A 51,948-nucleotide genomic window follows, 5' to 3' on the forward strand; every position below is an offset into this window, starting at 1 on the left:
GCTGTGGGCACTGCTGCGAGACGGGCGCGAATTCAGCCTCGACACACCGACTCCCGCCACTGCTACGGCTTGACACGGTCATTGAGAGTCCTTCGGGGGTCAGGCGATCGTCTTCACGAGGGTGGTCAGCTCGGCGAGTTCGGCCTCGGTGAGGTTGGTGAGCGGCGGGCGGACTCGGCTGGATGGTCTGCCGGCCGCGGTGAGACCGGCCTTGATGATCGATACCGCGTAGCCGGGGCGGCGGTCGCGGATGTCCAGGTAGGGGATGACGAAGTCGCGCAGGTGCGTGTAGACGGTCGCGCGATCGCGGTCGCGGACCGCGCGATAGAAATCGAGCGCGAATTCGGGTGCGAAATTGAAGATCGCCGAGGAGTAGGTGGTCACACCCATTTCGGTGTAGGGGAGTGCGAATGTTTCCGCGGTGGGCAGGCCGCCGATGTAGGTCAGCCGATCGCCCATCCGGGCGTAGATCCGTGTCAGCGACTCGATATTGCCGACGCCGTCCTTGAACCCGATGAGGTTCGGGCTGCGCTCGGCCATCTCGGCCACCGTCACGTCATCGCAGGCGGCATTGGCGCGGCTGTAGAAGATCACCCCGAGCGAGGTCGCCGCACACACTTGGGTCACATGTTCGACCAGCCCGTCCGGCGAGGCTTCCACGAGATAGGGCGGCAGCAGCAGGATTCCGTCCGCACCCGCCGCCTCGGCCGCGCGGGCCTGCTCCACCGCCACCCTGGTGCCCGCCGTCGCGGGCGCGATCACCGGAACCCGTCCGGCGGTTTCGGCCACCGCGGCGCGTACCACACGATCGATCTCCGCACTGGTCAGGGCGAAGCCTTCGCCCGTGCCACCGGCCGCGAACAGGCCCGCGACCTCGTATCGGGACAGCCAGCCGATGTGATCCCGATAGGCCCGCTCGTCGAAGTTCAGTTCGGCGTCGAAATGGGTGACCGGGAACGAGAGCAATCCGCGCCCCAGCGCGGGTCCCAATTCCTCGGCGGATAGCTGCGGCACGAATATCCTCCTGGCGACGGAAATTGCTGATTTCTCTGGAGGTTAGGTCCGGTACCTGATGCCGGTCCAACACTGTTTTGAAATCAACTGATACTCGAATGGCATCGGATCCGACTATGCTCTCTCCGACCGGCACCCTCTCGTTCGGGTATCGCTCAATACCGAATTGGTGTTCGACGGGTATCGCTTCCGACCTTTAGCCTCCTTTCACACCCATTGCAGGGTGATCCGGCGCACACCGGCCGGTCACAGGAGGACAGTGATGTTGAAACGTGAGAATATGCCTGCCGTCGGTGGCGCCCGCGCAGGGGTGGCACCCACCGAACAGCGACGCGGTCGTCGCATTCCCACGCGCTATCTCGTGCTCGGGCTCTTATTCATCATCACCGCCGTCAATTACGCAGATCGCAGCAGCCTGTCGATCACGGGCAGCGCGGTCCGGGCGGATCTCGGGTTTTCCACCGTCCAACTCGGCTACATCTTCTCGGCATTCAGCTGGGCCTATGTCGTCGCGCAATTGCCCGGCGGGATGCTGCTCGACAGATTCGGCGCGCGACGGGTCTATGCGGCGAGCCTGGCATTGTGGACGCTGGTCACCGCGGCGACCAGCCTGGTCGGCCTGATCACCACGCCGGTGCTGGTCGCATTGTCGATCGTATTCGGGCTGCGATTGCTGCTCGGCGTATTCGAATCACCGGCCTTCCCCGGTAATGCACGGGTATCGACCACGTGGTTCCCGACCGCCGAACGTGGCCGGGCAACAGCGGTTTTCAATTCGGCACAGTATTTCGCGACCGTAATGTTCGCCCCGGTGATGGCCTGGATCACGAATCAATTCGGCTGGCGCTGGGTATTCGTACTGCTCGGTGTGCTCGGCTTCAGCTTGGCCGTGTTCTGGTGGCGCTGGCTGTTTCCGCCGCGTGCGCACCGCCGCGTCACCCCGGCCGAACTCGATGCGATCGTTTCCGGTGGTGCGCTGGTCGATCTCGATACGACCAAGGGCGAGAACGCGACTCGACGCACGCGACTCGATCGGCGCATGCTTGTGCGCGTCTTCTCCACCCGGCCGCTGTGGGGCGTCTATGTCTTCCAGTACGCGGTCAACGCACTGACCTACTTCTTCATCACCTGGTTCCCGATCTATCTGAACAAGGGACGCGGCCTGTCGCTGGTGCATGTGGGATTCGTCGCCGCACTCCCCGCGCTTGCGGCCTTCATCGGTGGCCTGGTGGGCGGCATCCTGTCCGATGCCCTATTGCGTCGCGGCCGATCACTGACGGCGGCGCGCAAAATCCCGGCGGCCGTGGGCATGTTGCTCGCCACCCTCATCGCGCTGTCCAACTTCAGCGACAGCACGACTGTGATCGTGGCGATCTTGATCGTGGCCTTCTTCGGCAAGGGCATCGGTTCCCTGGGCTGGGCGATCACTACGGATATCGCACCGGCGCAAGCGGTCAGCTTCGTGAGCTCCACCATGAATGCTTTCGGCAATATCGCGGGCATTGTCACCCCGATCGTCATCGGCTATCTGGTTTCCTCGACCGGCTCGTTCGATACCGCGCTGTGGTTCGTATCGGCACACGGGCTGCTCGCCGTGGTCGCGCTCATCGGTATGGGCACCATCCGACGTATCGAATTCGACGCCTGATCCGAAATGGGAAGTGCCGCGCTTCGATCCCGACCACGGCACCCTGACCCTGCAGCACTCGGACTCGGTGCTGCCGCCCGATTTCGCGGGCGGCGCACCGGCCACCTCGGATCTGTCCATCACGCCGGACGGCCGCTATCTCTGTGCCGCCGAGCGAACATCGAGCACGATCGCGGGCTTCCTGGTGGCCGATGCCACCGGTGCATTGACGCCGATCGGATCCACGCCGACCGAGGCACAGCCCTGCGGGTTCTGCATCGATCCGCGCGGACGCTACTTGATCGCCGCGGGCGCGAAGTTCAATGCGATCACCCGTACACGATCAATCCGGACACTGGCGCGCTGACCCGGTGACCAACTCGATCTCGGTCGTGATCCCAACTGGGTCGAGATCATCGATATGCCCTGAGTAGCACCACTTTCCATGGACATTCCGTCCCGCGACACGCGGAATGTGTTGGGACGCCATCCATCCGGGCCTCGGCTCCGAATAACAGTTGATCGACGCTGTTGAGTTCGACCTCGGCGAGCCGCGTCATGCGGCGGCGATCTGGTTGGTGGGTTCCGGGAGGTGCGTCGCTTCATGCTGTTCATATTCATCGTGCCCGTCCTTGCAGCGATTATCGCTGTGGCCATCTTCGTGATCGGAGATCGGTTGCGACCGAAGTCTTGGGTCTCGGCCGACGAGGAAGCGGCCGGTTCCCTCGTACTCGAACTGATCAACACGCTCTTCCTGGCGGTGGTCGCCTTCTTGGTGGTGATCTGCTGGCAGGAGTACGACAACGCGCGCAATCACACCATTGCCGAGGCGAAGGCGCTGGTGGATACCTATTCGACCGCGCATTCCATGCCGGATCCCGAGCATCGCCAGATCCAGGATCTGGTGCGGGATTACACCGATCAGGTGCTCACGCGGGAGTGGCCGGTCATGCAGGCGGACCGGCGGTTGAGTCAGCCCACCCAGGACACGTTCGACAGCCTGCGCGATGCCGTCATGTCGGTGAATACGACGGATCCGGACGTCGCGGATCTGCGCACGAGTGCCATGGCCAGCCTCGACGCGGCTGCCGAGGCACGCCAGGACCGGGCCATCGACGCGAGTTATCAGATGCCGGTATTCCTTTATGCGGCGCTGTGGTTCGGCACCGTCCTGCTGCTGTGCACCGCGGTGCTGTCGGGTGTGGAGGTCACCAAACGCAGTGTGCTGATGACCGCGCTGCTCGGTGTCGTCGTCGGCATGACGGTGCTGGCGATCTACAGCCTCGACCGGCCGTTCTCCGGCGGAAACAGTGTCCCGAAGGACGCCTTCGAATACGCCGTGTCCCGCTACGCGCACATCACCTGACGGACCGCCCGAGACCTGCGCAGCTGCGACGGATGGGATATCGGCAACATGGCATTTGTTGTGCAAAGACGAAGGGCCGCACTCGGATTGGCGGTGGCGACGGTGGTGCCGTTGTTCGCGGGTGGGCCGGTGGCCGCGGATTCGGCGGGCCCCGAGTGGCCGGTCATCGGTGATATCGCCACCGGGAGTGCTGCTGTCGGCGCAACTGGGACCGGAAGTGCGGCTGCGGATTCCGGGAGCAGCTCCTACGGCGGCGTCTTGGATCTCGAACCCAGGGGTGTCACGACCGGAAGTGCGGCACCGGGGACGGCGATGTCGGGCAATGCGAAGCGGGGTGGCGCGGCGACCGGCACAGGCGGCATCGACGTCGGCGCCGATGACCCGCCCGTCGGCGGGCATGCGGATGCGACGGCCGGAGCGGGCCAATCACTCGGCCTCGACCCGGGCAGCGTCCAAACCGCCTGCACCGGCAGCGCCGTAATCGGCAGCGCGACAATACTGCTCGGACTTGCGACCGGCAGCGGCATAACCGGCTCCGGTTTGATCGGCACCGGTTCGGTCGGTTCGAGCGGATCCGGCCTCGGCAGCGTCGTCGTCGGCAGCGCGATGACCGGCAGCGCAGTGCTGACCTGTCTGCTGCTACTCCCCGCCCCTGAACCGGATGCGCCAGGCATTCCACTCCAACTCGGCCCACCGCCGCCCGCTCCGGTGATACCCGCCCCGGCCGCGCTGATCGCCCCACCGGAATTCCCCCCAGCCGCACCGGCACTCGCGATCGTCCCGGAAACACCGATCCGCACTACCCCGCACCGACCGCAGGCCGTGGCGGCCGAGTCGACACCGGAGGATCCGATCGCCTGGAACCTTCTGGAGCTGGTGACGGTCATGGTGGTCACCGTCCTGACCGTGGTCCGCAAGATTGCTGTAGGTCGCAACAAACGAGCCGAATGACGCCGGTCGGGGTAGCCCTGATCGACTGAACCCGGGCGAATGCTTGCTCGAAGGACCGTTGGGGCTGCGCGTCTCATGAGCGGTGGCTATCATGACGGCGGACACTCAAGAACTGGTCTGGGGCAACGGATTTGGATCATGAGCACCGGCAGGAAGCTCATGACCCGCACCACACGTGCTGCCCACGTGGGGCAGATCGGCGCGACTGAAGTCGTGCGAGCAGTTTGTTCGTAATCCGTAGTCATCAACCTGCCGAAGCTCGCCGCTGTGACGTAACTGAGGTCAGTGCTGGGTCCGCTCGATTGTCAAGGTTCTTTAGTTTTCAAAAGTTCGGAGTTCATCTGTGGCTACGCATACGCATCACCCACCGGAATCACGGTCCTCGGTCGGCGGCTCACCGGGCTTCGGGGCCGGGCCGCGCATCGTGATGTACACCCCGGAATTCGCCGCCGACCCGCACCGGGCCTACGGGCAGATGCGCAAGAAGTTCGGTTCGCTGGTGCCGGTGGATCTCGCCCCGGGCGTACCGGCCACTTTGGTGATCGGCTACTACACCGCGGTCCGCATCCTGACCGATCCGGACCACTTCCCGGCGGATCCCCGGACCTGGGAGCGAAACATCCCGGCCGAGTGCCCGGTGCTCGGCATGATGAAGCGTCGGGAGAATGCCCTGCGCACCGACGGGCAGGAACATAAACGCTACCGCGAGTCCACCAGCGCGGCGATCAATGACGTCGATCTGCTCGGCATGCACGCTGTAATCGAGCAGATCGCGATCCCGCTGATCAATACGTTTTGTGCCGATGGACACGCTGATGTGTTGCAGCGCTACGTTTTTCCGCTGGTGTTCACCGCGGTGAACAGCATGCTGGGAGTCGACGCCGATATCGGCGCGCGGGTCGCGGCGGCGTTGGACGCCATGTTCGATGCCGGGGCCGAGGTCGGTGCGGGCGACCGCATGCTGCACGAGGCGCTGCGACTGCACACCGAACGCAAGCGGGAGGAGCCCGGTGACGACATCACGACTCGATTGATGCGTCACCCGAGCAGTCTGACCGATGAGGAAGTGATCCAGCAGTTGGTGACGCATTACGCGATCGGGGTCGAGCCGCTGGTCCACCTCATCGGCAACGCGTTGCGGCTGATGTTGACCGACGATCGATTCGCCGCGGGCATGCACAGCGGTAGTCTCTCGACCCGGGATGCGCTGGACGAAGTGCTGTTCACCGACCCGCCGTTGGCGAACTACTGCATTTCCTATCCCCGGCAACCGATCCTGCTCAATGGTGTGTGGTTGCCCGCGCACCAGCCGGTCGTCATCAGCATGGCGGCGTGCAACAGCGATCCCACCGTCAATGCCGCCGACGGCGTCGAGCGGGATGGCAATCGTTCACACCTGGCCTTCAGCGCCGGACCACACATGTGCCCGGCACAGGACGCCGCCTACCTGATCGCTCAGGACGCGATCGACCAACTGCTCGATGCCCTGCCCGAGATCGAGTTGGCCGGTCCCGCCGCCGAACTCGGTTGGCGCACCGGGCCGTTCCACCGCGCGTTGACCGCGCTGCCGGTCGTCTTCCCGAAGTCCGCTCCGTTCCCGGAGTTCCCGCCTCCCTGAGAACTCTGCCGAGCCCAGGGCCGAGATCGCCGAATCATCGACGATCTCGGCCCGACGGCTACATGATTTTCATCGGCGCCGACGGTGTGAAAACGACGGGGAATGCCGCCATCGCACGGTGGAACGGACCGGGTCGCCAGATCAGCTGATCCGCGGGCACCCCGAGCTGAATGTCGGGAAGTGCGTCGAAGAGCTGATCGATGGCGTACTGAACAGTAAGGTACGCAACGCCTTTGGCCGGGCAGGCGTGCGGACCGGCACTCCACGCCAGGTGCGAGCGATTGCCGAGACGTCGTCCGTCGGCGTCGTCGTCGCCGCGGATCTGTGGATCGTTATTGCAGCCGGTGAGGCTGATGACGACCGGTTGGTCCGCGGGCAACCAGATATCGTCGACCATGATCGGCTGGCGCGGATAAGTTGTGCAGAAGTTCGCCATCGGCGGGTCGTTGAACAGAACTTCGTCGATCGCCGTGATCGTCGACAGGTTTCGTCCGAGGACGTCCGCGCACTTGAACCGGTCGTCGGTGATCATCAGCAGCAGCGCATTCGTGATCAGATTGCGTTGCGCTTCGAATCCGGCGCCGTAGAAGCTCATCAACTGGGCGAAGATTTCTATGTCGTCCATGGCGGCCGGGTGGTGTGCCAGCCGTGAGGTGACGTCGTCGCCGGGATGGTCGCGTTTGAGTTGGATCAGCTCCAGTAGTGCCTCTTTGAGCATTGCCATGCCCTGGGCGCTACGGACCGTGTCGAAGCGTGCCGCCATGCCGCTGGCGACGCGCTGCCCGATGTCGGGTGGGCAGCCGACCATTTGGTTCAGGACGCCGAGGACGAGCGGAAATGCGTACTGGGTAACCAGATTGGCGTTTCCGGCCTTGCAGAAGGTGTTGATCAGTGGGATGGCGATCTGCTCGATGGTCGAAGGCAGTCCGTGCACATCGATTCCGTCGATGCTCGCGACGGAGGCATCCCGATAGCGGGCGTGGGTAGGTCCGTCGTTGTTGCGTGCGGCCGGGAGCCAGGCCATCATCGGCCGCACCGGGCAGTCCTCGGGGACGGTCTTCTGCCAGATGCGGGGGTCGGCGGGAAAGTGAGTGGGGTCGTTGAGGATTCGCACTGCGGTCGCGTAGCCGATCACGAGTGTGGCCGGCACTCCGGGGGCCAACTCGATCGGAACCAGTGTGCCGTACTTGCGCCGCATTTCGTCATAGGCGTGGTGCGGATCGGCGACGAACTCCGGGGTGTACAGCGGAATCCGCTCACCGGTAATACTCGATGATCCGTGCTGGACGGGGCAAACTCCGTTCGTGCCCGTGTGCGGATCGGACGTAGGGGGATGCGGTGTGGTCAAAGACGTTACTCCAAACGGTGGAACAGAATTCGACAAAGACTGAATCAATGAGCGCGGGCAGGTTCCTCGAACAAGGTCATCGGTGCGTCGTCGAGCATTCGAAACGACACACCCTTGCTAGGACCTTTCCGGAACCTGGCGACTCGCCCACGCTAGCAACATAGCAACGGGCAGACGGCGCTGCCCGGGGAACCTGGTTGCTACCCGGTTGGTTCGAGCGTGTCGTCGACGACTAATCGACCGGACCGCCGATGGGCAAGCGGTTGACCGGAGTGGCTGGATCGACCGGAGGCTTCTCGTGGACACCGATCAGCCGCAGCAGCGGCGCCGTCATCGCCGTCGTCACCAAGGCCATCACCACCAGGACCGAATATAGTTGTGGGCCAATGAGTCCCGTGCTGAGCCCGACGTTGAGTATGACGAGCTCGGTCAATCCGCGAGTGTTCAGCAATGCCGCCAACGCCGCCGCCGATCGCGATGTCAGACCGGTCAGTCGCCCGGCCACATAAACACTTCCGAGCTTCCCCGCGACGGCGACCACCATGATCACCACCAACTCGCCGACGGCGGCTCGGTCGATCGCCCCGAGGTCGACCGCGAGCCCCGCCACGACGAAGAACCCAGGCAGCAGCACCAGGCTCAGAATCCGGGCACCGGATTCGACCGCCTCGCGTCGCGCGCGCGGAAACACCACACCGAAGGCGAAAGCACCGAAGATCAAATGCAGTCCGATCCATTCGGTTATCGCGCCGAGCAGCAGCGCGCCGCCGACACCGACCACGATCATCGTCTGCTCGGTGCCCGCCGCGGCGATCCGCGCCAATGCCGGACGCACGATCCACCACGTCACAGCTACAACAGGCACCAGAAGCGCCAGTCGCCACTGGCTGCCCGTTCCAGGATGCGCGACGGCCAGCACGACGGCCAGCGCCGTCCAGGCGAAGATGTCGACCAGCGCCGCACAGGCGAGGCTGAGCTGACCGATTCCGGTGCGTGTCAGCCCACGATCGTGCAGGATCCGGGCCAATACCGGAAATGCGGTCACCGCCAGGGCACAGCCGATGAACAGCGTGAAGCTCGGTAGGTCACCGGTTCGGTGGCGCGCGAGCGCGGTCGCGGCGATGCCACATCCCAAGACGAACGGCACGGCGTAGGCGGCGACCGATACCGCCGGGATCGACCGTCGGCTGCCCGCGAATACGCCGCGGTCGAGTTCCAGTCCGGCGACGAACATGAACACGGCGACGCCCACATTGGCGAGCAGGGTCAGATATGAGCGGATCTCGTGCGGAAACAACATGTCCGACAGATGCGGCCCCAATACGGTCGGGCCCGCGAGTATTCCGGCGGTGATCTCCCCGATCACCGCGGGCTGGCCGACGCGTTCGGCCAGCCACCCCAAGATCCGAGCCGCCGTCATGATGAGGGCGAGATCCATTAGGACCAAGACGATTTGACTACTTTGCACTTACTTCTCCCTCGCGATTCGACGGGCGTGCGCCGATCAGCTTGCCCACATCGCGCTCAGTGTGGTGATGACACAGTGCAATGCCCGTCCGGTATCGAGTCTGGTATCGAGGCGATTTCGGGGTTCGCAATCGAGGTGCAGGCCGGCCGGTGCGGTCCCCGTGGTCCGGCACGCGCTGACGAAGGTGTGGATCGCGGCGGCGGTATCGTCGGCATGCATCGGATCACACACCCAGCACACCGGGGTACCGCATCGGGCGGCCGCCTCGAACAACGCGGGAAGTGCGTCGGCGGTACGGGCGCCCGACAGCGCGGGGACGAGCGTGAGCCGACCGGGCCGACGGTTGGGATTCAAGTATCGGCACAGGAACTCGACATAGTCCGGCGTCGCGGTGGGGCCGAGGGTTACCGCCAGCGGGTTGCGGACGCGGGCGGCGAAAGACAGGTGCTGGGTGGTGAATTCGTGGTTTCGATCGCCGATCCAGAGCAGTTGGGTCGAGCGGTCCCATTCCGGCCGCGTCAGCCGAGGTCGAGTCGCATTCGAATCGCAGGGCTTGGCCGCGCGCGAGATATGAAGGGGCGTAATGGAACTGTACAGCTCGCGGGATGCCGCCGGTGCGCTTGCCGCGATGGGGAGCATTGCGGCGACCTCGACCAACAGATCGCGTGCCACCGACGCCGGGTAGTGGTCCGCGGCGCCGTGCAGCAGGTTCGTGCAGAGCGCGATCGGTGGGTTCGAGACGCGCCAATTTTCGAGCAGTGCCGCGGCCCGGCGGTAACCCTCCGGCAGCCGGCCTCCCGCCAAAGAGCCGGAATCGGCCGGCACACCGCATGGTTCGCCGTCGTAACGCAGTTGGCCGATGGTCACGATCGGCGTGTCCAGCCCGTGCTTCAGTACTGCGGCGGCACTGATCGCCAGCGCGCGGCGGGCGGGCAGTGTCGTGACATCCAGGGCGGCGGAAGTGCGGGCGCCGAGATGTACTACGAATGCCTGCCCGCACGCTGCGGCGGCCAAATCGGCAGTGAGCGAGTCGGATTCGCGCGGATGGACCAGCGCGGGCAGGGCGCGCGAACACTGTCCGCCGGCGCGCGGCGACTCGGTATCGCAGCCACCCTGGCGTGCTGTCGAGGGGTGGGCCGGTTGTGATCGGGTGTAATCCGGCTCATCGGCCCAACTCAGATCTTCATCCGAGATCGGGGCATGCTCCGGTGGCACAACGCTGGGATTGAATATCTCGCGGATATAGCACAGCGGCTGATGATCTCCGAGCATGATGACGTACGCCTTGGCCGCGCAGAGGCGACCATCGGGCCATCTCGTGACGCCCGCCCGCAGCACATGTCGCCGCTGGGACAGACCCCGAGAAATCAAGCCGCGTCCGATAGGCACGTGCAGATCGTCGGTGCCTGCCGCGGCCGCTGACCCGCTCACGGCGACGACATAGTTGACCGATGCGGTCACCATGTCGGCATTGATCAGACACGAGCGACGGACGATGACGCGGTCGGGACCGGCCAATCCTAATGCGTCGGCAACGGTGGCTGGTAGCTGCTCGGCCGCGAGTTCGTCCTGGCGCAGCACCCGCACCTGCAGATCCGTGCCGATTATGGCCTCGAGTCTCGGCTGGGTGAAGTCGTCGCTGGCCAGTAGCCGCCGGGTGATCGGATGGCCGAAGCGTGCGATCTGTTGTATGGCTGTCCGAGGGGCCGAACCACCGACCGAGGAATCGCCCGGTGGTTCGGGGTCGGAGCGCGTGATCGTCATTGTGACCGGCTTCGCGCTGTGGTTTTCACGAAGACCGGAACTAGAGTACGGGGACGTCGGCCGCCTTCGGGGGAAGCACCGGCCGCGCGATCGCCTCGACCTCGGCGGCGTCGCGGGGCCGCGTGGTCAGGCCGAGTACCGGTTCGGTGGTGATCCGCACATCGTTGAGCACTGTGTCCGCCAGCGGGTCACGCCAGTGATCCCAGACGACCGACATGTCCAGATGACCCATGTACTCGAGGTTGGCCGACTCCGCGTGCAGTTTTTCGGTCTCGGTGAGCTCGGAGGCGATGGTGTCGGTCGGGGTGAGCCCTTGCTCTCCCGAGGATTCGTCCACATCGGTGAGCCCGGCCATGATCCGGGTGAACGACACCTCGGGGGTGTCGCCTTCGTGCGCCTCGGTGAGTTTGTCTGCGTGCGAGAAGTATTCGTCGGAACCGATGTACTGTTCGTACATACGCGAGACCAACACGAGGAACCGTGAGTAGGCCCGTCGGGCAGTGTGCTCGTAGAAGGCCATCGCGTCGGTCTCGCTCATCTCGCCGCGCAGGGTGGTCGCGATCGCTGCCGCGGCGACGAGCCCGCCATATGTCGCCAGGTGCACGCCAGTGGACAGCAGCGGATCGAGGAAGGCCGCGGAGTCACCGACGAGGGCGTAGCCCGGACCGCAGAACCGGTCCGACACATAGGAATAGTCCTGCTCGGCCTTGACCTCGGCGACCTGCTCCGCGCCTTCGAGCAATGCGCTCATGGCCTTGCTGTCGCGAATCGTGTTGAGGTAGTAGGCATCTCGACCCTGCTCGCGTAGTCGCTCGCCCGCCTTGCGCGCGGAAACCACATAGCCGACGCTGAATCGGCCACTGGATAGGGGGATATGCCAGAACCAGCCGCCCTCGGGGGTGGATACGACATTGATCGCGCCTTCCGGGCTGTCCGGGTGCAGGCGTGCGCCTTCCCAATACGACCAGACCGCGACATTGCGGAACGCGGGGTGCTGCCGACGCATATTGAAGCGCCGCTTGGCCAGCAGGCCGTATCGTCCCGAGGCGTCGACGAGGAAATCGAATTCGGTGGTCCGAGTGCCGGTGTCACCGGGGCCGGTCCATTCGACGGCTACCGGGCGGTCACCATCGAAAATCACGTTCTCGACGTTGGCGTTCTCGATCACCTGCGCGCCTTGTTCGGCCGCGTTGCGCAGCAGAATGTCGTCGAATGCGTCGCGCTCGACCTGGTAGGACCAGGCTTCGGCATCAACGAGCTGGGACCAGTCCAACAGCCAGTTATCGTTCTGCCACTGGAAATAGCCGCCCCGCTTGATCTGGAAGCCATGCGCCGCGACCTTGTCGAACGCGCCGGAAAGACGCAGCGTGGACAGGCATGATGCGAGCATCGACTCACCAATGTGATACCGCGGGAACGTATCTCGTTCCAGAAGCGTCACGCGTATTCCTGCTCGAGCCAGCAGCGCCGCGGTTGTCGACCCCGCTGGGCCGCCACCGACAACGAGGACATGCGGATCGTTCGCCATTGCACACTCCTTGGAACAGCGGACACCGACGCGGGCTGTGCGCCCACATCAGCAACCGAACCCAACTCCGGTCCCACGGTGGTGGATCAACCCGGACCGAGCGTCGCCATCAGTTAGCCATACGTGACGACGCCCTCGTCAGATTGTAGCGGTAAGTATCGAATCCTCAACCGCCGGAGTCGATTTGGTGGTCACAGGCAATTGGTGGTAACCGGTGTCTGAAGGGTAGCCGATACCCCGAATCGGACCTGCTCACCGACCCGGCCCTTACAAAGCACGCCTGGGTGGGTGTCGGATGCGGCGGCGGGAGTCCGAGGATGCATTTCGGAGCAGCACTTTTCGTGGAGATCGTGCGCCGCGATCGGAGGGAATCGCCTGGGCGTGACAGGCGAGGCTGTTCGGTGTCGTTTGGCATCACCCCGCTCTTCCGGCAAATTTAGAGTAAAGCCCAAACCAGGTCCGCGCGAGGCGTTCGCAAAGTTGACTTCTGCGGTTGGCGACCGATGCGCGGCGATCAACGCGCGGATTCCGCTGCGGCGGAAGTGATTTGCCCAGCCAGACGCCAGCAACGCGGGTGCGAACTGTCAAGGGGGCACCCGCGTTACCTGATCACGACGCCTATTCGGGTGTCTGCTCGACCGCCCCTGCTACCGCGACTGTGGCTTCGGCGGCGTGGCGGGCGACCTCGGGGGTGCATCGTCCGAGTCCGCACGCGGTGGCGACGCCGAAGGCATTGCGACCCAGCGCCTCCTCGAAAAGCGCACGCGCCCGGTTGCTGTTCTCGACGGAATCCGTGGAGACCACACCCGCGATCACTCGCCAATCGGTGGCCAATGATCGCAGGGGAGCGTAGAAGCGAGGTTCCAGCGGTGCGGGCGCGGCGCCGTACGCACACGGAACATGCACAGCGGGTAGTGGCACCCCTTGCCGATCCAGCAGTCGCGCAGTGCGATTGAGCAGTGTCACCGCGGGAGCCAGACTGCGTGGGGACAGCAGGCTCTCGTGCTGATAGTCGCCGTAGCACAGGTGCACAACGGTTTCCGCGCCGATCTCGTGCAGCCGCCCGAGGACGCCGGCGAGCTGGCGCGCCACGAGTGGGGCCAGCGCCCATCGCGAACCCAGTTGTGTCGCTTTGACCATGCTCAACAGCGCGAAGGGGGATTCCAATTGCCAGACGACACGATCGCCGTGACGGGCGACTACCTCCGATACCTCCTGCGCCATCGCTTCGGTGAACACCGGCAGCTGCCGCAACGCGGCGACCGCGAGATCGAAGTGGCGCAATGCCTTTCCGACCGGCAGCCCGCCGGACACGGCCGCGCCCGCGAATACGAACATCGCCAGATCCAGCGGATTCGGCAGGCTTATCTGGACTTTCGTCTCGGCCAGCTGTGGCTGTTCGCGCTGTAGTGACTCGAACGCCGCCACCACTTCACCGATGCGCTCGACCCGGTCCATCGACACCTGCCGCGGTTCGAGTTTGCGACCGGATCGGAGTCCATAGCTGGGGAAGTCACTGTAGTCGGCGTATCCGCCGTCCTGGACGATCTCGAAGACATCGGAATGCTGCTTGCGTGTCAGCAGATAGTCCATGATCCAGTCGGGGTCCAGATCGCAGGGGAGCGCGGTGACCGGCCGGCCGGCGGTGCGGTCGGCAAACCATTGCAGGACAGCGCGATCGCCCGTCATCAGGTCCGCCGGAAGACTGCCGACATAATGTGCGTACCTGGTCATGGGTGGCCCCCTTAAGGTTCGGAATACATGCGAGCGGACAGCCAATAGTGACGCAGGTGCGCGAGGCCGACAACTTCGACGTTTTCCGTTGTCACACTTGGCGAATTCGGAAATCGGACGGGCTGTCGGGATGCTGAGCAGAGGTCAGGGTTAACCCTGATCTTCACCCGGATATCGGTGCTGAGCTGGTGATTTATCACTATCCGGCTGCCAGCATGGAGGAGTCGGATCGTCGGATGACGGTTCGCCCGAGACCTTCTGGAGGCTGGCATGTTGTGGAAAATCATCGGTGTCGTAGCGGTCGTCTGGATCGCGCTCGCCATCATCGGTGCGTTGATCAAGGGGCTGTTCCCGATTCTGGTGATCAGCGCGGTCGTCTTCGGGCTGTACCTGCTGTACAAGGCGGTCGCGGGCTCGGACAACTCCGTGAGCAAGCTGTAGCGTCCGCCCGCGGGCCCGCCGGGACTTCGGGCGCCGCGGTTTCGAGAGGTGGGCCGTGCGCCGTCCGCCGCGGACAGCGCGCGGCCCACCCGCGTTCGGGGCGTCTGCTTGAATAACCCCTGTGGAGCAGGTTCCCGAGGATTGGCAGCGCGGCCTCGTCGTCGTGGCGCATCCGGACGATATCGAATACGGTGCGGCCGCCGCGGTGGCGCGTTGGACGGGGCAGGGCAAGGACATTCGCTACGTGCTGGTGACCTCCGGCGAGGCCGGGATCGCGGGCATGCCACCGGCGGAGGCCGGACCGCTGCGGGAGGCCGAGGAGGTCGCCGCGGCCAAGGTGGTCGGGGTGCACGAGGTGGAATTCCTCGGCTATCCGGACGGCCGCGTCGAAGAAACCCTTGCGCTGCGCCGTGACCTGGCCGCCGTGATTCGTCGTCATCGTCCGGAATTCGTGGTGCTGTTCAATTTCGGCGACACCTGGGCTCCCGGCTATGCCAACAGCGCCGACCATCGGGCGGTCGGCCGCGCCGCCCTCGATGCGATATCCGATGCGGGCAACGAGTGGATTTTTCCGGATCTCACCGAACCGCCGTGGTCGCCCCGGCTGGCCGCGGTGGTCGGCCCGAGCGCTACCCACGCCGTCGACGTCACCGACACCATCGAGCAAGCCGCCGCCTCGCTGGCCGAGCACCGCCGCTATCTCGAGGTGCTCAGCCCCGAGCCGGTGGCGGAGCAGGTGCGCGCGGTGATCGACATGGCGACCGCCCCGAAGCCGGGATTCCCCGCCGCGCGCGCTGTCGGCTTCGAGCTCTACTACTTCGGCTGAGTACCGTGACAGCAATCACATCTACTCCCGGCGTCGAAGCCCCTTCCGCGAGAATGTCGCGGAAATCACGTTTGTCGATGGCGACCGGTCCGGTCGTAGGTCGAGCTACCCGGCGAATGGCATAGCCGGTGATCGGCTGGTTATCTGCACTGGTGGTGCGAATGCAGTTGTCAGCGGGTGCCGATCAACTGCGGAGGCTCCGACTCGGGCGCGGGGACCCGACGGGGCGTGAGTCATTGCTGTGATAGCGAGAGCGTACTGATTCGAGGGTTGCGCCCGAGCGGGGGAACGTCGTGGCGGACCTTCACCTAGGCTGTTACAGGCCGCGTTGTGAGGCCGATCGCGTTTCTTGGAGCGAATGTCGTAACAGATTCCCGCTCTTGGGGATATGTGACAAGTTCGCTCTTGTAAACTCGAACGCTTGGCTTGCGGCGGTATGGCAGTCAGTTAGTGAAGTACGTGCGTTCCATTATGCGGGTGCGATCTTTAGGCGCGCAATAGGTGAGAGGTGTAGTACCGGAAATGGCAAGGGATCGTCGTTCCGCACGTAGTAGTCGTCGCCGAGTCGGTCTACTCTTCGGGAATTTGCTCGCGGCCGCTGTGGAGTCCGCCGCCAATGCCGTCGCCATCCGGTTCAACCCTTCGGGCGATCCGTCCGATGCCAGACAGCTGACCTATCGCGAACTCGACGAGTCGTCGTCGCGGTTGGCGCGCGAACTCATCGAACACGGTGTGGGCGCGGGCGATGTGGTGGCGATCGGTATCGCGCGCAGCATCGAATCCGTGCTTGCCGTGTGGGCGATCGCGAAGACCGGCGCCGCATACGTGCCCGTGGATCCCGGATATCCGGCCGACCGGATCGAGCACATCCTCGCCGATTCCGGCGCCGTCCTCGGGCTGACCACCACGGCTCACCGCTCGGTGCTCGGTACGAGTGTGGACTGGATCGAACTCGACGACCCGGCGCACGCCGGACGCATCGCCGAACGCCCGGCCCATCCGATCTCCTACGCCGACCGGGTCCGTCGGCTGGACGAGCGGCATCCCGCCTACGTCATCTACACCTCCGGATCGACCGGACGGCCCAAGGGCGTCGTCGTCTCGCACGGTGGCCTGGCCGGACTGGTCGCCGCGCAGCGCGAGCAGTACGCGGTGACCGGGGAGTCACGGGTCCTGCATGTCTGCTCGCCCAACTTCGACGTTTCGGTGCTCGAGCTGCTGCTGGCCTTTTCCGCCGGTGCGACCTTGGTGATCGCGCCGCCTTCGGTGTTCGGCGGGGCCGAACTCGCGGATCTGCTGCGGCGCGAGCGCGTCAGCCACATGCTCATCACCCCGGCCGCCCTGGAATCGGTGGATCCGGACGGTCTGGACGAGCTGCGGGTCGTCGTGGTGGCCGGTGACAAGTTCGGCACCGAGCTGGTCGGCCGCTGGGCGGGCGAGCGCGCGTTCCACAACGGCTACGGCCCCACCGAGGCGACGATTCTCGCCACCGGTACCCCGCCGCTGGTGCCGGGCGAGCCCATCACGATCGGCACGGCCATTGCCGGTGTCGGTGCGTTCGTCCTGGATGCGCGATTGCGCCCGGTGCCCGCCGGGGTGATCGGCGAACTGTACCTGTCGGGTGCCGCGCTGGCACAGGGGTATCTCGGGCGGCCGGGGCTGACCTCGGAACGGTTCGTGGCCAGCCCGTTCGGCGCCGATATCGGTAACCCGGGCGCGCGGCTCTACCGGACCGGAGATCTGGTGCGGCGCACCGAAGAGGGCGGCGTCATCGAGTACCTGGGTCGCTCCGACTTCCAGGTGAAGATTCGCGGCTTCCGCATCGAGCTCGGCGAGATCGACAACGCGCTCACCGGCCACCCTGATATCGACTTCGCGGCGACCCTCGGCAAGACGCTGCCGTCGGGTGCGACCGCGCTGGTGGCCTATGTGCTGCCGAGGACCGGGGCCGTTGTGGACACCGACGCGCTCGCCGAATTCCTCGGAGAGTCGCTGCCCGCGTACATGATTCCAGCCGCCTTCGTGGTGCTGGACGAGATTCCGCTGACCCCGGTCGGCAAGCTCGACCGTGCGGCACTGCCCGAGCCGGTCTTCGCCCCGCGCGCATTCCGGGCCGCCGAGACGCCGGTCGAGGAAATCATCGCCGAGGTATTCGCCGGGTTGCTCGGTGTCGACCGCGTCGGCCGGGACGACTCGTTCTTCGCATTGGGTGGCGATTCGATCCTGTCGATCCAGCTGGTCTCGCGGGCGAAGGCGCGCGGTGTCGTATTCACCGCCGCGGAGGTGTTCGAACATCGCACGGTCGAGGCATTGGCCGAGATCGCCAGATCGGTCGATGCGGTGGAGCAGCAGCGGCTGGCGGAGCTGCCCGGCGGCGGGGTGGGTGAGCTGCCGTTGCTGCCGATCATGGCGGCGATGCTGCCGAGCGACTCGTCGTATCGGCGGTTCTCGCAGACGATGGCGCTGCGGCTGCCCGACGGCATCGATCGGGAGACCCTGGTCGCGACCATCGGCGCGGTCTTCGATCACCACGACATGCTGCGCGCTCGGTTGCGTGAAGCCACCTCGGATACCGTCCGGACCTTCGAGGCCTTGGAGCGCGGCGCGGTGGACGTCGACGCGCTGGTGCATCGGGTCGAGGTGCCCGCCGATATCGACGATGCCGAGTTGTCGCGGCGGGCGAGTGTCGAATACGACGCGGCGCTGGGCCGCCTCGATCCGGCGAACGCGGTGATGGCGCAGTTCGTCTGGTTCGCTTTCCCGCAGGGCGGTCGCCGTCGTGATGTCTTGCTGGTCGTCGCGCACCACATCGTGGTCGACGGGGTGTCCTGGCGGATTCTGATTCCGGACCTCGCGATGGCCTGGTCGCAGCTCGCGGCGGGGCAGCAGGTGGCGTTGCCCGCCAACGGAACCTCGATGCGGCGCTGGGCGCACGCCCTGCGCGATGCGGCGCAGGATCCGGCGCGGGTTGCGGAACTGCCCTTCTGGCAACAGGTTTCGGGCACCGAAGACCCGCTGTTCGGTGCGCGTGCGTTCGATCCGGCGGTGGACACTTTCGGCACCGTCGATCGCGTCGAGGTGACGCTGCCGGTCGAGGTGACCGATGCGCTGCTGACCGCGATCCCGGGCCGGTATCGCGGTGGTGTCAACGACGGCCTGCTCTCGGCGCTGGCGCTGGCGGTGAGCAAGTGGCGTGGCGACAGCGCGGGCGGCGCCGCGCTGGTCAAGCTGGAAGGCCATGGCCGCGAAGAGGAGATCGTCTCCGGCGCGGATCTGTCCAGGACCGTCGGCTGGTTCACCAGTGCGTACCCGGTCCGGCTCGATCTCGCCGGCGCCGATCTCGCCGAGGCGTTCGCGGGCGGAAAAGCCTTGGGCGACATCGTGAAATCGGTGAAGGAGCAGCTGCTCGCGGTCCCCGACAAGGGGCTCGGCTACGGCCTGCTGCGCTACCTGAACCCCGAGACCGCCGGACAACTGAGCACCGCCGCCGATCTGGGCGGCGCCCCCCAGATCAGCTTCAACTACTTGGGCCGGATGTCGACGGGGGAGATCCCGGCGCAGCTCGGTGCATTGGGCTGGGTCCCGGTCGCGGATCTGGGACAGCTGGATGCCGAGATGGATCCGGATATGCCCGCGAACGGCGTGATCGACATCAATGCGATCGTCACCGACGGTGCCGACGGACCGCAGCTGGGTGCGTCGCTCGCCTTCCCACGCGGGTTGTTGTCGCGGGAGCAGGTGCAGGAGTTCGCCGATCTGTGGGTCGCGGCGATGCACGCACTGGCCGAGCACGCGCGGCATCCGGATGCCGGTGGGCTGACGCCGTCGGATCTGCCGTTGGTCACGGTCGGCCAGTCGGATATCGAAGTGTGGGAACGGAATTACCCGGCGCTGTCGGATGTGTGGCCGCTCTCCCCGCTGCAGTCCGGGCTGCTGTTCCACGCGCAGCTCGCCGAGTCGAGTATCGATGTCTATACCTCCCAGGCGACTGTCGACCTGGGCGGCGACGTGGACGCCGAGCGACTGCGGGCGGCGGCCCAGGCCATCCTGGACCGCTATCCGAATCTGCGCACCGCATTCGTCGCCGGCGCCGACGGCCGCGCCGTGCAGGTGGTCCTGGATCGGGTCGAAGTGCCTTGGCGGGCAGTAGATCTGACGCATCTGCCCGAATCGGAGCGATTGGCGGAACTGCGGCGACAGGTGGCCGCGGAGCGGGAGACCGGCTTCGATATGTCGGCGGCGCCCCTGATGCGGTTCACCCTGTTTCGCACGGATCAGTGGCATCTGGTGATCACCACCCATCACATCCTGCTCGACGGCTGGTCGATGCCGCTGTTGATGCGAGATGTGCTGGTGCTCTATGCGACTCGGGGCGATCGGTCCGCGCTGCCGCGGGTGCCCTCCTACCGCACCTTCCTGAGCTGGCTGGCCGGTCGGGATCGGGACGCGTCGCTGCGGGCGTGGGAACAGGCGCTCTCCGGTGTGGCGGAGCCGACTCTGCTCGCCCCGCAATCGCGGATGGTCGCAGCCCACGGCAGCGGCAAGGTGGTCACCGAGATCGACACCGAGCGCACCCGCCGGATCACCGAGCTGGCCGCCGAACTCGGCGTCACGGTGAACACGGTGTTGCAGGCGGCGTTGGGCATCCTGCTCGGGCGATTCACCGGTCGCGACGACGTGGTGTTCGGCACCACGGTGTCCGGCCGTCCGGCGGAGTTGTCCGGCGTCGAGTCGATGGTCGGTTTGTTCATCAACACGTTGCCGGTGCGCGTGCGGGTAGACGGCCGGCTCGCGGTCGGCGAGTTCCTGCAGTCGCTGCAGCGCGAACAGGCCGGTCTGCTCGACCACCACTATGTGGGTCTGACCGACATCCAGCGGATCGCCGGTGCCGGAGCGCAATTCGACACCCTGCTGGTCTTCGAGTCCTACCCGATCGACCGGGAGGCGATCGCCGCCGCCGATTCCATCGACGGCATGTCGGTGACCGCCGTCGGTATGGAGGACGGCGCGCACTACCCGCTGACGCTGGTGGCGATCGCGGCGTCGACGATCGAGCTGACATGGCGGTATGCCGGTGGCGGGTTCACCGCCGATGAGGTGGGAACCCTTGCCGCGCGGCTGATCCGGGTTGTCGACGCGCTGATCGGCGATCCCGCGGCCCGCGTCGGCGATATCGACATCATGCTGACCGACGCCGAGCGGGATCGCATCCTGCTGGACTGGAACGATACCGGTCATGCGGTCGAACCCGAGCTGCTGCTGGACGGCTACCGGCGCGCGGTACTGGCGCATCCGGATCGGGTCGCGGTGGCCTACGAGGGCGCCGAACTCACCTACGGGGACCTCGACGAGCGGGTGAATCGCCTTGCCCGCCTGCTGATCTCGCAGGGTGTCGGCGCGGAATCGCTGGTCGGTCTCGCGGTCCGGCGCTCGCTGGATCTGGTCGTCGGCATGTACGCGGTCCTCACCGCGGGTGGTGCGTACGTGCCCGTGGACCCGGATCATCCGGCCGACCGCGTCGAGCACGTGCTGACCGCGGCGCAGCCGGTGTGCGTGCTCACCACGACCGCGGATGCCGTGCCGGTGCCGGACGGAATTCCGTTGCTGCACATCGACACCGCGGATCTGGACGGATTCGCCGGTACCCCGCTGGCGGCCGGGGAGCTGCTGCGGCCGGTGCGCCCGGAGAGCCTGGCGTATGTGCTGTTCACCTCCGGCTCCACCGGACGGCCCAAGGGTGTCGCGGTCTCGCACCGGGCGATCGGCAACCATCTGGCCTGGATGCAGTCCCGCTATCCGCTGCATGCCGACGATGTGTACCTGCAGAAGGCCGCCTTCACCTTCGACGCATCGATGTGGGGCTACTTCATTCCGCTGCGGCTCGGCGCCAAGCTGCTGATGGCCACGCCCGACGGTCATCGCGACGCCACCTACATCGCGGAAACCATTGCGGCGCAGCAAGTTACCGTCACCGACTTCGTGCCTTCGATGCTCGCGGTGTTCGCCGCCCACACGCCTGCCGGTGCGCTTCCGACGCTGCGGCACATCATCGTCGGCGGCGAGCTGCTGCCCGCGGAGACCGTGGCCGCGGTGCGAGCGGTCTGCGACGCGTCGGTGCTCAACGTGTACGGGCCGACCGAGACCGCGGTGGCCGTCACAACCTGGCTCGCGACCGGCGACGAGCAGGGTGGCCTGCCGATCGGATCGCCGGTCTGGAACAGCCGCCTGTACGTACTGGATGCCCGCCTGCGGCCGGTGCCCGCCGGGGTCACCGGTGAGCTCTACATCGCCGGTGATCAGCTGGCCCGCAGCTATCTGGGGCGCGCGGATCTGACCGCGGATCGGTTCGTGGCCAACCCGTTCGGAACGGGCGAGCGGATGTACCGGACCGGCGACCTGGTGGCCTGGACCGCGCCCAGTGTCCTGAAATACCTGGGCCGCACCGACTTCCAGGTGAAACTGCGCGGACAGCGCATCGAACTCGGCGATATCGAGGCGGCGCTGCTGGCGCAGCCGTCGGTGAGTCAGGCGGCCGTCCTGGTGGTGCCAACGGAACTCGGCGACCAGCTGGTGGCCTACGCGGTCCCGGCACCCGGCGCGCACCTCGAGGTGGAGCCGCTGCGTGCCGCGCTGGCGGGCACGCTGCCCGCGTACATGGTTCCGGCCACGATCGTGGAGCTGGCCGAGTTCCCGCTCAGCACCGCGGGCAAGCTGGACCGCAAGGCGCTGCCGCGGCCGACCCTGGCCGGCCGGGAATTCCGCGCCCCGTCAACCCCGCTCGAAGAGATAGTTGCCGGTGTGTTCGCCGAGGTGCTCGGTGTGGACCGGGTGGGCGCCGACGACGACTTCTTCGTCCTGGGTGGCAACTCGCTGGTCGCCACTCAGGTCGTGGCTCGGCTGAGTGCGGCGTTGGACGCGCGGGTGCCGGTGCGCACGCTGTTCGACGCACCGGTGGTCGCCGACCTGGCGGCGCGGATCGTGCCGGATTCCGAGAACGCGGATCGGCCGCCGTTGACGCGGGCCGTGCGACCGGCGCGCATCCCGCTCTCGCTGGCGCAGCATCGGATGTGGGTGCTCAACCAGGTCGACACCGAATCCCCGTCCTACAACCTGCCGTTCGCCATCCGGCTCACCGGCACCCTGGACGTGCCCGCACTGCGCGCGGCCGTCGCGGATGTCCTGGAGCGGCACGAGGCGCTGCGCACGCGGTTCCCGGTCGACGGCCCGGACGCGACGCCGCGCCAGGAGATCCTGTCCGTGGCCGAAACGCTGCCGAGCGGACTGGAGGTCGAGACGACCGCCGATCCGGATCGGGTCGCGGCAATGTTGTCCACCGGATTCGATGTCACCGAACATCCGCCCGTGCGCATCCGGTTGTTCTCCGACCCGGCCCGCGACGAGCATCTGCTCGTCCTCGTCACGCATCACATTTCGGCGGATGGCGTCTCGCTGGCACCGCTGGCGCGGGATCTGGCCACGGCCTATCTCGCGCGTACCGCGGGGATCGCCCCGGGTTGGGCTCCGCTGCCGGTGCAGTACGCCGATTTCGCGCTCTGGCAGCGCGAAGTCATCGGTACCGAAGACGACGAGAACTCCATTGCCGCACAGCAATTGGCTTACTGGCGGCGACAGCTGGCCGGTGTGAGCGAAACCGCGCGGCTGCCGCTGGACCGTCCGCGTCCGGCGCAGGCATCGATGCGCGGTGCGGCGACCGAAATCGCCGTGCCCGCGCAGGTGCACGCCGATCTGGCCGACCTTGCGCGCCGGCACAATTCGTCGCTGTTCATGGTCGTGCACGCGGCCTTGGCCGCGCTGCTCGCGCGGCTGTCCGGCGGTTCGGATATCGCGATCGGTACGCCGATCGCGGGTCGCGGCTCAGCCGAGCTGGATGATTTGGTCGGCATGTTCGTGAATACGCTGACCCTGCGCACCGATGTCGATCGCGACGCCCCGTTCGCGGCATTCGTCCAACAGGTCCGCGAAACCGACCTGTCCGCCTTCGCCAATGCGGAGATTCCGTTCGAGCGGGTGGTCGAGGAGGTGCTGCCCGCCCGGGCCGTCTCGGCTAACCCGTTGTTCCAGGTGATGCTGTCGTTCCAGAACATCGAGCAGCCGACACTGGAGCTGCCCGGTCTGACGGTTTCGGCCGTCGATACCGGTGAGATCGTCGCGAAATTCGATCTGCAGGTGATCGTCGAGGCGCGCGTCGGCGACGACGGCACGCCGGACGAGCTGGTCATCGGCTTCGCCTATGCGACGGACCTTTTCGAGGAAGCCACCATCCATGGCCTCGGCCGTCGATTCGAGCGGATCCTCGCCGCGGTCGCCGCCGACGCGCAGGTGATCGTCGGTGCCATCGACATCCTCGACGAGGCCGAACGGGACCGGGCGCTCGCCGCGCCCGTCCGGACCGCCGAACCGGTCCCGGCCGAAGAGGTCACGCTGCTGCCGCAGCTGTTGGCCGATGCCGTTGACACCAATCCGGACGGTGTCGCGGTGATCTTCGCCGATGCCACCGAGCAACTGGCCGAATGGGAGTACGTCGACCTCGACGAGCGCTCGAGCAGGCTGGCTCGACTGCTGATCGACCGTGGCATCGGCCCGGAGGATCTGGTCGCGATCGGCATTCCGCGCTCGCCGGAGTCCGTGCTCGCGGTGTGGGCGATCGCCAAGACCGGCGCCGGATTCGTCCCGGTGGATCCCAACTATCCCGCCGAGCGGGTCCGGCACATGATCGCCGATTCGCATGCGGTACTGGGACTTACGGTCACCGAGCTCGGTGCCGATCTGCCCGACGAGGTGCAGTGGCTGACCATCGATGCCGACGATATCGATCGGCGGCTCGACGACTACAGCGCCGATCCGGTGACGGATGCGGATCGATTGCGTCCGTTGCTCGCCGCGCATCCGGCCTATGTCATCTACACCTCCGGATCGACCGGTAAGCCCAAGGGCGTGGTCGTCACGCAGGCCGGTTTGTCGAGTTTCTGCGAGGAACAGCGCGAGCGCTACCGGGTGACGAGCAGTTCGCGCACACTGCATTTCGCATCGCCGTCGTTCGACGCGTCGGTGCTGGAACTGCTGCTGGCCATCGGTGGCGCCGCGACGATGGTGGTGGCGGCACCGTCGGTCTACGGTGGCGAGGACCTGGCCGCGCTGCTGCGCCGGGAGCGGGTGACCCATGCGTTCATCACGCCCGCGGCGCTGGCTTCCGTCGACCCGGCGGGCCTGGACAAGCTCCGTGTGGTCATCGCCGGTGGCGAGGCCTGCCCGCCGGAGCTGGTGCGGCGCTGGACGATTCCGATCGCCGGACGGCGTACCCGCGAGTTCTACAACGGGTACGGGCCGACCGAGACCACGATCATGACCAATATCAGCGCGCCGCTGGTGCCGGGGGAGACGGTCACCATCGGCGGGCCGATCCGCGCCATCACCGAGTACGTATTGGACGATCGGTTGTCGCCGGTGCCGGATCGCGCCGTCGGCGAGCTCTACATCACCGGAGCGCAGGTGGCCCGCGGCTACCATGAGCGCCCTGCGCTGACTGCCGCCCGGTTCGTGGCGAATCCGTTCGATCGCGACGGCGCCAGGCTGTACCGGACCGGCGATCTGGTCCGACGGACGGTCGACGGTGCGCTGGAATATCTGGGCCGCAACGACTTCCAGGTCAAGGTCCGCGGCTTCCGCATCGAACTCGGCGAGATCGACGCCGTTCTCGCGGCGCACGAAACCGTCGACTTCGCGGTCACCATCGGACACGAAATCGCCAGCGGTGCAACCATTCTCGTCTCCTATGTGCATGCCGCCGCCGGTGCGGTGGCCGATGCCGACGAGCTCACCGCATTCGCGGCGAACAGCCTGCCCGCGCATATGGTGCCGACCACCGTCATGGTGCTCGACGAGATTCCGCTGACCCCGGTCGGCAAGCTCGACCGCGCCGCGCTGCCCGCGCCGGTGCTGCACACCAGGGCATACCGTGCCCCGTCCGGGCGATGGGAAGAGCTGGTCGCGAGCGTATTCACCGAATTGCTCGCGCCCGCGACACCGGTCGGCGCCGACGACGACTTCTTCGAATTGGGCGGCAACTCGCTGATCGCCACCCGGCTGGCGGCGCGGCTGGGCGCCGCATCCGACACCCGGGTTCCGGTGCGCCTGCTGTTCGAGGCATCGTCGGTGTCCGCGCTCGCGGCCAGGCTGAGTGAGAACGAGGCCGGAAACGACCGTCCGGAGCTGATCGCCGGTCCGCGGCCGGAGCGGATCCCGTTGTCCGCGGCGCAGCAGGGCATGTGGTTCCTCAACCGCTTGGACACGAACTCTCTGGCCTACAACGTGCCGATGGCGGTGCGCTTGACCGGTGCCGTCGATACACAGGCGCTGCGGGCGGCGATCGGGGATCTGGTCACCCGCCACGAGATCCTGCGCACGGTCTACCCGCCCATCGATGCGGGCCCGGTGCAGGTGATCCTGCCTGCGGCGCAGGCGATTCCGCCGATGCTGGTCCAGGCCATCGATCCGGCCGAAATCGTGGACGCGGTGGCCACCATGGTGCGGACCGCCTTCGACCTCACCGTCGAGGTGCCGGTCCGGGTCAGCCTGTTCGACCTCGGCGAGGGCGCGAACGGGCGCGAATACGTGCTGGCGATGGTCGTGCACCACATCGCGGGCGACGGTTCGTCGATCGGCCCGCTGGCCCGCGATCTGATGATCGCGTATGTGGCGCGCAGCGCAGGACAGGCGCCGAATTGGGCTCCGCTGCCGGTGCAGTACGCCGACTACGCCATCTGGCAGCGCGAACTGCTGGGTGCCGAGGACGATCCGGAATCGTTGGCGGCCAAGCAGATCGGGTATTGGCAGCAGGAATTGGCCGGATTGCCGGAGCAGCTCGACCTGCCCTCGGATCGGCCCCGCCCGCTGGTGCGGTCCTTCGCGGGCGGTCAGGTTTCGGTGCGGATAGACGCCGAAACCCACAGCGCGCTGGCCGAATTGGCGCGGGCCCAGGGCGCGACCGTGTTCATGGTCGTGCACACCGCGCTCGCTGTGCTGCTGGCCCGCTTGTCCGGGACCAACGATATCGCCATCGGTACGCCCAGCGCCGGACGCGGCGACGCCGCGCTCGACGACCTCATCGGCATGTTCATCAATACCCTGGTATTCCGAACCCGATACGACGGCGGCGCGCGTTTCACCGAACTGCTCGCACGGCAGCGGGAGACCGATCTGCAGGCCTTCGCGAACTCGGATGTGCCGTTCGAGCGGCTGGTCACTGTGCTCAACCCGGTGCGCTCGCCCTCGCGGCATCCGCTGTACCAGGTGGGGCTGTCGTTCCAGAACCTGGACCGCGTCGCACTGGAACTGCCCGGGCTGACCGTCGCGAGCCTGGATATCGGCGTCGAGGTATCGCAGTTCGATCTGCACTGGTATATCGGCGACGCCTACGACGAGGCGGGCACGCCGCTGGGTATCGGCGGCATGGTCACCTACGCCGCCGATATGTTCGATCCCGCCACCGTGCAGGATTTCGTGGATCGGTTCGCGCGCCTGCTCACTGCCATCGCCGCCGATCCCGGTGTGGTGCTGGGCGAGATCGAGCTGACCGATGCGACCGAACGCGCCGCGCTGCTGTCGGATGCGGCCGATACCGCGCACCCGGTTTCGGCGGATTTCCTGCTGACCGGTTACCGCCGTGCCGTGGCGACGACACCGGATGCGGTGGCCGTCGTGCACGACGAGACCGCCTGGACCTATCGGGAATTCGACGAGCGCGTCAACCGCCTCGCCAGGTACCTGATCGCACAGGGTGTCGGTCCCGAATCCGTTGTGGCGCTGGGGATACCGCGTTCGCCGCAGCTGGTCGCCGCGATGTATGCGGTGCTGACCGCGGGCGGCGCGTATCTGCCGCTGGACCTCGACCATCCGGCCGACCGGATCGGGTACATGGTGGCGACGGCCGAGCCGGTCTGCGTACTGACGACCGACGGCAATTCGGTACCCGTCACGGGAGTTCCCGTCGTCGACCTCGACTCCCTCGAGCTGTCGGAATACTCCGGTGAGCCGGTCGAGTTCGGCGAGCTGCGTGCGCCGCTGCACGCCGATCATCCGGCGTACGTGCTGTTCACCTCCGGCTCGACCGGTCGGCCCAAGGGCGTCATGGTCTCGCACGGTGCGATCACCAACCAGATCGAATGGATGGTGGCGGAGTACGGCTTCGGTGCCGAGGATGTCTACCTGCAGAAGACGGCGACGACCTTCGACGTATCGCTGTGGGGCTATTTCGCCCCGCTGTGGGTCGGCGCGCAGCTGGTGCTCGCGGCACCGCACGGACAGCGCGATCCCGGCTATATCGCCGAGCTGATCGCCACCCACCGGGTGACGGTCACCGATTTCGTTCCGTCGGTACTGCAGGTCTTCCTGGCCGCTGCCCGGGTGGAGCAATTGGCGTCGCTGCGTGCGGTTTTCGTCATCGGTGAGGCCTTGCCGCCCAACACCGTCGCCGATTTCGCCGCACTGTCGGATGCCGGACTGCACAACCTGTACGGCCCCACCGAGGCGGCGGTATCGGTGACGTATCGGCCCGCCTCCATCGACGACCGGCTGACGGTGCCGATCGGTGTCTCGCTGTGGAATACCCGCACCTATGTGCTGGATTCCCGGCTGCATCTCGTACCCGCCGGTGTCGTCGGCGAATTGTATTTGGCGGGTAGCCAATTGGCACGCGGCTATCTCGGTCGCACCGACCTGACCTCTGATCGGTTCGTCGCCGACCCGTACGGCCCGGCCGGTGCCCGGATGTACCGGACCGGTGATCTGGTGCGGCGCCGTGCCGACGGAGTACTGGAGTATCTGGGGCGCACGGACTTCCAGGCAAAGATCCGTGGTCACCGGGTCGAGCTGGGTGAGATCGAGGCCGCGCTGCTCGCGGATCCGTCCGTCGCCCAGGCCGTCGTCGTGGTGGCGAAATCGGAGACCGGTGATCAGTTGGTCGCGTATGTGGTGCCCGTAACCGACCTGGAGGCAGATGTCCTGCGCGACTCGCTGTCACACGTGCTTCCGGGCTACATGGTGCCCTCGGCCATCATGGTCCTCGAATCCTTCCCGGTGAACAGCAGCGGCAAACTGGATCGGGCCGCGCTGCCGCGGCCGGTCCTGCGCGCCCGTGAGTTCGTGGCACCGGCGACCGAAACCGAGCGTGCCGTTGCCGAGGTGTTCGCCGAAGTGCTCGGCATCGCCCGGGCCGGCGCCGAGGACGATTTCTTCGATCTCGGCGGCACCTCGCTGCTCGCTTTCACGCTGCAGCGCGCGTTGGCCAACCGGCTGGGTATCGATGTGCCGATGGCGGCGCTGTTCATCGCACCTACCGTGCGCGGCCTGGCCACCCGTCTCGACAATCCGGACGAGCCCGCGGCCGTGGTCCCGGGCACCGACACCGCGACGATCACCACCGACGCCGTGCTCGAACCGGAGATCGATGGTGCGGGCCGCACACCGGCTCGTGCCGATGCCCCGCGCGACATACTGCTCACCGGCGCAACCGGATTCGTCGGTGTGCATCTGCTGCGGGAACTGCTGTCCAGCACCGGGGCAACGGTCTGGTGCCTGGTGCGCGGCGACGATAGCGAGCGGGCCTACAAGCGGATTCGCGACGCCATGCAGCTGTACCGGATCTGGGACGATGCCTATCAGGGGCGAATCGTCGCTGTCGCAGGTGACCTGGCCGCACCCGGCCTCGGGCTCGACCAGTCCGACTGGGCCCGGCTCGCTGAGCAGATCGACGCGATCTACCACAACGGAGCTCGCGTCAATCACATCGAGCCGTACGGGCGGTTGCGCGCCGCCAATGTGTCGGGCACTCGTGAGGTGCTGCGGTTGGCGACCACGGGTCGGATCAAACCGGTGCACTTCGTCTCCACGGTCAATGCCGTGATTCCGAACGCGCCCGCACCGGATTTCATCGCCCGTGAGGATGTGCAACTGCAGGTCGACGAGGTTTCCGGAAACGGCTATGTGGCAAGTAAATGGGTCGCCGAACAACTGATCCGCCAGGCCGGTGCACGCGGTGTGCCGGTGAGCATCTACCGTCCCGGAACCGTGTCCGGCGATCCGCGGCTCGGGGTGAACAGCGTCGACGACTCGTTCTGGAACATGATCCGGGCGGCCGCCATTCTCGGACTCGCCCCGGATATCGGCGACGCCACCATGTCGCTGGTGCCGGTGAACTATGTGGTGGGCGCCATCGTCGCGCTGGCGGATCAGCCGCCGGTCGGCGCGGCCTATCACCTGGTGAACACTCGTCCGGTGGCGATCGTCGATATCTTCGAAGCCCTGCGCAGGCACGGGATTCCGATCGAGATCGCATCGATCGAGGAGATCGCGACCAAACTGGCCGAGGAAGCGGCGGCGCGCGATGCGACCGGCGACGATTCGCTGGTGCGCGCCGCCTTGGTCAGCGGCAACTACGGCGGGGCCGCGGCTGCCGTCGACGACACCGATACCCGAATCGAGTTGGCGCAGTACGGTATTCACTGCCCGCCCATCGATGCCGCGGCCTTGGATGCCTATGTCAGGTCCTTCATCGATGCGGGTTTCTTTCCCGCCCCGAGCGACGTTCAGCTGTAGAGAGGAAAGCATGACCGCCGAAGCCCAGTCCCGTCCCGCCGCTGCCTCGGGCACCTTCGCCCTCGGTGGTGACCTACCGGTCACACGCCTGGGCTATGGCGCAATGCAGCTGACCGGTGACGGTGTGTGGGGCGACCCGAAGGATCCGGATGAGGCCGTGCGCGTACTGCGTCGTGCCGTCGAGCTCGGTATCACCCTCATCGATACCGCGGATTCCTACGGTCCGTTCGTCAGCGAAACTCTCATCCGCCAGGCCCTGCACCCGTATCCGGACGACCTGGTCATCGCGACCAAAGCCGGGCTGGCCCGCCCCCGTCCGGGCGAGTGGGTGCCGATCGGCCGCCCCGAATATCTGCGCCAGCAGCTGGAATTGAGTCTGCGCCATCTCGATGTAGAACGCATCGATCTGTTCCAGCTGCACCGGATCGACCCGCAGGTGCCGCTTGCCGACCAGCTCGGCGAGCTGGCGTCGCTGCAGCAAGAGGGCAAGATCCGCCATATCGGCCTCTCCGAGGTGACCGTCGCTCAGCTCGACAAGGCCCGCAAGATCGCCGATATCGTCTCGGTACAGAACCAGTACAACCTCGCCAACCGCAGCGCGGAGGACGTACTCGAATACGCCGAGGCGAACAATATCGCCTTCATCCCCTGGTTCCCCATGGCCACCGGCGATCTCGCGCGTCCGGGTGGTCCGCTGGACAGCCTCGTGCGCGACGACGCCAGCCCGTCCCAACTCGCGCTCGCCTGGCTGCTGCGCCGCTCGCCGGTCATCCTGCCCATTCCCGGCACCTCCAGCGTGGCGCATCTCGAGGAGAACACCGCCGCCGCCACCATCACACTCACCGACGACGAATTCGCCGCCCTGTCCGCGGTGAGCGCCCCCGCGTCGGGTAGCACACGCGGTTGGCGTTCCCTGTTGCCGAAAGTGTCGCGTAGCTGAGGAAGCGCCGGGTCCCTCGGCGAGGCGGCCGGGGACCCGGGAGTTGATCGGTAGCGCCGACACCCATTTCGATTCCGGGAGACGTGACGCCCCCCTGACGGATGGCATAGTGCAGCAATCGGATCGACGAGAGCAGCATGATGTATGAAGCACAGCTGGTGGCCAATGACGCCGCCTATTACTACTTGGCCCGTTCGGGCCGGGTCACCGACTGGCCGATGTGGTGGGTATTCGACAACGGCGACGCACCGCTGACCGCTGCCGATATCGCCGATCACTTCGAGGCCCGGGCCGAGCTCCTCGAACCGCTGCGCCGTCGGATCCAAGAGGTGCCCGGCGGGCTCGGGCACCCGTTCTGGGTGGTCGATGACAGTCCGATCGACGCGCACATCGTCACTCATGCTGCGGCGCAACTGGATTGGGCGCAGTGCCAGGACGAGATCGGGCGCATTCTGGCGCAGCCGCTGGACGCTGGGGTCAGTGCCTGGGAGCTCCACGTATTTCCGAACGTGACCGGCATTGCGACACCGAGTGGCGTGGGCACCGTAGTGCTGATACACGTCAGTCATGCGCTGATGGCGGGTCCGGCTATGACGTCGCTGTCGGAGGCGTTGTTCGCTTCGGTGCCATTACGGATCGAGGGGCAAGGTCCCGCGGCGCAACGCCCGCGTCCCGCGCTTGCCGCCGTGGCCGGTGCGCTGCGCTGGCCGTTGCAGGCGCTGCGTTTCAATGTCCGCGTCCGGCGTGAGATGCGTCGGATCGCCCGTGAAAACGACGACAGCGGCCCGAACACGCCACCGGTCACCGCTACTGTGCTCAATCGTCGGATCGGGCCGAGACGCGCGATGCGGTCGATTCCGTTGGAACTGCGGGTCGTTCGTGCTCCGCGGATCACGGTGACGGCCCTCGGACTGACGGCGATGTCCCGCGCCATGCAACGCTATCTCGAAAAGCGGGATGGCTCGTGTCCTGACGATCTCGCGGTATTGGTGACCGTCGCGGTGCCCGACGCGCCGGTGATGGGTGTCAATTACGTCGGGGCCGCCGCGGTCGAGCTGGCCGCTGCGGAACCCGACCTCGCCGTTCGTGCACGGGCGGTCGACGCCACACTTCGCATGCGCCGCGATTCGCCGTCGGGTCGCCGGGAACTCAATCGACTCGGACTCGTCGACTTGCTGCCCAGCCGCACCTACCGAACGCGATTCGGTACGCTCGCGCCCGCCGACCCGGATGCCCCGGCCTATGCACACACCATCCTGACCAGCATTCGCTGTGCGCCGACCGTCGAATGGTCACTGGCGGGCAAGCCGTTTCACTTCGCGGGCATGCTGCCGCCGGTATATCCGGAAATCGGATTGGCGCATTCGTTCGTCGGCGCGGGTGACACCTTCACCGTATCCGTGGCATGTGATCCCGATATCGTCCCGGATCTCGACGACTACTGCGATCTGCTGCGGGAGTCGTGCCATGAGGTCGCGGCCGCTCTTGGAGAGTCGCGCTGACGGCGGCTTCGCCTCTGCGTGCCGCACAGCCGGCGCGGCGGCGGTGCGGGGGTTCCAGCAGTTCGCGCCGCGTCGGCTCGTTGCGCAGGTGAGCGCGTGGTCGGCCGGGTCGAGGGGAGGCTCAGCCTCTTCGGCGACCTGAGCCTCGGGTTCGGGATGTTTCCCACGCACCGATGCACGCGCCACGCAAGTTTTGTCCCGCGATTTCGTGCCCGACACGGCAGAAGATGCGCCGGGCTGCGTCGATATCGCGGCAACCTGTCGCCTCGGGAGACGCCTACCAGGCGACCGGGAGGGCTTTGGGTCCGCGCACCAGCAGACCGGTCTTCCACGGCACCTCGTCGACCGGTACGGCGAGGTGCAGGGTCGGGAACCGTCGCAGCAGTGACCCGAGCGCGACTTGCAGCTCCACCCTGGCCAGTTGTGCGCCGAGGCAGTGGTGCGCGCCGTGTCCGAAGGCTATGTGCGGGTTGCGTTCTCGGGTCAGGTCCAGGTCTTCGGGATCATCGAAGACCGTCTCGTCGCGATTGGCGGCCTGGGTATTGACGAATACCGACTCACCGGACCGGATTCCGACCCCGCCCAGCTCGAGGTCCTCGGTGGCGATTCTGGGAAAAGAACCGCCCGCACCCAATTGGACGTAGCGCAGTAGTTCCTCCACCGCGCTGGGGACGAGTTCTGGTCTGCCGCAGAGCGATTCCCAGTGTTCGGACTCGGTCAGCAGCACATAGGTGAAGTTGGCGATCTGATTGGCGGTGGTCTCGTGGCCCGCGATGAGCAAGCCGATACCCAGGTTGACCAACTCCGCCTCGCTGAGCCGGTCCTCGTCATCGCGCGCGGCGACCAAGGCGCCGAGCAGATCGTCGGTCGGCTGCTCGCGACGCTGCGCCACGAGCTCGGTGAGATACGCCTCCAGGCCCGCGCGTGCGGCGCTGATCTGTTCGCGAGTGTATGCGGTGGTGGACAGCACCGTATCGGAGAAATCCCGGAAGCGGTGCTGGTCTTGCGGTGGGACGCCGAGCATTTCGCAGATCACGGTGACCGGCAGCGGCAAGGCGAGCAATTGCACCAGATCGGCCGGTGGGCCGGATCGCTCGATTTCGTCGAGCCGCTCGTCCACGATCTGCTGGGCGCGCGGGCGCAATGCCTGGACCCGGCGGCCGGTGAACGCTTTGACCACGAGTTTGCGTAGCCGCGTGTGCTCCGGTGGATCCATGCTCAGCAGCGAATTGCGGCGCGCGGGTTCCGGCGTGGTGCGCGGAATATCCTCGCGTTCGACCGCCGCGGCACGGCTGAATCTCGGGTCGGCGAGTACCTGTTTGACGTCCTCGTAACGAGTGACCAGCCAGCCCTCGCCACCGTAGGGGAGCCGGACGCGGCTGATCGGTTCCTCTCGGCGCAGCCGCGCGTAGAGCGGATCCATATCCAGGCGGGTCGGGGCGCTGAAGGGAAAGCTTCGCACCTCGTGGTCGACAGTCATGCGATCTCCCTCCGCGACACCGACGAGGGGCGTCCGAGCGATGTAAGCGAGTGCTTACATCTGATGGTAGGGAGGGCGTGGTGGCCCGTCAACGGTTGAATCCCGTTATGACGGTGGAAATTTCACATCCACCCGTTCCAGCAGCACCCGCGCGGCGCGCAGCACATGCTCGGCAACCGCCGCTGGATCGGCGCCGGCCAGCGGATCTCGGCGATGTACCGAGCGAACCAAACCGATGCCGAGCAGCCATGCGAGCAGGAGATCGGCACGCAACTCGGCATCGGCACCATCAGTTAGTGCGGAAAGCGCTCCCACGTACTCGTCGCCCAGTTCCCGCCGCACCGCGGCCGCGCCCTCGTCATGTCCGCTGGAGCGCAGTGCGGCCTGCAGCCAATGTGACTGTGCCGCAGAGCCGGTCGGCTCCAGCGCGCGTGCCAGTAGGCGGCTGAGCAATGCTTCGGCAGGTCCCTCCTCGAGCACGCGCCGACCCCGGTCCGCTATCGACGCACGGAACAGCTCGTCCTTATTGCCGAAGTAACGGAACAGCAGCGCCTGATTCACTCCGGCCCGTGCGGCTATCTCGCGTACCGTGGCGCGCTCGTAGCCGCGTTCGGCGAACAGTTGTTGTGCCGCCGCCAAAATGGCGAGTCGCGTTGCGGCCGCATCCCTTTTGCGGCCGACCGGCTCGTACTGACCAGACATGCACCCTCCGGTTGATCCCAGACAGTGCAGCGTAAGTCGCGTTCCCAAAAATGGGAATGGGGATTGTGCGGGCGGCCGTGTTGTGGCGGTACTGTTCTGCCCTGGCACCGCTAAGAATTGGACCTCGATGTGGTGCCGGAGGCGTCACGATGCGGAAAGGCGTTGGTCGCGCGGCCCTTCGGGTTCCATTGCTCACCTCTTGTTCCCCCTTGCCGGGAGGTGCCGGGGAAAGCCGCCGCGACCTGCGATGGGTGCCGTTCGTGACCCCACTCCCGATTGCGGAATATCGAATTCCGCAACGGGAGTGGGACACCACCCGCGCCATCGGAAGGACTATTGATGGATGCCTGCGATCGGCCGTTTCTTGTTTCCGTCGATGCCGATCCGCTTCTATCATTCGGTCAGCTGGAGTCGTGGGCCGAGACCGTCGCACGGAGTTTGAAGAAGAATGGCGTCGGTGTGGGTGACGTAGTGGTCGCCGAACTACCGAATTCGCCTGCCTTCGTCGCCGTAATGTCGGCCGCCTGGAATATCGGTGCAGTATTCGCGCCGGTGGATCCGCGGCTGAGTGCGCGGGAGAAACAGCAGATTTTTACACTGGCTCGGCCCCGAGTGGTGGTCGCGCCGACCCTCGCTTCGATCGAGTCGCCGACGCTATTGTGGCGCAACCCGTTCGAACCCCCGGCGCAGCTGGAGTGGATCCCGGCCCCGCCCGCGCGCCGCGGCGGCTGGATACCGACGGTGCCCGCACCCGCGGTGCACGAGGACGACCGGCTGATCCTGTTCACCTCCGGCTCCACCGGAGCGCCGAAGGCAGTGGCACTGTCGGAGGCCAACATCGCGGCCGGAATCGCCGCTGTCGCAGACCATTTCGCTCTCACGCCGGACGACCGCACCATCGCGCTGCTGCCGTGGGCACAGAGCCACGGCCTGTTCGCGAACCTGATGGCGACGTTGCGCAGCCGGTGCACCATGGTGCTGCCCGGCGCGGGTGAGGCGCGACAAACGCACCGACTGCTGGATGCGGCGGCGCCGACCTGGCTCACGGTGATGCCTATGCAGCTGGCCGGTATCACCGCGGGACTGGTGGCATCGCGAAAGCGGGCGCGCGGCATGCGTTTTCTGCGCACCGCGTCGGCCCCGCTGTCCCGCCTCGCGGCCGAGCGCGCGGAACGGCTGCTCGACTGCCCGGTCGTGGAGGCCCTGGAACTGGCCGAAACCAGCCACCAGGCGGCGGCCGATCCGCCGTCGTGGGAGCGGGTGCCCGGCACGGTCGGTACCCCGACCGGCGTCGAATTCCGATTGGCCGGTGACGAAATCGCGGGCGGGCGCGAATTGGAAGTCCGCGGCACGGCACTGTTCAGCAGATATGTCGGCAATCCCGCGGCCACCGCTGCCGCCTTCACTACCGACGGCTGGCTGCGCACCCGTGACGTGGCGCGCCGGGAAGAAGACGGCCGCCTGCGAATCCTGGGGCGGCTCAGTGAAATCGCACATCGCGGCGACCACGCGGTCGCACCGGTCGATGTCGAGGCCGCGCTGGACGAGCATCCAGACGTCGTCTCCTCGCTCGCGACCCGGGTGCCGCATCCGCATTTCGGCGATGACGTCGCGGCGGTCGTCCACTTGCGCGAGGGTTCGCAGACCACCAAACGCGACATCATGCGCCACTGCCACGCGCATTTGGCCGAGCATCAGATTCCGGGCCGGCTGCGTATCGTGCAGCGGCTACCTCAGTTGCCGAACGGTAAGCCAAGCCGTCGCATGGCGGCGCAGCTGTTCGAGGTCGGCTGAACAACGATCGACATAGAGCCGTGCTGGACCGGAATTCTCCGGTCCAGCACGGCTTTCCACTATCCCGATCGGTTGCGCTGGCAATGACCGGGATTTTGCGCCACGTACAGATCATCAGCTGGTCGCATATGTCGTTCCCGTGCCGGGACAGTCGATGCGTGCCTCCGGCCACCACTCTGCATGCTAAATGGACGCGGCTGAACTTACGAGGTTTGTCGCGGCGGAGTTGCTGAGCCATATGATGCTCGGGCGGCACCTTCTGTTGCGTCGCGCACGAAATCGCAGTGCGGCAACGTGCCCGGCAGTTGTATCGGGGCATCTCGGCCGGGCGTGTGGCTAGAACGTCGGAATGGCTTTCGACGGGGTGAGGGTGCTGCTGCCGGTCCAGTACTCCGGTAGTGCCATCTTCTGCAGGATTTCCGAGGCTCCCGCAAAGTTCTCGGCTTCGGCGGCGGCCAGGTACTCCCGGCTGAGGTGCACATTGATGAATCTGTTCATCAATGCGGCACGGTCTCGGGTTACGGTGCCGGTCAGGTTGGGCAACGTATTCCCGGTGCCCGACACAACATCCCGGATGGCATGGATGACCGGCTCGGTCGGGCTGTTGAAGTAGTTGCGCAGGAACTGCTGCTCCGGCGCAGTGAAGCTGCTGAACTGCAGATCGGGATCGGCGAAGCGACGTTCCGCCAGCCGATGCGCGGTCCGCTTGAACAGCGCGACGTTGGCTGGGGTCTCGCCCAATTTGAGCACGCCGAGCGAGGCAATGGCCTGCCCGACATGCTTGTCCCCGTCCCACATATTCGGCCCCCAACTCGTGCGGTAGTTGTAGGCCTTGATGGCGTTGGTTCGCATCTCCTTATCGGTGAATCCGGCACTGAACAAAGCCGCTTCGGCATCGCCGAGGCTGGCGCCGCGGTCGACTACCCGATCGATCGCGACGGCGGCGCCCATCGGCGTGTGGCCATAGGTCGCCGCTGCGGACCTGGCGGAGTCGATGATCTGCTCGCGGGTGCGGTAGTAATTGCGGATCCAGCCGAACCGGTCCGCCTCCACCGCCATCCGCATGTTCGCCAGCTCCGCTTGCTGCCGCATCCCGGAGCGCGAGCTCAACGGTGATCGTCTGCGGCCCATGAGATATTCGGCTACCGGACTGGCGTTGACCGTGTTGATTGCCGCGAGTGCGGTGACAAGCCGCTGGCTTCCGGACATGCTGCCGCCCGACCCCATCATGGGTCCCCCGCCGCCGCCACCGGCCGGGGCGGCATGTCCATTCGCCAGCACACCACCGATCTGACCCGCTATGCGGCCGGGTGCGCCGGCCAGACTTCGACTCATCCGGCGCAGCAAGACGATTCCGACGAGCATGAACGATCCGCCGATGAAGATCACCGCGATGCCATGGCCTTGCGCCTGTTTGAACACATCGCCCAGAACAAGAGCGTAAATGCCGAGATAGACGGTGAAGGCGATCATTTTCCCGGCCGAGACGAAGGCATCGACCAGATTGCGCACCAGGAAGGTCTGGCTCGGTCCGTAGACGAATCCGCCTGCGGCGAATCCGAAGATGGCCATGAAGGCGTGATAGATCGCCTCGGCCGCGGCCACCACGATTTTTCCGGAGAGGTAAACGCCGAACATGAGCAGCACGGCGGCGAAAATCAGCAATAGCAGGCCGGTGCAGATCTGACCCGCATTGGGATTATCGGCCTTGGTGTATGCCGCGATGTCACCGCAACGCTTCATACCACTGGCGACCTTGTCATCGCTACCGGCCGCTACTCCGGCCGACCATGCGGCGCGGCAGGCCGGTGATTCGTCCACCACATGGCCGAAGTTCCACACCTGCAACGGATACCGCACGAAGTTGTCCGCGAGCGTGCCCTCGATGGAAGTGACGACCGCATCGGTATTCGGGTTCGCCTGGCCGTTCAGACCTGCGGCTACCGCGACACCGACGTCGCGGCCCTGCGCGAGCAGCCCGTCCGAGGACAGCACATCGGCCATCGGATGCGCCAAGTACGTCACGCCGAACAGACCGACCGCGAGCATTGTCACGACCTGAAGAGTGGCCTTGGAGAAGTGTCCGCGTATTACGAACCAGGCGACGAAGAACGCGCCGATCGATACGGCCAGGGTCAGCACGATCGGCGTGGCGATCTGGCCGGAGAGGGTGTCGGCGACCCGCGTCAACGGCTGCGCGATGAGGTCGAGCCAACGGAAGCTCACCACATAACGGATCACCCAGATGCCGGTCACCTCGGTGGCCATGAACCCGGCGAATTCCAGATCGAGAATGGTCGATAGCGCCGCATTCCCGGGGTGTAGGACGTTGCCGTGGTTCGTGGTGAAAACGTAATTGGCCAGCGGTACTCCGGATGAATCACGGACCTCCATCCAGCCGATGGCATCGATCGTCGAGGCCCCGGTGGTATCTGTCCCCGTCTGCGCCGTCGCCACCGCACCGATCGTCATCGGAATAACGAAAAGTATGAATACGGCGAACAGCAGCCTGACCGCTGTTCGGCGCAGCCGAGTTGCGCCGATCCAATGCCCGCATCGACGCAGCACCACACGCGGCCGCCAGCGCGCCGTATCCCAGAACTCCAAGTCCGACAGCGCATTCGGGCGGCCCGCTCGGCCATCCCTGATCCGCTTGCCAACGAGACTATCCGATCGCCCGAACACGCATATGAACATAATTGGTGGTCGAACACCGAAAACCCTTTGGGCTCAGGGTGATTCGTAAAAAATTCGTATGGAGATCCGCGCGACTGTTACCGAAAGCACATCGAATTGTTTTGGGCAGGATTCGATATCAGCTCGGCGGCAGTTCGGAATGTCTGGCGAAGGCCTGATCGATCAGCTCCGATGTGGCGCGCGTGGCGATCAGTCGGGCAATGGCCAAATCCGATTCGAGTTTGGCGCGGTCCTTCGGTGTGCGCCCGGACTGTTCGTAGGTCTGGCCCGCCAGGAAGTAGAACAGTTGGGTCGCATACTGATCGGCGATCTGATTGCAATCGGCTCTGAGCCGCTCGACCAGTTCGAAGGCGTCGCGCGCGGAAATACCCGCATCGACGAGTCGGGTGGTCAGGTCGCCGCAGCGCGGATTGGTCATCCGGTAGGCCTCGTGTGGATCGCCGCTGGCGGCGAGAGCCTGCTGCACGTACTCCGGAAGTTCCGGGGGAGCCTGCCTGCGCTGCGGCCGAGGGGAGCCGGGTGCTGCGACCGTCGTCGGCTCGGAGACCGGCTGGTCGTTGACACCGAGCACCTCCGCCAATCCGTCACCGCGATCCCAGGCCTCGAGCAGTTCCCGAATCCCGTTCAACTTCATGCCCCGACTGAGCAGGCGACTGATCGTCTGCAATCGGTTGAGGTGATCCGACCCGTAATAGCCGATGCGCCCCCGGACATCGGGGGATGGAAGGAGTCCTCGTTCGTGGTACACGCGGACGCTGCGCACGGTGGTATCGGCTGCCCGCGCTAGCTCGTCGATCGTGTACTCGGACTCAACAGCCATATCCATAGGAAACCACAATTCGCTCCTCAGCGGATGGCCCGCGAACAAATGTACCGTTAACTAACGATACGCCAAGATCACATGTTGGTCAACGTGCCGTTAAGTAGCGGCAGAAGCGATTGCTCCCTGACGAATCGTGAGTTAACGTGCGTGGACCAGCAATCAACGCTGGCCCTTCCGGGGACTGTTGAGCAGCCCTGATGACCGCCCGACCAATGGGCCCGCACAACGGAGTTGGCGCGCCCTCGGCATCCCCGGAGACGGCTATGAGCATCACGCAATCTTCTTCCCGCGTCGTGGAAACCGTTGCGACAGCAAAGGTTTCGACGCTCCCCAGCGGGTCCGCCCATCGGCCGCCCTGCGCGGACGGTCCCGACGACTGGGATCTGGACGTCGGCACTCCGGAATCGTGGCGTGCGGCAATGCGAACCTGCGAGAGCTGCCCGGTGTTCGCGAAATGCGAACAGTTGGCGCAGACGCTCATCGAGCGCGGTACCGGCCCCCGCGCGATGATCTGGGCCGGAGTGCCCTATGACAGCGCGGGCAAGGTCGTCACAGATCTGGACCGCCATCGCATCACTCCCGTCGATCACAAGCGGCCGCTGCGGATCATCCGAACCGGCTCCCGTCCGGCCCCCGCCGAACCCGCTCCGGCGGCCCCACGCCGTCACATCGTGCTCGGTCGGAGACTGGAACCGACCGGAACCGGCGCACACTGACCTATGCTTCGTCCACTGTTCACGACGGACTTCATTCTGGCGGTGTGTAACTCATGACGATGTTGGCTCTGGAGATCGGGCCGAACGGTTTCGCGGTAAGTCGGGTGGCCGACAATGTCGGCGAGGACGAGATCCGACGCATCCCGATCCCGGCCCGCGCGGCCTGGGATGGCTGCCGTGACCTGCTACTCGAGGCCGCTGGTGGCGAGGATGTCACTCGGGTCGGAATCGGCTCCGTCGGCCCGCTCGATATGGCCGCCGGTGTGGTCGCACCGCCCGGTATCGTCGAGTGGGGGACAGGTTTCGGGATTGTGGCGGCAGTGGAAAAGCTGTTTCCGAACGCCATCGTCCAGTTGGCGCTCGACGGCGTCTGCCTCGGCCTGGCCGAGCGTAACTTCGGCGCGACGAACGACGTACTCGACGCGCTTGCGGTTATGGTCTCGGACCGGATCGGTGCCGGCGTCATGGTCGGTGGCTTCGTGGTGGTCGGCCGGACCGGAAATGCGGGAAACCTCGGCCATGTGCTGGTGCCGGGCTTCGATGAGCCTTGCGAATGCGGCGGACGTGGCTGTCTGGAGGCGGTCGCCGGCGGAATCTCCGCGGTGAAATGGGCACGCGCGCAAGGCTGGCAGGGCACCTCGGTCGACGACCTGGTCGGTCAGGCGCGTGCGGGTGACGAACTCGCCGATGCCGCGCTCAGCCGGGCCGGGACGGCGCTCGGCCGCGCGATCGCCTCGGTGGCCGCACTGCTCGACCTGGATCTGGTGGTCATCGGCGGCCCGCTGGCGGTGCCGGGTACCTCCCTGTGGAAAGCGCTCGGCGCTGCGGTCGCGACGCATGCCCGGCTCGGCTATCTGACCGGATTACGGGTCGTGCCATCGGAACTCGGCGCGGTGGGCGTGCTGGCTGGTGCCGGTGTGCTGGCACTGACGGCGGGAGAGGGCTAGCCCGTCGCGGTTGCGGGCGTTGAAATACGGCCTGAGACCAGTGCGTTCGTCGCTGGTCTCAGGCATTCTGCTGTGATTTGCCGCATCTCGCGCGAACTGCGCTGAGCTGCGGGAATTCTGATGCCTGTACACACGTTCTTAAGCGGACGTTAAGAAAAGACCGCTCGGTGAACATCGGGTGGTCGCGTCATGCAGACTGCAACTGATGTCGACATCCGCAAACCTGTTGAACGAGCCGTTATATAGCGGTACATTATCCGTGTCACACACAGGTGGCGGCTTCCGACGAACGGTTGGTACGGGCAGTGCGATGGCAAGTGGCGCAGTAAATCCTTGGATAACGATCGAGACGTTGACGCCCGAGGCGATGTCGGTGGCATCGGTCGGAGACGCACCGCGCGGATTCGCCGACTGGCAGCGTGTGCTGCAGCGGCTGATGACGCGGACACCCGCGCTCTACGACAGCCTCAAAACCCGGAGCCTGATCGATGCGATCCGGGCGGCGCGCGACGAGGCCGAGAATGTCGATCTGACCCTCGCGACCGGTTCGGGGCCGCACGCGTTGCGGATACGGCCGGTGTTCGGGCCAGGTGGCGATGTGCACGCCGTGCGTTTGTGGATGGGCTCCGCCGCCGCGACCTGTCCGGAACTACCGCCCGCGGTGGGGGCGATCTGGGACCTCGATACCCAGACCATTCAGCAGCCGATCGGTGCTACCCGGCTGACGGGGAACTCGGCCGAGCAGCATGTGCCGGTTATGTCGATCGCGGAGTTGTTCCATCGGATCTCGGCCTTCAATCGGCATGCCGAGGTCCTGGATCTGCTCTACAGTCCGAAGGCCGGTGACAAGCTCCAATTCGAGGTCACGGTGACCGATGGTCCAGAGCGACCGGGGCGGTGGCGGATCAGTATCCGGGCCCGCGCCGACGCTCGCACGCACGGCGCGTGGTTGTTGATCGAAGATGTCACCTCGGATAATGAGCTCTCGGAGTGGCCGACCCTGGAACGCGTCGGATTGCGCGAAGCCCACCGGCGGGCCGGAACCCACCTCGCGATCGTCCAGACCGAGCGCGCCAGTATCTCGCATTGGCTCACGGATCCGGCGCCCTGGATCCGATGGGACTATCTGTTCCGGCCGGTGGACGTCTTCCATCCGGATGACCGCGTCCGTTTGATGGCGTTGAGCGATCGACTGCAGTCCGGCGATACCGCGGGTGTCACGGTGCGAGCCCTCAACTACGGCGGCGGTTACACGCCGACGTCGCTGCTGCTTTATCCGTATCCGGGCTATCCGAGTCGGCAACTCGCGATCGCCCAGCTGGTGCGCGTCGCCGATGACATGCCGATGCTGGAATCCGGGCGCAACGCACTGGAAACCCCGCAGGGGCAGGCGCCGATCGGGTACGACGATCAGCTGCAGTATCGGCTCGCGCATCGCTTGAAACGTAGTCCTGTGTACTGACGGGCTGTCCCCAATGTTGGGAACGATGGCGAGGGCTGGAAATGATGGTGCTCTCTACCATTTCGGGAGTGCGGACAATGGTTGGCAGATCGACGGATTCGGGCGATGAATTACTTCGCCGAATGGTCGCACGCCGCCGCCGCGACAATGTGATCGTTGCCGTTCTCGCGGTGCTGGCCGTGCTCGGTGGCGGTCACGCGATCCTCGATTTTTTCGCCTCGGACCCGCCGCCTCCATCCGACAGTGCGACGCCCGCGACCATCGGCCGCGCACAATTGGCTGGCTCCTTCGCTCAGCAGTTCATCGTGACCTACCTGAGTTCGGTTGCCGGACAACAGGATCGGCTCGGCGAATACGTCGGATCCAGTGCGCAGCAGATCACGCTGCCCTCGACGGCCCGCCAGGTATCCGATCCTGCCGTGGTGTATGTATCGCGCGTGGGGAGCTTCGACACACTCGAGGTCTGGTCGGTGACCGTATCGGTCAAGGTGGGCAAATCCGCTTCGACCGCCAGCAGCGCTACCGGCACCAGCGCCAACAGCAGCAACACCAGCGCGGACACCCGGCAGTTCTATCGGGTCGGGATATCGGTTCTCAACGGTCGGCTGCGAGCACTCGCACTGCCCGCTCTGGTCGAGCCGCCCAGCCGGGGCGCTGATCTGGCCCAGGCATACTCCTCGCCGTGTACGGCGGATACGCCGCTCTCTCAAGTGGCTTCGGGCTTTCTGACCACCTATCTGACGGGTAATGGTGATGTAGGTCGCTACATCACCTTGGACGCGGGCATCGCCGCACTACGCCCGGCCCCGTTCACCGCCGTGGAGACCGTCGCGGTCACCTCGGACGACAACAGTTGTGGTACCTCGCGTTCGAGCGCGCAGGTGCTCGTCACCGTCAATCCCAAGGCCGACGGCGGGGCGGTCGCGACGCTCGCCTATCCGCTGACCATGGTCCGCGATGGTGGCCAATGGCAGGTGCAGTCGGTCGATGCGGTACCCGCGATGACCAACCCGCCTGCCGTGATCGCAGACCAGCAGAACTCGCGCGCAAGTGCGCCAAGCTCGACGACGTCGCTGCCGTCGACGACGGTGCAGATTCCGCGGGCTACCCAGAACTGATACGAAAGAGGCACGGCCATGGGTAATTTGAGCGCCATCCTGTACAACATCCTGATCTTCGTCCGCTGGGCGGGCCTGATCTTGATCACCATCTTGAGCATGGCTGTGCTGATATCCGAGGCGGCCAAATCCAAGCTGTCGCCCGCGAAAATCCTCGCCGTCACCGGATCGGCGCTGCTGGCCGCGGTCCTGTTCTGGATACTCCCGACACTGGTCAACTACGCGCGCACCGACTCCGGCATCGTGGTCCCCGATCACCCCATCGGTGGCTATCGATGAGTCAGCAGGTGATCAAGGTCTTCACACCGATCAAGCGGGTTCCCACCATGATCGGCAAGGCCCAGAACGGGCAGAAACTGCCTTTCGGGCCGTACACCTTGCCCCAGGTCGCGGGCGCGGTGGTGTTGATGCTGATCACCTCGGTATGCGCGATGGTATTTCCGGTCAATCCGGCGGTCACTTTCCTGGTGGGGCTGGTGCTGACGATCGGGGTGGTCTTCGCAATCGGGCTGGTGCCATACACCGGTGTTCGGATGATTTCTCGGGCGCTGTGGGTGGGTCGGCTCATCGTATTTCGCAAGCCGGTGTCCGCATCAGGTATGCCGGTCAACGCCGATTCGGCGCGTCACACCATGTTCATCGAAGAGTCCGTCGTCCTGGTCTTGCCGGATAGTCCGACGAAGGCAGTGGAGAGCGCGAAACCCGATTTCCGATTGGTCGATGTGATCGGTGTCGGCGGCAGCGGGGCGGATCTGCGCAACTGGATCAACGGCAACGGTGGCCCAGCATCGGAAGGGAGCCGCTGAATGGCGTTCGGACGAGATCTACAGCCCACCGCCGCGATTCGCGGAAATCTGCAGTTCACCCATTCGGGTTTGGTCACCGCGACCTATTTCATCAATCCGCTCGGCTACGGGTTGCGCAAGGCGGGCGACAAGCACGACGTGAAGCTGGCCCACCAGGCTTTGATCAACAGCTTGCCCAGCGGTTCGTTGCTGCTCGGCATCCAGGCGCGGCTGAACACGATCGACGTGCTGACCAAGATGGTGGAGGGCGTCGATCTCGACGAATGTGAGGATTACGCCGACGAGGTGGTCGCCTCGTACGAGCGAGTCCGCGCGATCTCACCGCAGACCCGGATCTTCCTGCTGACAATTCCGGTCGGCACGGCGAACTCCGGTATTTCGGCGCTGTCGCGTATGTGGCGTGGCAGCACCACCACGATCGACGCGACCGCCATCTCCCGCGCGGATCTGGATGCCTACGACGACAAGGCGAACGAGATTCTGTCCCGGATCGGCGGGGATTTCGATCCGGTACCGGTGCCCGCCGCGCTATTCCAGTGGCTGTGGGAGCACTACCTGTCGCGTGGCGCGGCGGGTGATCCGGTGGCCCCGACTCGGGTCGGCGCATTGGACGACGCCACAGCGGCCGTGTTCTCCTCGGCGGCGCTCGACGAGGGCGCCCAGGCCGACAGCAACCGGCGGATACGGCCTTCGTTCGTCCCGGTGATCAAGGTTGTGCAGCCGGATTACGAGTATCGCCCGTCCTATCAGGCCATGCTCACCCCACATTCGTTCCCGTACGCGGGCATGCGATTTCCCGGCGGCAGCGAATTCCTGAATGTGCTGGAGGGCCTCGGCGACGTCACGGTCGACTGGGGGATGCGGGTGTCGACCAAGCCCGCGGACCAGGTACTCAAGAACAACGAACTGAGCCTGCGCCGACTCGGTGAGCAGATGGATCAGCGCGACCAGGAGGTGTCGTTCGCGCAGAACACACTGACCTCGAAGGCACAGATGTTGGGTGAATACAACCAGCATTTCGAGGTCAACGGCGGTGAGTCGGAGGTGTCCTTCACAACCGTCATCGCCATCGGTGGGCCCTCGCGCGATGTCACGATGGACGCGGTCAATATGCTGAAGCGCCGCTACAAGCGATTCCAGGTCGATATGACCGCCCCGCTCGGCACCCAGGTCGATCTGTGGTCGATGCTGGTGCCCGGCAGTCCGCCGCGGCGCGCTTTCGACGATTTTGCGCATATTGTGCCGTCGGATATGTGGGCCGGTTTCGTTCCGTTCATTACCAGCCAGATCGGCGACGACAGCGGTCCGGTGATCGGGATCAATCTTTTATCCGGCCAATACGAGCCGATCCACTTCGGCATCATGGAAGCCGCGCTGCACGATCTATCCGCTTCGTTCGCGGTCACCGGTGAACTCGGGTCGGGCAAATCCTATTTTCTGAAGCTCATGGCGGTGCTCGTACACGATATGGGCGGGCAATTCCTGGCCATCGACCGCAGTCAGGTCGGGGAATGGGCGCATTTCGCCGCCGCGATCGATAATGCCGTTGTCATCGATTTGGCGAATCCGACGGTGTCCTTGGACCCGTTGCGCATGTTCGAACCCAGGATCGCCGGCGAGCGCGCGCTCGACTCGATCCTGCCACTGCTGGATCTGTCGCCGACTTCCGGCGCGGGTGCCGCCGCGAGCAATCTGCTGACGGCGCGGGGCATTGCCGAACACGGCATCCGGAGCCTGCTCGATCTGTTCCATGTCGTGCGACGACTGCGTGATCAGCCCGGCAATCAGGAGGAATACGCCGACCTGGCCGCGCGCCTGGGGACGATTGTCGAGCGGGTGCCGGTCCTGTTCGACCCGTCGCTGAAACCCTTGCGGCTCAATGCCGCCGCCACGGTCATTCGCAGTCACCAGCTGGCGCTGCCGACCGCGGAAGAGCTCACCACCCCGCATCTGTACAACCGATTGCCGCTGACGAAACGGCTCGGAACAGCGCTGTACGAACTCGTCGGTGTGGCCGCCCGGGAAGCATTCCTCACCGATAACGGTCGATTCGGGCTGCTGGTAGGCGATGAGGCGCACCATTTCACGCAGACCCAGGTCGGATCCGCGGTCACCTCGGACTTCAGCCGAGACGGTCGTAAGCATCTGGCGGCGATCGGGTTGGCCTCGCACGATCCGGCTACCGACTTCCAGGGCGCGGCACACAATCTCATTCCGAACCGGTTCGTTTTCCGTCAGCGTGATGAGACCTTGGCGCGCAACAGTTTGGAATGGCTCGGCGTCGATTTGGAGGAAGCGCCCTTTCTACTGCAGGTATTGCGGGAGGAGACCTCCCCGCCGGTCAGTGCCGGCCGTCAAGTGCCCGAGGAACGCCGCGGTGAGATGTTCATGCGTGACGCGCTGAACCGGATCGGCCGCGGCAAGGTGCTCGGACCGGCCCGTATCGATCGAGCCACGGCGATTACCAGCACGCCGACTTCCGGCGGGGCCGCGCGCACCGCGACTCCGGAGAGACAGGCAGTCCGGTGAGATTCGGTACCGGTCGCGGTGATCAACGAGGATTGTCCGACTTCGGAACGGCGGAAGAATCGGAGCTGTTCGATCCCGTTCGATGGCGACCGTCGGCACTGTTCCGGCGATGTCGCAAGTGGATCGGCGCGACGCGCCGTCGGCGCTGGACCACGTGGGCAATTATCGCTCTTGTCGTGCTGTTCCTCTGCCCGGGCATCATGGCGGTGCTGGCCACGGCCGAAACCAGCACGGGGACCGTGTCCGCACCTAATAGTGCGCTGAGCTGGATGCGCGTCAAAGATTCGTCGGGTGTGGAACTTTCGAGCTACCTGTTCGCCACCAATCGCGGCGGTGTGCTGAACCCGGGAAATCTCGTGATGTCGTTCCTGATCATCGTGCTGTTCGCCATCTGGCTCGTCATCACGGTCACCGCGATCTGGCTGCCCACCGATACCCTGGACTTCGGGTGGCTGACCGTCGTCAGTAAACCGCTGGAGGGCGTGGCCCACAGTCTGTCGGGGCAGATCGCGACACCGATCATGCTGGTGACTTTTGTGGCGATCGGCGGGATTCCCGTGGGCGTGTTCATCGTGCGCGGCTATTTCTCCAAGGCCTCGATGCAGGTCGTGATGATGGTGGGGGTGGCGATACTCGGGCCGCTGTTCTTGGCCGAGCCGCTGGCTGAGGTGCTGGCGCCGGACGGACTGCTGGCGCAGGGGCGGAATCTGGGTATCTCGGTGGCGGCCGGTTTGAACGGCAATAGCAATCCGAATCCGAACCAGTTGATCCAGACGATGCAGGCGGACATGGCGGACAATTTCGCCCGAAGTCCGTTGCAGGTGTGGAACTTCGGGCATGTAGTCGACGACCGGGCGTCCTGCCGGGCGGCGTGGTCGGCCGGTGTCATGGCCGGTGACGAGGACCGGGTCAAGAACGGGATGAAGTCGTGCGGGGACAGCGCCGCCTATTCGGCAGCCGATAACCCGAGCGTCGGTCAAATTGGCGCCGGAATTCTGCTGCTGCTGTCCGGTACGGTGCTATTGCTTTTCGGCGCATACCTGGCCATCAAGGTCATCTGGGCCGCGCTCGATTCGATCTACTACGGATTCATGACGATATTCGGATTCGCCGCGGGCGGATTCGTGTACGGGCCGACGCAGACATTCACCATTCGGTGTGTCGTACACGGATTCGTGTCGGCCGCGCGCATGGCCGTGTTCGTCATATTTCTCGGCGTCTATGAGCTGTTTCTCGGCGATCTGTTCCAGCAGGCGCGCGGCCAGGTCATGTCCGTGTTCGTCATCGTGGCGATCGTGGAAATCGTCGCGATCTTCCAGTTGAAGCGTCTCAATGCGGGTCTGGAGAAGGGCAACGACTGGATTGCCAACCGTTTTGCGCTGGCCATTCAGAACGGTGGCGCCAGAGCTGGCTCGGGCGGTGGTGGCGGTGGCGCGACGGCCTTGGGTATGGGGCAATTCGGCACGAGCCACAAGATGGGGGGTATGGGGTTGATGGCCATGATGGGTGGCGCGAGCACGCTTGCCAACTCGCCGTTGACCGAATGGATGATGATGGGGCTGCCCGGATCGTTCCATCCGCAATCCAGGCTGAAGAAGGCGATTACGGAAGCGCAGGGAGGTGTGTGGGCCGAGGACGGGCGGTTCGGTGGGCGATTCGGCTGGTATTCGCAGTCTTACATGAACCGCGAACTCTTTGCGGCTAATGCTGGCGCGGAAGCTGGAGCATACGGCGGTTTGGACTCGTTCCTGGGCAATGCCGCAGCGGTGCAAGGTGTTATCGACGTCGGTGGCACTGCGGCTGATGCGTACGGGGCTATGCTCGGTTCCGGTGCACGAAATGAGGAAAGGGCGCGACTCGCGGCACGTTCGCGTGCGACCATCGCCGGGGCTGCTGCCAACGAACCACTTCAGGATCGCGACCTGGCGTTCTTGGCTGCCGCATTGCGGCACACCCAGAATTCGGCACGCCTGCTGATCAATGGCAACGGCACTGCCGAGGAGGTCGCGGCCAATATGGGGACCCTGCAGCAGGCGGCCCGGGAGTTCCGCCGAGTCAGGGCGGGCGGCGTTACTCTGGCCGATAACGTCGATCCGCATTTATCGCATGTGAATTACGTCGAGGAGTACATGAATAATGGCCGTGCCCGTCACGCTAACTATGATCCTGATGCGGCGCGAGCGAAAATGGAGGCGCTCAATGATGTGATAAACAACGGTGCCTCCGGATATGTCCGTGGCAGCGGGACCGCCGAAAGGGACAGGCTGTTCGATGCCGGTGTCGATGAGACGACGGCGGATCGTATGAAGCAGTGGGTTATGAACGAGCACGCGAAGGACGCGCAGAGGGCCACCGAACGGCTGATTGGTAACGTGGCTGATCCAGAGGCAATTCGTGATCTCCGGGATACGGTCTACCAGGCTGTTCGAACAGAACATTTGGCCGCGGGTCGTACCGGCGATCTGTCGAATACGGTGACGCCACGCGGAACAAATCCGAATCATCCTAGCTGGGTAAGGACAATGAGTCAGGTCGATCGGCTGCTGCGGAATTAGGTCTACACCTCGGAAAGGTAAAGTCGCTCGTCCTGTGCGGAGAGGTATTCGATGATCGGTCGGCTCATGTTCCTCGCCATGGTTCCCGCCTGGGCGTGGTTGTTGCTGGCGGCGGTGTCCGGACTGGGCACGCTTCTCGTCATCATGGTGCTCGTGGTCGGCGGGACGACATCGGCCATCTCAGCCGACCTGCACTATCAGTGCGACAGTGCGGTGGGTCCCGACCCGTCGCTGACCGAGACCTCCACCCCCCGCACGACCGCTGTCTCCAGTTCGGGGGCGGCCGCTGCGCCCTCGACCGCACCTACCGCCAACCCCTACGCGGAATTGACTGTGGCACCGGATGATACGACCGCCTCTGATTGGCAGCGCGCCTGCGCGAGCGCGATCCACACGGCGCCGTATCAACTGCCGCCGCTGCAGACGACCATGAGCGGATTGCTCGGCGACTGTGCCCGCGAATTGGCCGTCAATCACGCACTGAAAGCTTCGGCAGGAAGTGCCGACGGTGCGTCGAGTGGCCCCTCGAGTGCGGCAGGGCTGACGCGGGATGTGATCTATCAGGCCTCGGCCGCCGCGATGACCGGGCATTGCGATCCGACGGCGCAGCCACCCGACGATACCGAACCCGTGACACCGCCCGCGAGGGGTACATCGTCGCAGCCGGGATCGGCGGCGGTCGCGTGCGGGCAATCGTCGAGTATCGGGAAGGCGGTGATCGTGCTTCCGAAAAGCGTTGCGGCCCAGGCCGCGTGTGGACAGCGGGTCGATTCCGCCGCGGTGTCGGCGGGTGATCTGGTCTTCTGGGATTACCGCAGCAACGCTCCCACCCGGACCGGAATCGCCCTCGGCGCAACACAAGTCATGACTTATGATCCCTATTCCGGCCGGTTCGTCGAGCAGTCGATGCCGACCGGCCGTGATGTCCGCATCAAGCGAGTGCTGGGGGGTGGGTCGTGACCAGTGCGGAGGTGTGGCCTGCGGATTACCAGGTCGAAGTGGTCGACGAGCCGACCGAAGGTACTGGGGGAGAGGCGGATTCGCAATCCGGTTCGGTGACGCCGTGGTCGGGTAAGGAAGAGCGCAAGGAAAAACCGCGCGTGGGTACCGGTCCGGTGAATCCGGGATCCGGTACGCCGCCGGGGCAGAACGGTTCATCACCGGCACCGGGGCAGAACGGTGCGCCCGCGACGCCGCAGGGGCAAGCGGCGCAGGGCGGTTCTGCTCCGGGTTCTGCTGTTGTGCCGCAGGGGAATGTTGTTGCGCCGCCGGGTCAGTCGGCGGGGCAGCCGCCTGCTGCGCAACCGGCGCCGCAGGGGCAGGCGGCGCCTGCGGAGGCTGCGCCGTTGGTGGATCCGGATACGGTGGCGGCGTTGGCGCCTGCCGCGCTCTCGGCTGGGGCGATGGCGTTGGGTGTGTTGCCGATGCTGGCCTCGGCGTTGGCCGGTTTGGGCAGTGGTGGCGGCAGTGGCAGCGGCACGGGCACCGGTACTGGTACCGGTTCTGATGGTGCGGACGCGGATGGGTCCGGGGGTGGGTTGTCGCCGGAGGCGCAGAAGGCGTTGCAGGCGTTGAAGTT

At 65.6% G+C, this 51,948-nt stretch carries 30 protein-coding genes and 1 pseudogene; 21 read left to right on the forward strand and 10 right to left on the reverse strand.

All coding sequences use genetic code 11. The features are described from left to right. Positions 1-99: 99 nt before the first annotated feature. Positions 100-1,014, reverse strand: a complete 915-nt coding sequence (gene kdgD / locus ACIBW7_RS42260; protein ID WP_397056643.1) for a 5-dehydro-4-deoxyglucarate dehydratase — start codon at positions 1,012-1,014, stop codon at positions 100-102. A 262-nt stretch (positions 1,015-1,276) separates the two neighbouring features. Here kdgD and ACIBW7_RS42265 point away from each other — a divergent pair, with 262 nt between their 5' ends. The 5 genes from ACIBW7_RS42265 to ACIBW7_RS42285 all read left to right on the forward strand — a co-directional run bounded on the left by ACIBW7_RS42265 (position 1,277) and on the right by ACIBW7_RS42285 (position 6,576). Next, complete coding sequence (locus tag ACIBW7_RS42265) at positions 1,277-2,662, forward strand: MFS transporter (protein ID WP_397056645.1); 1,386 nt, start codon at positions 1,277-1,279, stop codon at positions 2,660-2,662. A 13-nt stretch (positions 2,663-2,675) separates the two neighbouring features. Continuing rightward, positions 2,676-3,008, forward strand: coding sequence for a lactonase family protein (locus tag ACIBW7_RS42270; protein WP_397056647.1), 333 nt, complete (start codon positions 2,676-2,678; stop codon positions 3,006-3,008). 237 nt (positions 3,009-3,245) lie between these two features. After that, positions 3,246-4,007 carry a DUF4239 domain-containing protein gene (locus ACIBW7_RS42275; protein WP_397056649.1) on the forward strand — a complete coding sequence of 254 codons (762 nt, stop codon included), beginning with the start codon at positions 3,246-3,248 and terminating at the stop codon, positions 4,005-4,007. A 60-nt stretch (positions 4,008-4,067) separates the two neighbouring features. Next, on the forward strand, positions 4,068-4,958 hold the full coding sequence (locus ACIBW7_RS42280; protein WP_397056651.1) for a hypothetical protein: 891 nt from the start codon (positions 4,068-4,070) through the stop codon (positions 4,956-4,958). A gap of 343 nt (positions 4,959-5,301) precedes the next feature. Next, positions 5,302-6,576, forward strand: coding sequence for a cytochrome P450 (locus ACIBW7_RS42285; RefSeq protein ID WP_397056653.1), 1,275 nt, complete (start codon positions 5,302-5,304; stop codon positions 6,574-6,576). A gap of 58 nt (positions 6,577-6,634) precedes the next feature. On the opposite strand, the gene ACIBW7_RS42290 is transcribed toward ACIBW7_RS42285, so the two are convergent. The 5 genes from ACIBW7_RS42290 to ACIBW7_RS42310 form a co-directional block, all read right to left on the reverse strand. Then, the gene (locus tag ACIBW7_RS42290; protein ID WP_397056655.1) at positions 6,635-7,924 is read right to left on the reverse strand and encodes a cytochrome P450; all 1,290 of its coding nucleotides are present in this window, start codon (positions 7,922-7,924) and stop codon (positions 6,635-6,637) included. A 232-nt stretch (positions 7,925-8,156) separates the two neighbouring features. Then, the gene (locus ACIBW7_RS42295) at positions 8,157-9,392 is read right to left on the reverse strand and encodes a cation:proton antiporter (protein WP_397056657.1); all 1,236 of its coding nucleotides are present in this window, start codon (positions 9,390-9,392) and stop codon (positions 8,157-8,159) included. A gap of 36 nt (positions 9,393-9,428) precedes the next feature. Then, the gene (locus ACIBW7_RS42300; RefSeq protein ID WP_397056659.1) at positions 9,429-11,156 is read right to left on the reverse strand and encodes a 3-deoxy-7-phosphoheptulonate synthase; all 1,728 of its coding nucleotides are present in this window, start codon (positions 11,154-11,156) and stop codon (positions 9,429-9,431) included. Between the two features lie 40 nt (positions 11,157-11,196). Then, entirely contained in the window at positions 11,197-12,684 is a 1,488-nt protein-coding gene (locus ACIBW7_RS42305) for an NAD(P)/FAD-dependent oxidoreductase (RefSeq protein WP_397056661.1), read from the reverse strand. A 618-nt stretch (positions 12,685-13,302) separates the two neighbouring features. After that, complete coding sequence (locus ACIBW7_RS42310; RefSeq protein ID WP_397056663.1) at positions 13,303-14,418, reverse strand: hypothetical protein; 1,116 nt, start codon at positions 14,416-14,418, stop codon at positions 13,303-13,305. Positions 14,419-14,688: 270 nt separating this feature from the next. On the opposite strand from ACIBW7_RS42310, the gene ACIBW7_RS42315 reads away from it, so the two are divergent. From ACIBW7_RS42315 to ACIBW7_RS42335, 5 genes are all read left to right on the forward strand, one after another. Beyond that, positions 14,689-14,859: a hypothetical protein gene (locus tag ACIBW7_RS42315; protein ID WP_040692895.1), complete on the forward strand. Its 171-nt coding sequence runs from the start codon at positions 14,689-14,691 to the stop codon at positions 14,857-14,859. A gap of 121 nt (positions 14,860-14,980) precedes the next feature. After that, a complete protein-coding gene (locus ACIBW7_RS42320; RefSeq protein WP_397056665.1) occupies positions 14,981-15,685 on the forward strand; it encodes a PIG-L deacetylase family protein in 705 nt (234 codons plus the stop codon). A 585-nt stretch (positions 15,686-16,270) separates the two neighbouring features. Continuing rightward, complete coding sequence (locus tag ACIBW7_RS42325) at positions 16,271-30,298, forward strand: amino acid adenylation domain-containing protein (protein ID WP_397056667.1); 14,028 nt, start codon at positions 16,271-16,273, stop codon at positions 30,296-30,298. Positions 30,299-30,308: 10 nt separating this feature from the next. After that, positions 30,309-31,238, forward strand: a complete 930-nt coding sequence (locus tag ACIBW7_RS42330; RefSeq protein WP_397056669.1) for an aldo/keto reductase — start codon at positions 30,309-30,311, stop codon at positions 31,236-31,238. A 137-nt stretch (positions 31,239-31,375) separates the two neighbouring features. Beyond that, a complete protein-coding gene (locus ACIBW7_RS42335) occupies positions 31,376-32,740 on the forward strand; it encodes a wax ester/triacylglycerol synthase domain-containing protein (RefSeq protein ID WP_397056671.1) in 1,365 nt (454 codons plus the stop codon). A 277-nt stretch (positions 32,741-33,017) separates the two neighbouring features. Here the strand turns inward: ACIBW7_RS42335 and ACIBW7_RS42340 are convergent, their stop codons facing one another. Together ACIBW7_RS42340 and ACIBW7_RS42345 are read right to left on the reverse strand one after the other, a co-directional pair. Further along, positions 33,018-34,220 carry a cytochrome P450 gene (locus tag ACIBW7_RS42340; protein ID WP_397056673.1) on the reverse strand — a complete coding sequence of 401 codons (1,203 nt, stop codon included), beginning with the start codon at positions 34,218-34,220 and terminating at the stop codon, positions 33,018-33,020. Positions 34,221-34,325: 105 nt separating this feature from the next. Next, positions 34,326-34,922, reverse strand: a complete 597-nt coding sequence (locus ACIBW7_RS42345) for a TetR family transcriptional regulator (protein ID WP_397056675.1) — start codon at positions 34,920-34,922, stop codon at positions 34,326-34,328. A 339-nt stretch (positions 34,923-35,261) separates the two neighbouring features. Between ACIBW7_RS42345 and ACIBW7_RS42350 the strand changes: the two genes are divergently transcribed. Continuing rightward, positions 35,262-36,716, forward strand: coding sequence for a class I adenylate-forming enzyme family protein (locus ACIBW7_RS42350; RefSeq protein ID WP_397056677.1), 1,455 nt, complete (start codon positions 35,262-35,264; stop codon positions 36,714-36,716). A 336-nt stretch (positions 36,717-37,052) separates the two neighbouring features. Here ACIBW7_RS42350 and ACIBW7_RS42355 read toward each other — a convergent pair whose 3' ends face one another. Together ACIBW7_RS42355 and ACIBW7_RS42360 are read right to left on the reverse strand one after the other, a co-directional pair. Then, a complete protein-coding gene (locus ACIBW7_RS42355) occupies positions 37,053-39,401 on the reverse strand; it encodes a hypothetical protein (protein WP_397056679.1) in 2,349 nt (782 codons plus the stop codon). Between the two features lie 130 nt (positions 39,402-39,531). Next, positions 39,532-40,233: a MerR family transcriptional regulator gene (locus ACIBW7_RS42360; protein ID WP_397056681.1), complete on the reverse strand. Its 702-nt coding sequence runs from the start codon at positions 40,231-40,233 to the stop codon at positions 39,532-39,534. Between the two features lie 266 nt (positions 40,234-40,499). On the opposite strand from ACIBW7_RS42360, the gene ACIBW7_RS42365 reads away from it, so the two are divergent. The 10 genes and pseudogenes from ACIBW7_RS42365 to ACIBW7_RS42410 form a co-directional block, all read left to right on the forward strand. Continuing rightward, entirely contained in the window at positions 40,500-40,952 is a 453-nt protein-coding gene (locus ACIBW7_RS42365) for a hypothetical protein (RefSeq protein WP_397056683.1), read from the forward strand. 53 nt (positions 40,953-41,005) lie between these two features. Further along, positions 41,006-41,899: an ROK family protein gene (locus ACIBW7_RS42370; protein ID WP_397056685.1), complete on the forward strand. Its 894-nt coding sequence runs from the start codon at positions 41,006-41,008 to the stop codon at positions 41,897-41,899. 310 nt (positions 41,900-42,209) lie between these two features. Continuing rightward, positions 42,210-43,361: a GAF domain-containing protein gene (locus ACIBW7_RS42375; protein WP_397056687.1), complete on the forward strand. Its 1,152-nt coding sequence runs from the start codon at positions 42,210-42,212 to the stop codon at positions 43,359-43,361. A gap of 77 nt (positions 43,362-43,438) precedes the next feature. Further along, positions 43,439-44,479, forward strand: a complete 1,041-nt coding sequence (locus ACIBW7_RS42380) for a conjugal transfer protein (protein ID WP_397056699.1) — start codon at positions 43,439-43,441, stop codon at positions 44,477-44,479. Between the two features lie 18 nt (positions 44,480-44,497). Beyond that, on the forward strand, positions 44,498-44,758 hold the full coding sequence (locus ACIBW7_RS42385; RefSeq protein WP_397056689.1) for a hypothetical protein: 261 nt from the start codon (positions 44,498-44,500) through the stop codon (positions 44,756-44,758). After that, positions 44,755-45,285: a hypothetical protein gene (locus ACIBW7_RS42390; protein ID WP_397056691.1), complete on the forward strand. Its 531-nt coding sequence runs from the start codon at positions 44,755-44,757 to the stop codon at positions 45,283-45,285. The genes ACIBW7_RS42385 and ACIBW7_RS42390 overlap by 4 nt, the downstream gene beginning before the upstream one ends. Continuing rightward, positions 45,286-47,814: an ATP-binding protein gene (locus tag ACIBW7_RS42395; protein ID WP_397056693.1), complete on the forward strand. Its 2,529-nt coding sequence runs from the start codon at positions 45,286-45,288 to the stop codon at positions 47,812-47,814. It begins immediately after the preceding gene. A 32-nt stretch (positions 47,815-47,846) separates the two neighbouring features. Then, positions 47,847-50,369, forward strand: a complete 2,523-nt coding sequence (locus ACIBW7_RS42400) for a hypothetical protein (RefSeq protein ID WP_397056695.1) — start codon at positions 47,847-47,849, stop codon at positions 50,367-50,369. A 51-nt stretch (positions 50,370-50,420) separates the two neighbouring features. Beyond that, the gene (locus ACIBW7_RS42405; protein WP_397056697.1) at positions 50,421-51,329 is read left to right on the forward strand and encodes a hypothetical protein; all 909 of its coding nucleotides are present in this window, start codon (positions 50,421-50,423) and stop codon (positions 51,327-51,329) included. Next, a pseudogene (locus tag ACIBW7_RS42410) lies at positions 51,326-51,948 on the forward strand (hypothetical protein); the annotation flags it as partial. The gene ACIBW7_RS42405 and the pseudogene ACIBW7_RS42410, both read left to right, overlap by 4 nt.

This window comes from Nocardia sp. NPDC049526 (assembly GCF_044465765.1).
In the GTDB taxonomy this organism is placed as follows: Bacteria; Actinomycetota; Actinomycetes; order Mycobacteriales; family Mycobacteriaceae; genus Nocardia.

Bases quoted from the DNA above. Each gene is read 5' to 3' on its own strand.
- ACIBW7_RS42375 (WP_397056687.1), top strand. From the start codon at position 42,210: ATGGCAAGTGGCGCAGTAAATCCTTGGATAACGATCGAGACGTTGACG.
- ACIBW7_RS42300 (WP_397056659.1), bottom strand. From the start codon at position 11,156: ATGACGATCACGCGCTCCGACCCCGAACCACCGGGCGATTCCTCGGTC.
- ACIBW7_RS42360 (WP_397056681.1), bottom strand. From the start codon at position 40,233: ATGGCTGTTGAGTCCGAGTACACGATCGACGAGCTAGCGCGGGCAGCC.
- ACIBW7_RS42330 (WP_397056669.1), top strand. From the start codon at position 30,309: ATGACCGCCGAAGCCCAGTCCCGTCCCGCCGCTGCCTCGGGCACCTTC.
- ACIBW7_RS42345 (WP_397056675.1), bottom strand. From the start codon at position 34,922: ATGTCTGGTCAGTACGAGCCGGTCGGCCGCAAAAGGGATGCGGCCGCA.
- ACIBW7_RS42395 (WP_397056693.1), top strand. From the start codon at position 45,286: ATGGCGTTCGGACGAGATCTACAGCCCACCGCCGCGATTCGCGGAAAT.
- ACIBW7_RS42380 (WP_397056699.1), top strand. From the start codon at position 43,439: ATGGTTGGCAGATCGACGGATTCGGGCGATGAATTACTTCGCCGAATG.
- ACIBW7_RS42305 (WP_397056661.1), bottom strand. From the start codon at position 12,684: ATGGCGAACGATCCGCATGTCCTCGTTGTCGGTGGCGGCCCAGCGGGG.
- ACIBW7_RS42340 (WP_397056673.1), bottom strand. From the start codon at position 34,220: ATGACTGTCGACCACGAGGTGCGAAGCTTTCCCTTCAGCGCCCCGACC.
- ACIBW7_RS42265 (WP_397056645.1), top strand. From the start codon at position 1,277: ATGTTGAAACGTGAGAATATGCCTGCCGTCGGTGGCGCCCGCGCAGGG.
- ACIBW7_RS42335 (WP_397056671.1), top strand. From the start codon at position 31,376: ATGATGTATGAAGCACAGCTGGTGGCCAATGACGCCGCCTATTACTAC.
- ACIBW7_RS42370 (WP_397056685.1), top strand. From the start codon at position 41,006: ATGACGATGTTGGCTCTGGAGATCGGGCCGAACGGTTTCGCGGTAAGT.
- ACIBW7_RS42275 (WP_397056649.1), top strand. From the start codon at position 3,246: ATGCTGTTCATATTCATCGTGCCCGTCCTTGCAGCGATTATCGCTGTG.
- ACIBW7_RS42310 (WP_397056663.1), bottom strand. From the start codon at position 14,418: ATGACCAGGTACGCACATTATGTCGGCAGTCTTCCGGCGGACCTGATG.
- ACIBW7_RS42315 (WP_040692895.1), top strand. From the start codon at position 14,689: ATGTTGTGGAAAATCATCGGTGTCGTAGCGGTCGTCTGGATCGCGCTC.
- ACIBW7_RS42350 (WP_397056677.1), top strand. From the start codon at position 35,262: ATGGATGCCTGCGATCGGCCGTTTCTTGTTTCCGTCGATGCCGATCCG.
- ACIBW7_RS42390 (WP_397056691.1), top strand. From the start codon at position 44,755: ATGAGTCAGCAGGTGATCAAGGTCTTCACACCGATCAAGCGGGTTCCC.
- ACIBW7_RS42405 (WP_397056697.1), top strand. From the start codon at position 50,421: ATGATCGGTCGGCTCATGTTCCTCGCCATGGTTCCCGCCTGGGCGTGG.
- ACIBW7_RS42385 (WP_397056689.1), top strand. From the start codon at position 44,498: ATGGGTAATTTGAGCGCCATCCTGTACAACATCCTGATCTTCGTCCGC.
- ACIBW7_RS42365 (WP_397056683.1), top strand. From the start codon at position 40,500: ATGAGCATCACGCAATCTTCTTCCCGCGTCGTGGAAACCGTTGCGACA.